Origin of the sequence: Pseudoalteromonas sp. Z1A2 (assembly GCF_011378755.1) — a bacterium.
In the GTDB taxonomy this organism is placed as follows: Bacteria; Pseudomonadota; Gammaproteobacteria; order Enterobacterales; family Alteromonadaceae; genus Pseudoalteromonas; species Pseudoalteromonas distincta.
The window spans coordinates 1-41,755 of sequence record NZ_WTKX01000035.1 but is presented as its reverse complement, the minus strand read 5'-3'; the positions used below and the strand labels follow the sequence as shown (position 1 = coordinate 41,755).

40 protein-coding genes, 5 tRNA genes and 1 riboswitch are annotated in these 41,755 nt (G+C 39.5%); of the genes, 33 read left to right on the top strand and 12 right to left on the bottom strand.

Annotation, left to right across the window (positions count from 1 at the left end; genetic code table 11):
* Positions 1-165: 165 nt before the first annotated feature.
* The 3 genes from GQR47_RS18445 to GQR47_RS18435 all read left to right on the top strand — a co-directional run bounded on the left by GQR47_RS18445 (position 166) and on the right by GQR47_RS18435 (position 3,015).
* Positions 166-879 (top strand): 1-acylglycerol-3-phosphate O-acyltransferase, encoded by a 714-nt coding sequence (locus tag GQR47_RS18445; protein ID WP_165724271.1) that lies wholly within the window; start codon positions 166-168, stop codon positions 877-879.
* Complete coding sequence (gene rraB / locus GQR47_RS18440) at positions 879-1,214, top strand: ribonuclease E inhibitor RraB (RefSeq protein ID WP_002961968.1); 336 nt, start codon at positions 879-881, stop codon at positions 1,212-1,214. The genes GQR47_RS18445 and rraB overlap by 1 nt, the downstream gene beginning before the upstream one ends.
* A gap of 628 nt (positions 1,215-1,842) precedes the next feature.
* Entirely contained in the window at positions 1,843-3,015 is a 1,173-nt protein-coding gene (locus GQR47_RS18435) for a polysaccharide lyase family 7 protein (RefSeq protein ID WP_024605063.1), read from the top strand.
* A 57-nt stretch (positions 3,016-3,072) separates the two neighbouring features.
* Here the strand turns inward: GQR47_RS18435 and GQR47_RS18430 are convergent, their stop codons facing one another.
* A complete protein-coding gene (locus GQR47_RS18430) occupies positions 3,073-4,044 on the bottom strand; it encodes a zinc transporter ZntB (RefSeq protein WP_024605062.1) in 972 nt (323 codons plus the stop codon).
* 287 nt (positions 4,045-4,331) lie between these two features.
* Here GQR47_RS18430 and GQR47_RS18425 point away from each other — a divergent pair, with 287 nt between their 5' ends.
* From GQR47_RS18425 to GQR47_RS18415, 3 genes are read left to right on the top strand one after another with little or no spacing between them, the layout of a single operon-like run.
* Complete coding sequence (locus GQR47_RS18425) at positions 4,332-4,766, top strand: ATP-dependent zinc protease (protein WP_002961974.1); 435 nt, start codon at positions 4,332-4,334, stop codon at positions 4,764-4,766.
* A 2-nt stretch (positions 4,767-4,768) separates the two neighbouring features.
* Positions 4,769-5,674: a 30S ribosomal protein S6--L-glutamate ligase gene (gene rimK, locus GQR47_RS18420; RefSeq protein ID WP_002961977.1), complete on the top strand. Its 906-nt coding sequence runs from the start codon at positions 4,769-4,771 to the stop codon at positions 5,672-5,674.
* Complete coding sequence (locus tag GQR47_RS18415; protein WP_002961978.1) at positions 5,661-6,719, top strand: succinylglutamate desuccinylase/aspartoacylase family protein; 1,059 nt, start codon at positions 5,661-5,663, stop codon at positions 6,717-6,719. The genes rimK and GQR47_RS18415 overlap by 14 nt, the downstream gene beginning before the upstream one ends.
* Positions 6,720-7,076: 357 nt before the next feature.
* On the opposite strand, the gene GQR47_RS18410 is transcribed toward GQR47_RS18415, so the two are convergent.
* From GQR47_RS18410 to recQ, 4 genes are all read right to left on the bottom strand, one after another.
* Positions 7,077-7,649: a mechanosensitive ion channel domain-containing protein gene (locus GQR47_RS18410; RefSeq protein ID WP_138489650.1), complete on the bottom strand. Its 573-nt coding sequence runs from the start codon at positions 7,647-7,649 to the stop codon at positions 7,077-7,079.
* 64 nt (positions 7,650-7,713) lie between these two features.
* Entirely contained in the window at positions 7,714-9,423 is a 1,710-nt protein-coding gene (locus GQR47_RS18405) for a BamA/TamA family outer membrane protein (protein WP_165724270.1), read from the bottom strand.
* Between the two features lie 169 nt (positions 9,424-9,592).
* Positions 9,593-9,877: a DUF3630 family protein gene (locus GQR47_RS18400; RefSeq protein ID WP_002961372.1), complete on the bottom strand. Its 285-nt coding sequence runs from the start codon at positions 9,875-9,877 to the stop codon at positions 9,593-9,595.
* Between the two features lie 7 nt (positions 9,878-9,884).
* On the bottom strand, positions 9,885-11,708 hold the full coding sequence (gene recQ / locus GQR47_RS18395; RefSeq protein ID WP_024603604.1) for a DNA helicase RecQ: 1,824 nt from the start codon (positions 11,706-11,708) through the stop codon (positions 9,885-9,887).
* Between the two features lie 133 nt (positions 11,709-11,841).
* Between recQ and GQR47_RS18390 the strand changes: the two genes are divergently transcribed.
* Together GQR47_RS18390 and rarD are read left to right on the top strand one after the other, a co-directional pair.
* Positions 11,842-12,297: a thioesterase family protein gene (locus GQR47_RS18390; protein WP_024596241.1), complete on the top strand. Its 456-nt coding sequence runs from the start codon at positions 11,842-11,844 to the stop codon at positions 12,295-12,297.
* A gap of 51 nt (positions 12,298-12,348) precedes the next feature.
* A complete protein-coding gene (gene rarD / locus GQR47_RS18385) occupies positions 12,349-13,266 on the top strand; it encodes an EamA family transporter RarD (RefSeq protein ID WP_165724268.1) in 918 nt (305 codons plus the stop codon).
* A gap of 16 nt (positions 13,267-13,282) precedes the next feature.
* Here rarD and GQR47_RS18380 read toward each other — a convergent pair whose 3' ends face one another.
* Entirely contained in the window at positions 13,283-14,518 is a 1,236-nt protein-coding gene (locus tag GQR47_RS18380) for a response regulator (protein ID WP_024605056.1), read from the bottom strand.
* Between the two features lie 86 nt (positions 14,519-14,604).
* Entirely contained in the window at positions 14,605-14,979 is a 375-nt protein-coding gene (locus tag GQR47_RS18375; RefSeq protein ID WP_024596244.1) for a DUF413 domain-containing protein, read from the bottom strand.
* A 91-nt stretch (positions 14,980-15,070) separates the two neighbouring features.
* Here GQR47_RS18375 and GQR47_RS18370 point away from each other — a divergent pair, with 91 nt between their 5' ends.
* From GQR47_RS18370 to ung, 8 genes are all read left to right on the top strand, one after another.
* On the top strand, positions 15,071-15,943 hold the full coding sequence (locus GQR47_RS18370) for a LysR family transcriptional regulator (protein WP_024596245.1): 873 nt from the start codon (positions 15,071-15,073) through the stop codon (positions 15,941-15,943).
* 166 nt (positions 15,944-16,109) lie between these two features.
* Positions 16,110-17,042, top strand: a complete 933-nt coding sequence (locus tag GQR47_RS18365; RefSeq protein WP_002961381.1) for a porin — start codon at positions 16,110-16,112, stop codon at positions 17,040-17,042.
* A gap of 63 nt (positions 17,043-17,105) precedes the next feature.
* Positions 17,106-17,239: riboswitch (cobalamin riboswitch) on the top strand.
* A gap of 245 nt (positions 17,240-17,484) precedes the next feature.
* Entirely contained in the window at positions 17,485-18,297 is an 813-nt protein-coding gene (locus GQR47_RS18360) for an ABC transporter ATP-binding protein (protein WP_165724266.1), read from the top strand.
* Position 18,298: 1 nt separating this feature from the next.
* Positions 18,299-19,303, top strand: coding sequence for an iron ABC transporter permease (locus tag GQR47_RS18355; protein ID WP_165724264.1), 1,005 nt, complete (start codon positions 18,299-18,301; stop codon positions 19,301-19,303).
* Between the two features lie 4 nt (positions 19,304-19,307).
* Positions 19,308-20,792 carry a cobyric acid synthase gene (locus GQR47_RS18350; RefSeq protein WP_165724263.1) on the top strand — a complete coding sequence of 495 codons (1,485 nt, stop codon included), beginning with the start codon at positions 19,308-19,310 and terminating at the stop codon, positions 20,790-20,792.
* Positions 20,785-21,384, top strand: coding sequence for a cob(I)yrinic acid a,c-diamide adenosyltransferase (cobO, locus tag GQR47_RS18345; RefSeq protein ID WP_007376484.1), 600 nt, complete (start codon positions 20,785-20,787; stop codon positions 21,382-21,384). Before GQR47_RS18350 ends, cobO begins: the two co-directional genes overlap by 8 nt.
* Positions 21,384-22,244 carry a cobalamin-binding protein gene (locus GQR47_RS18340; protein ID WP_165724261.1) on the top strand — a complete coding sequence of 287 codons (861 nt, stop codon included), beginning with the start codon at positions 21,384-21,386 and terminating at the stop codon, positions 22,242-22,244. Before cobO ends, GQR47_RS18340 begins: the two co-directional genes overlap by 1 nt.
* Positions 22,241-22,903, top strand: coding sequence for a uracil-DNA glycosylase (gene ung / locus GQR47_RS18335; RefSeq protein ID WP_024604200.1), 663 nt, complete (start codon positions 22,241-22,243; stop codon positions 22,901-22,903). The genes GQR47_RS18340 and ung overlap by 4 nt, the downstream gene beginning before the upstream one ends.
* An 87-nt stretch (positions 22,904-22,990) precedes the next feature.
* Here ung and GQR47_RS18330 read toward each other — a convergent pair whose 3' ends face one another.
* Both GQR47_RS18330 and tal read right to left on the bottom strand, forming a co-directional pair.
* Complete coding sequence (locus tag GQR47_RS18330) at positions 22,991-23,179, bottom strand: DUF3545 family protein (protein WP_002961395.1); 189 nt, start codon at positions 23,177-23,179, stop codon at positions 22,991-22,993.
* Positions 23,180-23,392: 213 nt separating this feature from the next.
* Positions 23,393-24,343, bottom strand: coding sequence for a transaldolase (tal, locus tag GQR47_RS18325; protein WP_002961397.1), 951 nt, complete (start codon positions 24,341-24,343; stop codon positions 23,393-23,395).
* Positions 24,344-24,568: 225 nt separating this feature from the next.
* On the opposite strand from tal, the gene yaaA reads away from it, so the two are divergent.
* Both yaaA and GQR47_RS18315 read left to right on the top strand, forming a co-directional pair.
* Positions 24,569-25,348 carry a peroxide stress protein YaaA gene (gene yaaA, locus GQR47_RS18320; RefSeq protein WP_039488339.1) on the top strand — a complete coding sequence of 260 codons (780 nt, stop codon included), beginning with the start codon at positions 24,569-24,571 and terminating at the stop codon, positions 25,346-25,348.
* Between the two features lie 120 nt (positions 25,349-25,468).
* Positions 25,469-26,425: a mechanosensitive ion channel family protein gene (locus tag GQR47_RS18315; protein WP_024596180.1), complete on the top strand. Its 957-nt coding sequence runs from the start codon at positions 25,469-25,471 to the stop codon at positions 26,423-26,425.
* A 575-nt stretch (positions 26,426-27,000) separates the two neighbouring features.
* Here the strand turns inward: GQR47_RS18315 and GQR47_RS18310 are convergent.
* On the bottom strand, positions 27,001-27,321 hold the full coding sequence (locus tag GQR47_RS18310; protein ID WP_002961403.1) for a BON domain-containing protein: 321 nt from the start codon (positions 27,319-27,321) through the stop codon (positions 27,001-27,003).
* Between the two features lie 273 nt (positions 27,322-27,594).
* Positions 27,595-28,821 (bottom strand): ATP-dependent RNA helicase SrmB, encoded by a 1,227-nt coding sequence (gene srmB, locus GQR47_RS18305; protein WP_002961405.1) that lies wholly within the window; start codon positions 28,819-28,821, stop codon positions 27,595-27,597.
* A gap of 75 nt (positions 28,822-28,896) precedes the next feature.
* On the opposite strand from srmB, the gene GQR47_RS18300 reads away from it, so the two are divergent.
* The 4 genes from GQR47_RS18300 (at position 28,897) to GQR47_RS18285 (ending at position 32,572) form a co-directional block, all read left to right on the top strand.
* A complete protein-coding gene (locus GQR47_RS18300) occupies positions 28,897-29,595 on the top strand; it encodes a methyltransferase (RefSeq protein ID WP_165724259.1) in 699 nt (232 codons plus the stop codon).
* 60 nt (positions 29,596-29,655) lie between these two features.
* Positions 29,656-31,365, top strand: coding sequence for a DUF4153 domain-containing protein (locus tag GQR47_RS18295; protein ID WP_165724258.1), 1,710 nt, complete (start codon positions 29,656-29,658; stop codon positions 31,363-31,365).
* A gap of 155 nt (positions 31,366-31,520) precedes the next feature.
* On the top strand, positions 31,521-31,967 hold the full coding sequence (locus GQR47_RS18290; RefSeq protein WP_165724256.1) for a DUF2147 domain-containing protein: 447 nt from the start codon (positions 31,521-31,523) through the stop codon (positions 31,965-31,967).
* Between the two features lie 137 nt (positions 31,968-32,104).
* Complete coding sequence (locus tag GQR47_RS18285) at positions 32,105-32,572, top strand: YHS domain-containing (seleno)protein (RefSeq protein WP_165724255.1); 468 nt, start codon at positions 32,105-32,107, stop codon at positions 32,570-32,572.
* A gap of 384 nt (positions 32,573-32,956) precedes the next feature.
* On the opposite strand, the gene fldB is transcribed toward GQR47_RS18285, so the two are convergent.
* Positions 32,957-33,478, bottom strand: a complete 522-nt coding sequence (fldB, locus tag GQR47_RS18280) for a flavodoxin FldB (RefSeq protein WP_086999384.1) — start codon at positions 33,476-33,478, stop codon at positions 32,957-32,959.
* A 94-nt stretch (positions 33,479-33,572) separates the two neighbouring features.
* Between fldB and xerD the strand changes: the two genes are divergently transcribed.
* From xerD to GQR47_RS18225, 11 genes are all read left to right on the top strand, one after another.
* Positions 33,573-34,499 (top strand): site-specific tyrosine recombinase XerD, encoded by a 927-nt coding sequence (gene xerD, locus GQR47_RS18275; protein WP_002961416.1) that lies wholly within the window; start codon positions 33,573-33,575, stop codon positions 34,497-34,499.
* A 63-nt stretch (positions 34,500-34,562) separates the two neighbouring features.
* Positions 34,563-35,291, top strand: a complete 729-nt coding sequence (gene dsbC / locus GQR47_RS18270; protein ID WP_002961417.1) for a bifunctional protein-disulfide isomerase/oxidoreductase DsbC — start codon at positions 34,563-34,565, stop codon at positions 35,289-35,291.
* A gap of 78 nt (positions 35,292-35,369) precedes the next feature.
* Positions 35,370-37,091, top strand: a complete 1,722-nt coding sequence (gene recJ / locus GQR47_RS18265; RefSeq protein WP_165724253.1) for a single-stranded-DNA-specific exonuclease RecJ — start codon at positions 35,370-35,372, stop codon at positions 37,089-37,091.
* Between the two features lie 144 nt (positions 37,092-37,235).
* Positions 37,236-38,334, top strand: a protein-coding gene (gene prfB / locus GQR47_RS18260; protein WP_100218355.1) for a peptide chain release factor 2 whose coding sequence is annotated in 2 segments (ribosomal slippage) — positions 37,236-37,310 and positions 37,312-38,334 — 1,098 coding nt in all. Because the reading frame shifts where the segments join, the coding sequence is not laid out codon by codon here.
* Positions 38,335-38,360: 26 nt separating this feature from the next.
* On the top strand, positions 38,361-39,896 hold the full coding sequence (gene lysS / locus GQR47_RS18255) for a lysine--tRNA ligase (protein WP_002961420.1): 1,536 nt from the start codon (positions 38,361-38,363) through the stop codon (positions 39,894-39,896).
* Between the two features lie 322 nt (positions 39,897-40,218).
* Positions 40,219-40,401, top strand: coding sequence for a hypothetical protein (locus tag GQR47_RS18250; protein WP_010553261.1), 183 nt, complete (start codon positions 40,219-40,221; stop codon positions 40,399-40,401).
* Positions 40,402-40,529: 128 nt separating this feature from the next.
* Positions 40,530-40,622: transfer RNA gene (locus GQR47_RS18245), tRNA-Ser, on the top strand.
* 38 nt (positions 40,623-40,660) lie between these two features.
* Positions 40,661-40,737 (top strand) — tRNA-Arg (locus tag GQR47_RS18240).
* A gap of 45 nt (positions 40,738-40,782) precedes the next feature.
* Positions 40,783-40,859, top strand: a tRNA-Arg gene (locus GQR47_RS18235).
* Between the two features lie 73 nt (positions 40,860-40,932).
* Positions 40,933-41,009, top strand: a tRNA-Arg gene (locus tag GQR47_RS18230).
* Positions 41,010-41,124: 115 nt separating this feature from the next.
* A tRNA-Arg gene (locus GQR47_RS18225) sits at positions 41,125-41,201 on the top strand.
* Positions 41,202-41,755: the final 554 nt, after the last annotated feature.

Here is a 41,755-nt window from a genome sequence, read left to right as displayed (position 1 = left end):
AAACAGACTACTATGATAATTTAAACGAGTCAGGTAAAGTGGCCTGACTTAAACAAACTGGTCTCCGATGAACTCGGGGCGATTCAATACACTTGTGCGCTATTGACTCGTCTGTGTCACAAAATAACGCTATAATAATCATAATTGATCTTTGGAGAAACTCATTTGCTAGCTGTTATACGCGTTTTTATTATGCTGATGTTTATATTATTCAGTTGTATTTTTGGTTTATTACTTTCGATTATAAGACCATTTCATCCCAATAATGTACATATTATAGCGAGCTGGTTTGGCTCAATGGCTAAAATGATTGGCGTTAAATTAGTTTTAATACGTCATAAAGATGCAATTGATGCAGGCCCTGCAGTTTATGTTGCTAATCATCAAAATAGCTACGACTTATTTACAGTGCCTGCAATGGTGCCTAAAAACTGCGTAAGTTTGGGGAAAAAGAGCTTAAAGTGGATCCCATTTTTCGGTCAGCTTTATTGGTTGTCGGGTAATATATTAATAGACAGATCGAATCGCTCCAAAGCAGCGGGAACTATCTCCAAAGCAGCCGAAAAAATTAAAAATAATGGCTTATCTGTATGGATGTTTCCAGAAGGCACACGAAGCTATGGAAGAGGGTTGCTACCGTTCAAAACAGGTGCTTTTCACACCGCAATGAGCGCAGATGTACCCATAATTCCGGTATGTATGAATACAACACATAAAACCATTAAGCTAAATCGTTGGGATAATGGTACAATTTACATCGAAATGTTAGCGCCTATACCGCTTGATAAAGAAATTAGCGCGCGTGAGCATGCTAAAAGCGTGCATAGCATTATGGCTGCTAAAATAACTGAATTAGATGCTCAAGTGAGAGAAAAATAATGGAAAACTGGCGTGAAATAAGTGAAGACATCGTAAGTTCACTACTTGAAGATGGATCAGATCCTGAAATACTTTATGAAGTAGAACACCATTTTGTGTGTGAAGACTTCCCTAAACTAGAGCAAGCTGCATTGGCTGCTTTTAAATTAGGCTACGATGTTGAAGAGCCAGCAGAGCTTGAGCTTGAAGATGGCAGTAAAATTTGGAGCTTTGACATTGTAGTTGAAGCTGAGCTAGACGTAGACGTTATTATGGAAGACGTTGATAAGCTAGCGCAACTAGCCGTTGAGTGCGACGTTGAATACGACGGTTGGGGTACTTACTTTCAAGAGTAATTAATTACCCAGCATTAGAAAAATAGTAAAGGCGAGCATTTAATAATGCTCGCTTTTTTAGTTTTACCCCCTATTTAAGCTTTAAATACACTCACTAGCCTCTATATAAATCAAAAATGCACATTACTAATTTAAATATTGTTATTACCAATTTAAATGCGGTTATTACCAATTTAAAATTACCCTTGAATTTATCTCTATTTTTATTTTTTTATTCATACTAAATTAATATTACCCATAATTATTGGTAAGCAGTGTTATTTATTTTTTAGTACTTATGTCTGAAATTAAAATTTATTTTTAAAAAATTAATTCGTTACTCAATAAAATCTAATGTGTTGATTAAATTGGAATTTAATTTTTTTTAAGTAGTAATAAAGATGTAATTAATACTTATTTGCTGTACCACACAGTGTTGACATATTGGTAACAGTAAATATAACCTTTACCCCGCCTTCGGGTATACTTTTGGTAATGTTAACTGGTAAGTTTTATTTGCCATTTAAATTACCATTACTATTCATACACAATTAAAAACCTGTATAGCGGTAAGATCTAAGTGTTAGTGAATTTCACTAACCTAAGTAGTTAGGTTGTTTTTATGTTCAGGTTTAAAGGAATAAAGATAATGATTAACCACAAGAAATTGTTTATTTGCACTGCAATTACTGCAACCTCAGCGTTATCTCACGCTGCAACTATTAATAACCCTGGCTTTGAAAGCGGTTTTAGTAGTTGGAACGAAACTGAGCCAGCGGCTATTTCATCTGATGCATATAGCGGATCTAAATCGTTAAAAATTCAGGGTAGTCCTGCACGTGTTTATCAATTAGTAAATATTCAGCCAAACACTGAATATACGTTAAGTGCTTATGTACTTGGTAAAGGGCAGATTGGGGTTAACGACTTAAACGGTTTATTTAAAAACAAAACCTTTGATGTATCGTCTTGGACTAAGGTAACTAAAACGTTTACTTCAGCGAATACCAATTCACTGCAAGTATTTGCTAAGCATTACAATAGCTCAAGTGATGTACGCTTTGATAATTTTACATTAGTTGAGGGCAGTAATAATGGCGGTGGCACTGATGATGGTGCAGGATCTGGAGACGGTACAACGATTCCAAGCAGCATTACAAGTGGTAGTGTTTTTGATTTAGAAGGGGATAGCCCTAACCCGTTAGTTAACGATAGTACGTTAGTGTTTGTACCTTTGGAGGCACAGCATATTACGCCTAACGGGAATGGCTGGCGTCATGAGTACAAGGTAAAAGAAAGCTTGCGTGTTGCCATGACACAGTCTTACGAAGTATTTGAAGCAACTGTAAAAGTTGAAATGTCTGATGGCGGTAAAACAATTATTTCACAGCACCACGCCAGCGATACTGGGACTATTTCTAAAGTGTATGTTTCAGATACTGATGAATCAGGTTTTAACGACAGCGTAGCGGGTAATGGCATTTTTGATGTCTATGTTCGTTTGCGTAATACCAGTGGCAATGAAGAAAAATTTGCGCTAGGTACTATTACAAGCGGTGAGTCATTTAACTTGCGAGTGGTAAATAATTACGGCGATGTAGATGTAAGTGCACTAGGTAATTCGTTTGGTATTCCTGTAGAAGATGATTCTGAATCTTACTTTAAGTTTGGTAACTACTTACAGTCTCAAGATCCAAATACTCTAGATAAATGCGGTGAAGCAGGTAACTCTAATTCATTCAAAAATTGCTTTGAAGATTTAGGCATTACCCAATCAAAAGTAACAATGACTAATGTTACTTATACCCGTCAAACAAACTAAGTAGCCACTTAATTATGGCCACTCAATTGAGTGGCCATATTAAATATGCGTTTTAATTTACAGCCATTTTTTATTTTTAAAATACACACCAATACCGCCAGTGAGCACAATTAAAAATATGACAAAAGCACTAAACGCATAAGGGCTCTCTGTACCAGGAATACCTCCTACGTTTACACCTAAAAGCCCCGTTAAAAAGCCCAGTGGTAAAAAAAGTGCTGCCACTACAGACATAACATACATTCGCTGGTTTAACTGCTCAGAAACTTGGTTAGTGATTGTTTGCTGAATAATTTGCGCACGCTCAATCGAACTATCTAGCTCTTCAAGATAACGAATTAATAAGTTAGTGGTTTCATTAAGTTTTGCTTTATCGTCATCTAATAACCATAGGTAGTGGTTATTTACCATTGAGCTAAGGGCTTCTTTTTGCGGTTTTAAATAACGTTTTAAGGCAATAGTTTGGCGTCGCAATTGTGATAAGCCTTGGTTGTCAAACTTTTTACTTGGTTCATCTATTTCTTCTTCAAACTCGTCGAGTGTTTCATCTAGTGAGTCAATAACGCTTTGCATACGTGAGGTTAATTTTTGTGTAATAGAGCACACTAATTCAGAAATGTTGCATGGGCCTTTATTTTCATTTAAACAGGCGAGCGTATCTTGCACCGATAATAAACGGCGCTTACGGGTAGTAATAAGAATGTCTTCGCTAATAAATAAACGAATTGAAACCATGTCTTCAGGGCTTTGTGCTGGATTTAAATTTACACCACGTAAAAATAACATGTGCCCGTTAGTTGTAGCCGTAATACGTGGGCGTGTTTCATCAGCAATTAAAGACTCTAGTTCGTAATCGTTTAAATGAGGCTGTGCCTTGAGCCATTCAACTGCCTCACTTTGGCTATAATCCATGTGCACCCAAAGTTTACCTTGGCTTGGTTGCCAGCTATTTAGCTCATTAGTGCTTCCAATAGGACGAGCGCCGCCTTGTCCATCAAGTACAAGTGCATGTAGTAAACCATTAATCATAATTAGTTCTCATAATAGTGTATTTTTAATACTGTTAACTATAGTGTATCTACTTAGTTGCTTACAGGCTTACCTTTACTTTTAATAAGTTAAGCTTAAATAGCAAAATATATGCAGAGCCTCTGTGTTGAGCAAAGTGGCATTAAAGTACGGCTTAGCAAGGCGTGCATTGTGTGACCAGTTGCTTAAAAAGATCAATTTAATTTACTAATCGACTAGATAAATTTATTTCGTTGGTGTTTTTTGGTCTGTAGCGTATAAGTCACTTTTTTATTAAGGGCACATTTATGACAGCAAAGATCACAGTTGGTTGGCGTGAGTGGTTAAGTTTACCTGAGCTTGGTATTAACGAGATAAAAGCAAAAATTGATACTGGCGCTCGCACTTCATGTATTCATGCAATTAACATTGAAGAATACGAAGTTGACTCAGAAAAATGGGTTAAATTTACGGCCCAACCACTGCAAGATGATGAACAAACGCAAGTCACTTGCAATGCAAAAGTTAAAAAAATGAAGTACGTAACCAGCTCAAGTGGGCAAAAAGAGCTACGCTACTTTATAGAAACTACATTACATGCAGGCGAGCATAGCTGGCCTATCGAGCTTACTTTAACAAGCCGTGCAACAATGAAGTTTAGAATGTTATTAGGGCGTACAGCCATGGAAAATCGTATAGTCGTTGACCCGGCTTTATCTCAACTATTAGGTCGTAAGGTTTAACTATGAAAATCGGTATTTTATCTCGTAACAGAAAGCTATATTCAACACGTCGCTTAATTGAGGCAGCAGAAGCACGCGGCCACGAAGTTAAAGTGATTGATGCATTGCGTTGTTATATGAATATCAACTCTGAGCAACCAGAAATTCACTATCGCGGTGAAAACTTAAAAGAATTTGACGCAATTGTCCCGCGTATTGGTGCATCGGTTACATTTTATGGCTGTTCGGTACTTCGTCAGTTTGAAATGATGGGTGTTTATCCTGTAAACGAATCAGTCGCTATTTCTCGTTCGCGCGATAAATTACGTTCACTTCAGTTACTTTCGCGCAAAGGCGTTGGTATGCCAGTAACAGGTTTTGCCAGCAAACCCGATGACGTAAAAGACTTACTAGAAATGGTAGGCGGTGCACCTGTTGTAATTAAATTACTTGAAGGCACACAAGGCATTGGTGTTGTACTTGCTGAAACACGCAAAGCAGCTGAAAGTGTTATTGAAGCGTTTATGGGCTTAAAAGCCAATATTATGGTTCAAGAATATATTAAAGAAGCGGGTGGTGCAGACATACGTTGTTTTGTACTAGGCGACAAAGTAATCGCAGCAATGAAGCGCCAAGCACAAGAAGGTGAGTTCCGCTCTAACCTTCACCGTGGTGGTAGCGCTACATTAGTTCGCATTACTCCAGAGGAACGTAAAACGGCAGTAGCAGCGGCTAAATCAATGGGCTTAAATGTAGCGGGAGTTGATTTACTTCGCTCATCTCGTGGGCCACTTGTGATGGAAGTTAACTCATCACCGGGTTTAGAGGGCATTGAAATAGCAACAGGTAAAGATATTGCAGGTATGGTGATTGATTTCATCGAAAAAAATGCCTCAAGTAAAGGAACAGCAACACGTGGCAAAGGTTAAAATTAACCGTCCTTTTTCCTTATTAGGAGAAAATGTAGGCGTAGGCGAGCGTAAAACGCTTGCCTTAGAAGCAGCTAAGCTTTACACCCATTCACCACTTAATATTCCTATTGAAGTGGTTAACGGTGTAATGGAAGGCCCTGTGCTTATGGTGTGTGCGGCTATTCATGGTGATGAGCTAAATGGTGTTGAAGTTGTGCGTCAGTTACTTGCTAAAATAGATCCAAGCCAACTGCGTGGAACAATAATCGCTGTGCCTATTGTGAATGTGTTTGGCTTTATTCACAAATCGCGTTATTTACCAGATAGACGCGATATGAATCGCAGCTTCCCAGGTTCTGAACGTGGTTCATTAGCTGGGCGTATGGCTTATATGTTTTTTAATCAAGTGGCAGTACATTGTACTCACATTATTGATTTGCATACTGGCGCTATTCATCGTACTAATTTACCGCAAATTCGCGCTAATTTAGAAGATGAAGCAACCGCTGAAATGGCTAAAGCATTTGGTACGCCGGCGGTTATAAATGCATCCCTTCGTAATGGTTCATTACGCAGTGAAGCCGCAAACTTAGGTATACCTGTTATTACTTATGAAGCAGGCGAAGCGCTACGCTTTGACCCTATCGCTATTGCGGCAGGTGTGCAGGGCGTTGATTATGTTATGCGTCATTTAAAAATGATCCGTGGCAAGCGCCCTAAAAAGTTACCAGATCCTATTATTGCAGGTTCTACTAGTTGGATACGTGCAGAGGTTGATGGCATTGTACGTGCACAAGTATCACTAGGGGAGCATGTAACTAAAGGGCAAGTGCTTGCATATATAAGTAGCCCTCTAGGGGATTCTGAACTTGAGCTTTTAGCGCCTAAAGGCGGTATTGTTATTGGTCAGCAAACGATGCCATTGGTAAATGAAGGTGATGCGGTATTCCACCTTGCTTACTTTGCAAACGACAATAGTTTAGTAGAACAGCAACTAGAGAACTTTATTGATGAGATAAATGATTTAGATGACGAGCTTAAAACAGCTGAACTAAATAACTAATAGCTAGGGCGTGTTTAACTTTGCGGATTGAAATTTGTTCAATTTAGGGGCGATTAAATCGCGGCGCGAGGTTTGTAACCTAGTGGGCTAAGTAAAAACCGAGTAACAAAGAGTTTATCGCCCCTAGGCAGAACCCGAAGGGCAGCGCATGTTTGGCATTTATGCTGCGTTATCGCCTATTTATGGGGAGTAACCACACTTCATAGGCTCTGACTTGCTTAAAAACCAAACATACTGCTGCAAATTTAACCATCGAAGATCAACGCGCCCTAGTCTTAATTGTGGTTAGTTAAGCATTAAAAAGCCGCAGTAGGTATTTTGACTACTGCGGCTTTTTTGTGAATATGTTTTTTTAAACTATGTTTTTTTAGGACCAATAATACGCTTTATAACAGGGGTTTTAGTTGGCTTTGGTTCTTTATTTAAAACCATGACAGGACGGGTCACAAATAAATTGTTAGGGTAAATTACACGGTGCCCATCAATATGTTCAAGTACTACATTCATTAAGCCCATTTCAACAATGCGCCCTTCAACATGATTCGCACCATCAATAATTCGTACCCAATAACCAACGCGGCAATCGTTTTGAATAAACATCAGTAAAAATGCGGTGAGGTTACTCAATAATGACCAAGCGGCAAAAAGCGCTACCCCTAACATGGCAAATAAAGAAGAGCCTAAAACCAATAAACCACGCAGCTCTATACCCCAAAATACTAAAACCAAACACAGTACTACAAAGGCGAGTATAATTTTTAGTAAAAGCTCTGCACGGTATTTTCGGTGCAAATCTACTTTGCCTTTAATCGCTTTTTCGAGTAGTTTTTTGGTTATTTTTAATAGAAGAGGGAAAACCAAAATAGCGATTATAGTTACAACTAACTTATATTGTGATGCAAACAATTCTAAAACTTCTATTATTTCCACATTAGGTCCTGAACTTTCATAACAATTTAATGCAATTGGTATTAGTTTAACGTGTTTGTATTATTTAAAAAGTGTTTTTAACGCTTACTAGCCACTGGACTGAGTCTACATCATCGTAGCTATCAACAGGGGCGGCAATATCAATGTGGATCATGGTTCCTGAGTTTGCGCGACTCGGTGCCAAACGCAGACCAACGCCTACATTTTTCAATACATGTGCATTTTCACCGTTATCTTCATCGTTAAACCATGCTCTGCCTACATCTACAAAAGCTGCGCCACCCACTTTAAATAGTTGCAGTAAATCGTACTCCCAGTAATAGCGCTTTTCTAAATTAACTAAAAAGCTGCGATCGCCATGTTGATAATCCATCGGGTAACCACGCAGGCCTGTTTCGCCACCTAAAGTAAGCTGTTGATCAGCAGTCAGGTTTTTGGCGTATTGCACGCGGGCTTTAACATACCAAGATTGGTCTTCACTGGTATTTAAATAATATTGTACTTGGCTGGTGGCCATAAAGTTTTCGAGTTTTTTCTGTTCTTTATTCCAATAGCCATCAATATCAGCACTAAAACGCCATAAAGTATTATCGTTAGTAAAGTGGGCTTTTTTAAAGTTAAAAGAATACACCGCGCGGCTGTCGTCATTACTTAAGGACTCATCTGAATAGCCAATTAAGCTTTTAATATTCCAACCTAAATTTAAATCCTCAGTGCGAGATATACTGTCGAAGTTGCGTACTTTTATGTAGTTATCTTCAAACCAATGGCCGCTTATAAAGGGATAACTTAAGCTTCTGTCATCGGCAAGTGGTGCAAATGTAGTGTCTATAGCTTCAAAGGTATGCTGCTCATCGGTATAGCCTAACGTTAGACGCTGGGTCCAATTATTATTAAGCGCTTTAGAGTGTCCTATAAATACACGGTTTAAATCGGTAGTTTGATCAAATTCGCTAAACTCTTCGCCGCGTTTATATAGTGACTCTTCGCGCTGCTCAGAATAGCTTAAAATACCGTAACTAAAGGGGGTGTCAATTGCGTAAAATGGATAGGTTAGCTCAAGCAAATGGCGCTTGCCGTCGCTGTTATCGGCGTATTCTAAACGGCCTCGGTAGCGAGTAGATAAAATATTCGGATCGTCGTAAACAAATAAGTAACCGCTGCGATCGCTGTCAGTGGTGCGCGAAAAAGAAAGGCGCTTACCCCACCCAAGCAGGTTAGATTCTCTAAAACCTATACTCGATTTGTTTTCTCCACCGCTTCGACTAAAGTTCACTTCAGGTAAAAGTGTCCATAAATCACGGGTAACCACTTCTACATTAACGTCGCCGTCGCAGTTTTCGGTAGCACTAATTTGTGCATCATATAAGTAGCTTTCTTTACGAAGTAAACGCTCAGATTCTGCGAGTTTTTTAGCGTCGTACTTGTCACCTGGGGAGAATAATAAAAGGTTATTAATGACATCGGGCTCTGTTTGAATGTGAGCGCGATTAGCAAAACGGAATAAAGCATTATTTTCCTCTTCAAGCTCAGTATTAAATACATTAAGTTGCTTGAGCTTTATTGAGGCTATTTTAGCGTTACTATTACTGTGCGTGAGGGTTGTTTTGTCTTGAACTTCTCGGCGTAGGTTTTTATTTGTGCTTAAATCTGTCTGTTCTACAAGGCAGTTATCAGTTTTCATTGAAGATTGTTGTGCGAACGTATTAGGCACATAAAAGCTTAAAACCGTTAAACTAATACAACATTGTGCTATCCATTTCTTGCTCACCATTAAACCTCTTACTGCTACGTAGCAAATGACTATCGTAATATCAGCTTACATCATTGTTATTATAATGTAAGTAAAAGGTATGGATTTTGAAATTAATTAATTGTTACCCATATTCACTTTTGTTAATAGCCAGCTGGTTTGCAGCGACCTATGCGCTAGGCATTAAAAGCTAGCTTAAATAAAATGCTAAAGCGGCGAGTAAGTGTTCAGCTTCATGACCTTCGGCATTAATCCAGATGCTTTGGCTGTAATGCTCATAGTTTAAATTAAAGGTTTGATGATTATAGGTAAAGCGAACTTGATGGCGATCGGCGCCTGCAGAATATTCGTTGAGTGTTACTTCGTCTGAGTGTAAAAATAATGTACTCCACAGCTCAAAGTCTTCATCGTTTGGTAGCTCAATGGGATTAATCAAAATACATTTGTGTGTATGGTCATATTCTATTTGGGTCATAATGCTCTTAATTAGTAGCTAGGTAATGTCGAATTGCCGTTAAAAATTCGCCGCCGTACTTATTTAACTTAGTAAAACCAACACCTGAGACCTTTAAAAATTCACTGTCGTTTGTTGGCATAAGCTGCGCCATTTCGGCTAACGTTTTATCATTAAATACTACATAAGGTGGCACATCGTCGGCATCAGCAAGTTCTTTACGAAGTGCGCGCAGGCGAGCAAAGAGTTTTTTGTCGTAATTAAATTGCGCTAACTTATCTTGATAAACGTGTTTGGCTTGCAGGCGTGGCTCGGCTAATTGCAGTGCGTATTCACCTTTTAAAATTACACGCGCGGCTTCTGTTAATCTAAGTGACGCACCTTGTGTTATATCTTGGCTAAGTAAGCCTTGATGAATAAGTTGGCGTAAAATACTGAGCCAAAACTCACTGCTTTTATCTTTACCTATGCCGTAGGTACTTAACTCATGATGATTATTATCGCGGATGCGGCTCGTGTTTGCACCGCGAAGTAATTCAACAATATAACCAAGTCCAAAACGTTGTCCCGCTCTGTACACACACGAAAGTGCTTGCTGAGCGACTAACGTACCATCAAAGCTTTTTGGCGGATTTAAGCAAATATCGCAGTTGCCACAAGGTTCGCGTTGATATTCACTAAAGTAGTTAAGTAATATTTGACGACGACATGTTTGCGCTTCGGCAAAGCTTGCCATTGCGTTAAAGCGTTGTTCTTCTACGCGGCGGCGTTGTTCGTCGTCTATGTCTTCAAAAAAGCGCCTTACGCGACCTATATCAGCTGGGTCAAAATACATTATAGCTTCTGCGGCAAGTCCATCTCGCCCAGCTCGACCAGTTTCTTGATAGTACGACTCTATACTTTTTGGAATATCGTAATGCAGTACAAAACGCACATTAGGCTTGTTTATGCCCATACCAAAAGCAACGGTTGCGACCACTATTTGTATATCGTCACGGGCAAACCCGGTTTGTACAAATTGTCGTTGCTCGTTACTCATACCAGCATGATAAGCGGCAGCGTTTAGTCCTGCATCTGCAAGCTTTTCAGCAATGTCGTCTACGCGTTTACGGCTGGTGCAATAAATAATACCGCTTTGGCTTTTTTGCTCCTTTAGGTAGCGAAGCAATTGCACCATAGGTTTAAATTTTTCTTCTATGGTGTAACGAATATTGGGGCGATCAAAGCTGCCAGTATGAATATAAGGCTGTTGTAGTTTTAATTGCTCAACTATATCAAACCGTGTGGCTTTATCGGCGGTGGCGGTTAATGCCATCATTGGGACATGTGCAAAACGTTGCTTTAATTCGTTTAAGCGAAAGTAATGAGGTCTAAAGTCATGACCCCAATGCGACACACAGTGCGCTTCGTCAATGGCAAATAAACTCACATTTAAATGCGATAAACGCTCTAAAAATTCGCGTTGTAATACTTTTTCAGGCGCCACATATAAGAGCTTAATTTGCCCCTGATGAAGCTGTTGATACACCAATTGCTGTTCTTCTCGTGCTAAGCTGTTATTAACGTAAGCGGCTTTTACCCCAAGAGCTTGCAGTTGCGTTACCTGATCTTGCATTAGCGATATAAGCGGAGATATAACAATGGTTACGCCTTCGAGTACTAAAGCAGGGATTTGGTAGCACACCGATTTTCCGCCGCCAGTAGGAAGTAATACAAGCGAATCTTGGCCGTTAATAGCGGCATCAATAACTGCTTTTTGACCGTCGCGAAATTCACTGTAGCCAAACACTTGTTTGAGGACAGTTTCGGGTTTACGCACAAGGGTGCTAGAAGGTGGAGTTGATGTATTCATTGGCGGGTATTTTAGTGGTTTTTTAGTGAGATGTCTTTAGCTGAGTTACTTGATAAATTATTTAAGTGGAGTCTCGTAGTTTTACACTATGTATGTTTTACTCATCTTACCTGTTTTGACATAGAGAATAATAATGAATAAAGAAATGTTAATTGAACAAGTGGGCGCGTTATTTGTAAATGGCATGCCGTTTAACCAGTTTTTACAAATATCGGTTGAGTCGTTAAGCCCTGAACAGGCCAAAATTACGTTCCCGTGGCAGGATGTACTCATTGGTAATCCTGCGCAAAAAATACTCCATGGTGGTGTTATTTCAGCCGTACTTGATAATGTAGGCGGTATGCTCGCTGCAGCAAGTGTAATTGATAAACTCACCGATTTAGATATTACAAGCGTGCAAACAAAATTAGCCACGCTTGGGACTATCGACTTACGTACTGATTATTTGCGCCCTGGTAAAGGAGAGAGCTTTACTGCCAGCGCAACACTTATTCGTTCAGGTAATAAAGTATGTGTATGCAGAATGGAATTACATAACGAACAGTCTGTTCAAATTGCTTTTGGAACCGGCACGTATTTAGTTGGATAAAACGCGTATGGCAAGTAAACTAGCGGCCTTTTAAATCACTAAGTGTGTATTATGTCGATTGATACTGAGCAGCGTAAAGGTGCTATTTTTGCTTGTCTTGCTTTTTTAATGTGGGGCCTTGCGCCAATATACTTTAAGTTGATTCAGCATGTTTCTGCTTTTGAAATTTTAATGCATCGGGTTATTTGGTCGGTTGTGTTTTTAGTATTGGTAGTAAGTGTTTTACGGTATTGGGGTAAAATTAAACGCATTATCGTTCAACCTAAGCTTTTGCTTATGCTTGTTATAACCTCTGCACTGCTTGGGTTTAATTGGGGTTTATTTATATGGGCTATAAATAATAACCACATGCTTGATGCAAGCTTGGGCTATTACATAAATCCTCTTTTAAATGTATTACTGGGTATGCTTTTTTTAGGCGAACGCCTGCGTAAGTTCCAAGGCGTAGCAGTAGCCCTTGCCTTTAGCGGTGTAGTGCTGCAGCTAATTAGTTTTGGCTCGTTTCCGGTAGTTGCCTTTTCACTGGCTATATCATTTGCACTTTATGGTTTATTACGTAAAAAGTTACCGGTTGAAGCCTTGCCTGGCATTTTACTCGAAGCACTTATATTACTGCCTGTCGCACTTATTTATTGGTGGTTAATGATGCCTACAGCAACATCAAGCCTGCCAGCTAATGATTGGCATACTAATGTACTACTGATTAGTGCAGGTATTGTAACTACATTACCCCTGCTGTGTTTTACCGGTGCAGCTAAGCGTTTGCAATATACTACACTTGGCTTTTTTCAATACATTGGGCCAAGCTTAATGTTTATACTAGCTGTGGTGTTTTATGGTGAAGTGTTTGATGCAGAGCGCGTAGTAACATTTGCATGTATTTGGAGTGCACTGGCTATTTTTAGTTGGGACTCTTACCATCAATCACGCAAACGTAAAAAAGCGGCTATTACAGCCGCAGAAGTATAATTAACTAATAAAATGGTTAACTAACTACTTTATTACGACCAGATTCTTTAGCGTCGTAAAGCTTTAAGTCGGCCTGTTTTAAAAGTTCATCAATTTGATAAACAGGCCCGTTTGCAAAGCCAATAGAAATGGTGAATTTTATTTTAGCTTTACTAAACTCTTGGCTATTCATTTCTATAAAATACCTAAAGCCTTCAAGGCGTTTAAGGGCTTCTTGTTTATCTGCATCTATAAAATAAACTGCAAACTCTTCACCACCTAAGCGCGCTACTAAGTGCTTTTTAAAGTATTTACTGAAGCAAATAGAGAGCCCTTTTAATACTTCGTCGCCAACATCGTGTCCGTATGTATCGTTAATTGATTTAAAGTGATCAATATCAAGCATAGCTAAAGCACCGTCACCTTTAGTATGTTTTATTTGCTTTAATGATTTTTCAGCTTCTTCAAAAAAGTAACGACGATTTGGTAAATTAGTTAAATAATCCGTGTTGGCTTGTCGCCTTATGGTGGCTATAAGGTCTAACATATCGACGTTTTGACTAAGCCTGCAGTAAAACTCTTCGCTATTAAAAGGTTTGTGCAAATAATCGTTTGCGCCATTTTTTAAAAATAAACTAGAAAGCCCTACAGAGTCAGAACCCGAAATACCAATAATAGCTTTTTCATCATTGCTATATAAGCGGCGAATCTCGCTACATAGTTCATCGCCATTCATATTGGGCATTTCATTATCAGTAATAATAACTGAAATATCAGGTGAAGCTTCAAGCAGGTTTAACGCTTCTTGTCCGTCTTGTGCTTCAATAATTTGATACTTATGGCGCACTAATAAACTACAAATGTATCGTCGGGTCGATTTAGAGTCGTCAACAACGAGTACTTTTACATTTTCGTTGCGAGGCAGGCGCTGTAACTGTTTTTCGAGGTACTGATAAGCTTGTTTATTTTCTTTAATGATGTAATCGATGATTGGGTATTTTTCTACAGTGTCGCGAGTTTTTTTATCAATATTGCCCGTCATTACAATAGTTGGAATGTCTGCATTAATAGTACAAGGTATTGCCTCACCTAATGGAGCATCAGGTAATATGAAGTCAACTACAGCGCAAAAATAGCTATTTTTACTTATAAGCTCTTTTGTTTGCGCTAATGACTCAGCTATATCAACTTCATAACCAGCCTTAAGCGCGATGTGCTTTTGCACTCGCGCCATGGCAGGTGTATCTTCAACTATTAGTATTTTTCGCGTCACGGAACAACCCTATATATATTTTGCAAAAATATTTGCTTATACAAGTTGTAACTGTTAAAACGCAAAAAAGCAAATAACTTAAATACTTACAGATTATCCGCTTCTGAATAATACTCTTGGCTAATCGGCGCCGGGCTCGACATTTTTGAACGGCCAAATAAAGTATGAAACTTAGTTTTGCAGGTCGTTAGTTTTAAGTATTTTACCCAAGCTCGTTCGATTGGGTTGGTAGGTTCTTGTGAGCCAGTTACGACTGCTACAAACTGTTCTTGGTGTTCGTTTTGCGGCTCAATTGTTTTACTGTATAAGCCTTTTAAAACAACTCCGTGTTGTTCAAGTATGCTGGCTTCTAATAAGGTGAAGTTTCCGCTGCGGCTAAAGCCTCGTGGAAAGTTTTGATCATCATAAAATTGACGTTGGCTAACAAATGCTTGGCGTAGTAATGAAATGTTATTGCTCATAGCTTTATCCTCATACCTTAGTAATTAGCTGGAGTATGATGCAAGTTTGGCAATTTATTAAACAAATTATTTTTATCGTGAGGATAAAAAATTGGATATCGATTTATTAAAAACATTCGTTGAGGTAGTGCGTACGCGTCACTTTGGTAAAGCGGCCGAAAACCTTTATATTACGCAGTCTGCAGTGAGCTTTAGAATTCGCCAATTAGAGCAAGGGCTTGGTGTTAATTTGTTTATTCGCCAGCGTAATAACATTCAACTTACAGCACCTGGCGAGCGCTTATTACCCCATGCACAAATGATTATTACGGGCATGCAACGCGCCAAAGTGGATGTTGCGCTTGCCGATAATATGCATAAGCAAATTAGCTTAGCAGGAACGCCTAATATTTGGGATGCTTTTTTACAGTTTGGTATAACAAATATTGTATCGGCGATGCCGGGCGTGTCATTAGTCGCAGAAGTTAAAGCACAACAAGAAAGCACTCGGCTGTTATTAGAGCGCACGCTTGATTTGGCAATATTGTTTGATCCACCGAAAGTAGACGAGCTAGTGGTAGAGCGAATCTGTGAGTTGCCAATCATTCCCGTAAGCGGATACGACACTGCAACGAACGAAAACTTTTTTGATAATCAGTATGTATATGTTGATTGGGGAACTACTTTCTCACTTTGGCATGCGCGTCAGTTTACCGGTAAAACACCGCCTTATTTTAGAACCAGCACAGGACGTATTGCACTTGATTTAATACTGCAATGTGGCGGCAGTGCATTTATACCTCAAGTATTGGTAGAAGGGCATTTAGAAAAAGGTGAACTGTTTCATGTTAAAGATGTAGAAAATACCTCGCGAGACGTGTTTATAGCGTATCACAGAGACAACGAGCAAAAAGAGTTAATAGAAACCTTAGTTAATTTACTATCGCAAATGACCCCAAGCTTGTCATTAAAGAAAAGTAAGTAAGTTCGGCCGTTTATTAGGCTTTCATGTTATTTTGATTTCAAATTTAATGCATTTTTATTAATAAAAAAAGACATTAATATTTCCATTGTAATATTACTGTCATTTAGCGGTGACAAAATGCAGCAGTTTTAAAAATTAGTCTTTTGTGATTATCCAAGGAAATAACATGAAATTTGTAAAATCGAGCTTATGCTTAGCACTATTAAGTGGTTTATCTTTTAATGCACTTGCCGATGTAGACATTTACGGTAAAGCGAATGTAACAGTGCAATCATCTGATGACGGCGAAGGATCTTTTACTGAGATAAAAAGTAATGCATCTCGTCTTGGTGTTAAAGGTTCTGAAAAAATAAATGATAGTTTAGAAGCGGTATATAAGTTTGAGTTTCAAGTTGATGTGTCTGATGCTGATTCAAAAGGCGATAACGACGACAATATTTCTGCGCGTAACCAATACGTTGGTTTAAAAGGTGCGTTTGGCCAAGTGGTTATTGGTCGTAACGATACTGCGCTTAAACAATCTCAAGGTAAGTTAGACTTGTTTAACGACCTTGAAGGCGATATTAAAAATGTATTTAAAGGTGAAAACCGTTTAGGGAATACTGTTAGTTATTCATCAAACTCATACGAAGGTTTTAAAGTACTTGCTACTTTTGTAGCTGAAGATGATGTAGACGCTGATAACGGTTACTCAATGGCGGTTACTTACGGTGACGTGGCACTTAAAAAGAGCGCAGTATATGCCTCTATCGCAGCCGATAGTGAAGTAAATGGCTACGATGTAGTACGCGCGTCAATCCAAGGTAAAGTTGAAAACTTTAAGTTAGGTGCAATGTACCAAACACAAGAAAAAGTTGACGGCAGCGCAGAAGCGGATGGTTATCTATTAAATGCAGCTTACAGCATGGGTAACAACACATTTAAAGTACAATACCAAGACATGGACTTTGACGACAGCGACGATAAGTCAGCAATATCAGTTGGTCTTGATCACAAATTAAATAAAAACATTAAAGTATTTGGCTTTTACTCAAGCTTCGACATGGACAACAACGTTGACCAAGACTACGTAGGCTTAGGTATGGAATACAAGTTTTAACTATTCGCTAAATTAGTTAAAACACTCCCTTTTTAACCGCGCTCTTTTGAGTGCGGTTTTTTTTTACTTTAAATTATTTACTTAGCCGCCCATAATAGAGCTTCATTTGGAATGAGGTGCGAGTCCTCGACTGTTCCCGCAACTGTAATTAGCGCAAAGCTTTAAGTCAGATACAAATGGTATAATACCAATTTTATTAAAAACATGATCTTTCTAGCGAATTAAATAACTTACTAACTTCGTTAAAAATTATTCATATAGAACAAGTATATGTCATAATTTCCGCTTTGTTATTAAGCTATTTATTTGTCGCTATAATAAATCACTAATTTAGTGCAATTGGTATAAATTCTTTTAACGAGCGGGTTTACTCATTTTTTCTTGTAGTGCATTAGTATTTTTATCGCATTTTAGTGAGTTTAATCCCGTCTAGGACTGACTATTGCACACTCAAACGCCATTAAATATACCATTACTAAACGTTAAAAACGTATCGTGGGGTATTGGCAATAAAACGATCCTCAAAAAAATAAACCTTAAAATAACCACAGGTAAATTTGTTGGTTTAATTGGCCCCAATGGCGCAGGTAAATCGAGCTTATTGCGTTGTTTATATCGTTTTAATAAACCCAGCGATGGCGTTGTAGAGTTTAACAGCACCGATATTTGGCAGCTAAAAAGCGATGAGTACGCAAAAAAAGTAGCGGTTGTTTTACAAGAAACCCCGTCGCAATTTAACTTAAGCGTATTTGATGTTATTGCACTTGGGCTAACGCCTCATAAATCGCTATTTAGCTCAGTAACTAACATTGATAAACAAAAAATTACCCAAGCTATCAACACTGTAGGGTTGGCAGATCATAGCGATCAAAGCTTTGAGTCACTTTCGGGTGGTGAAAAGCAACGTGCCTTGATAGCCCGCGCCATAGTTCAGCAACCTCAGTTGTTAATAATGGACGAACCAACTAGCCATTTAGATGTTAAATACCAAATACAGGTAATGGAGCTTGCTAAATCGTTGGGTGTAACGGTGTTTGTATCGTTTCACGATTTAAACTTAGCTTCTGCAATGTGCGATGAACTAGTGGTTATTAAAAATGGTGAAATTACACATACAGGCACGCCAAGTGAGGTATTAACCGAAAGCATGCTAGGCGACGTTTTTGGTGTCTGCGCTCAAGTAAATAACCACCCGCAAATATCGGAGTCGGGAAATAGCATCCCTCATATCACTTACTTTTATGGTTACGAATAATATGAGCGCAGTTAATACTCGCCAATCACTTGCGCTATTTATCAGTGCTGCAGCTGCTTTATTTAGCTTATTTGCAGCACTTAGTTTTGGCGCAGCAGAGACCTCACTTCAAGATGTATTTAATAGCTTTTTACTCTCAAATGATGCGTCTTTTAATTCGCGTATTATTTTTGAACTAAGAATGCCACGCACATTACTCGCCTTTTTAGCCGGCTCTGGCTTAGCAATTGCGGGGCTTATTTTACAAACGGTAACGCGTAACCCTTTAGCCGATCCTTACTTATTTGGTATATCGTCGGGTGCCTCATTTGGCGTGGTGTTACTTATGGCATTAGCAGGTATTAGCGCAGGTTTTATGTTATCGGCAGCAGCGTTATTAGGTAGCTTACTCGCTATGAGTTTATTAATACTTATTGCAGGTAGGCAGCAAAGTGCACAGGTAGAATCAATGTTATTAGCTGGTGTTGCTCTGTCGTTTTTATTTAGTGCATTTACCAGCTTGCTGCTTTATTGGAGCGACCCTCAGGCGGTAGCCGCTATTTTATTTTGGACACTGGGCAGCTTTTCGCGTGCGCAGTGGGCTACGCTTTGGTTGCCTTTATTGGTAATTACATTGTGTACGTTTGTAATGCTGAGCTTTAGAAGGCAGCTAAATGCTATGTTACTGGGCGATGAAAGCGCAATTACATTAGGTGTGAGGGTTCAGCGCTTTAGAATACTTATGCTGGTTTTAAGCTCATTAATTACCGCTGTGCTGGTGGCTATGTGTGGTGGTATTGGGTTTGTAGGATTAATGGTGCCGCATATTGTGCGCTTTTTTATATCCCAAGGCACCATCGCTGGCTTACTGGTAACCAGCTTGGTGGGCGGTACATTTATGGTTTGGGTTGATGTACTTTCGCGCTCATTGCTGAAAAACCAAGAACTGCCCGTAGGTGTTATTACTGCAGCTATTGGTAGCGTGTTCTTTTTGAGTTTATTGTTTTTTAGAAAGCGAAGGGTGTAATTCCATGAAAACCTTAATGGTGCAAGGCACTACATCAGATGCTGGTAAAAGCACTTTAGTTGCTGCCCTTTGCAGGGTGTTTGCTAAGCGAGGGATAAAGGTTGCGCCTTTTAAACCACAAAATATGGCACTTAATAGCGCAGTAACAAAAGATGGCGGCGAAATTGGTCGTGCGCAAGCTTTGCAAGCAATAGCAGCTAAAGTAGAGCCAGAAATAGACTTTAACCCTATATTACTTAAGCCTAATAGCGACACGGGCGCACAAGTAATTATTCACGGAAAAGCCGTTAGTAATATGGAAGCGGGCAAATATCACGACTATAAAAAAGTGGCGATGGATGCAGTAATTACTTCACATAAACGCTTAGCTAAACGCTTTGAATTACTCCTTGTTGAAGGGGCTGGGAGCCCTGCTGAAATAAATCTGCGTGAAAACGATATTGCCAATATGGGTTACGCCGAAGAGGTAGATTGCCCAGTAATTATAATTGCTGATATTGATAAAGGCGGCGTATTTGCACATTTGGTAGGTACGCTTGCGTTGTTAAGCGAGTCAGAACAGGCGCGCGTAAAAGGCTTTGTTATAAACCGCTTTAGAGGCGATATAGGTTTGCTGCAAGGCGGGCTTGATTGGCTTGAAGAATACACAAACAAACCCGTACTTGGCGTATTACCTTATTTACACGACCTTGCGCTTGATGCTGAAGACGCCGTCGCAATTGATAATAACGTAACCAACGCCTCAATTAATATTGCAGTGCTGCTTGTTCCCCACATTAGTAACCACACCGATTTTGATGCACTGCGTTTGCACCCAAACATTAATATAAATTATGTGCGCCATACGCAAACGATCCCAGACGTTGATCTGATAATTCTCCCAGGCAGTAAAAATGTGCTGGGTGATTTAAGTTTTTTGAAAAATGAAGGCTGGGACACTCAAATTAAGCGCCACTTACGCTATGGTGGTAAAGTACTTGGTATTTGTGGCGGCATGCAAATGCTGGGCAATACGCTCAACGATCCCGAGGGTATTGAGTCATCATTAAAGCAAGTAAATGGGCTTGCTCTGTGCGATTTTGAAACCACGCTAACAACACAAAAAGTATTAACTAAAATAACCGCTACACTGCTTTTAAATAACCAATCAACACCCTGTAGTGGTTACGAAATACATGTAGGGATTAGCCAAGGTGCAGCGCTTAATAAGCCATTTTTAACCTTTGATGAAAGCCACCCACATGGCTTTACGTTTGATGGCTTTATTAGCGATGATAACGCCATTGCGGGCACTTATTTACATGGCTTATTTGATGAAGCCGATGCTACATCGCAAATTTTAAAATGGGTAAAACCAAGCGCCTCAATTAACCCAATTAGTATTGCCGCTCACCGCGAGCAGCAGTTAGAACGATTAGCAACCATGTGCGAAACGCATTTAAACATACAGCAAATTATCTCGATTTATGAAGGGCACAATAATGACTGAACAAAACAACGATAAGCATAAGCAGCGCCAACAAAAAGTAAAAGAACAAGTGGATGCACGTGTTGCCGCCGCACAAGATGTAAAAGGTATTTTTCAGGTAATTACCGGTAATGGTAAAGGTAAATCAACCTCAGGCTTTGGCGTTGTAGCACGCTGCGTTGGACATGGTAAAAAAGCAGCCGTTTGCCAATATATTAAAGGTACGTGGGAATGTGGCGAGCGTAATTTATTACAAGGTGCAGGTGTTGAGTTTGTTGTAATGAACACCGGTTTTACTTGGGATACGCAAAATAAAGAAGCCGATACTGCAGCCGCGCAGGCAACATGGCAAGAGTCAAAACGTATGCTTGCTGATAGCAGTATTGATTTAGTATTACTTGATGAGCTTACGTATATGGTGACTTACGGCTACGTTGATTTAGATGAAGTAGTAACAGCCCTTAATAACCGCCCACCCATGCAGTCAGTTATTATTACAGGGCGTGCAGCACATCGTACTTTAACCGACCTTGCCGACACAGTAAGTGAAGTGCGTAATGTAAAACATGCATTCGACTCAGGCATAAAAGCGCTCGAAGGGTTTGATTACTAATGTTTAAAGCGTTTTTTATTGGGGTGCTGCTTTTTTGTGTATCGGGCAGTGCACTTGCAGAGCTGGCTAATGATTCTAAAAAACTGCGAATAATCGCGCTTGCACCACATATAGTCGAAAACCTATTTGCCATAGGGGCGGGCGATAATATTGTGGGCACGGTTGATTACGCCGACTACCCAAGTGAAGCCCAAAGTATTGAGCGCATAGGGAGTTATTACGGTATCTCGCTTGAAAAAGTATTGGCGCTTAAACCCGACTTAGTTATTGCGTGGAAAAGCGGAAATCAAAGCGAAGATTTAGCCCAAATAGAGCGTTTAGGTATAAAAGTGTATTTGAGTAATCCCACCACAATCGCGGGTGTAGCCCACGAGTTACTTACTTTTGGTGAATTTACAGGGAATATTGAGCAAAGCCAACAAGCGGCAAATGCATTTACACAAAAGCTAAACGCGATTGTTAAAAGCCAGCAAGATAAAAAAGATATTACCGGATTTTATCAGTTATGGGCTGAGCCCATGATGACAGTAAGTAAAAACACATGGATAAATCAGCTGATTGAAACATGCCATGTAAGTAATGTATTTGCCGATAGCGTTACAGATTATCCGCAAATTAGTATCGAAAATGTTATTGTTATTAAGCCGCAAGTTATTATTATCCCTGATGAAAAATCAAAAACACCACAGCCGGTTGTTAATTGGCAAAAGTGGCCAGAAGTACCAGCAGTTAAAAATGATCAATTTATTAGCGTAAATGCCGATTTATTACATCGTTTTACTCCGCGCATGCTAGATGGACTCGCGGATATGTGTGTTAAAATAGACGCATCACGTAAACAGATTAAGAGTACACAATGAGCAATTGGGCTACATTTTTAGAAAGTGAATTACAGCAACCTTACATGCAGCAAACGTTAGAGTATGTGGCTAATCGCCGCAATGAAGGTGTTGCTGTTTACCCGCCTGAAGCTCAAGTATTTAGTGCTTTTGATGCCACCGCACTTAATGACATCCGCGTTGTAATTTTAGGACAAGACCCATACCACGGGGAAGGGCAAGCGCATGGCTTGTGTTTTTCGGTATTGCCTGATGTAAAAAAGCTGCCACCGTCGCTTAAAAATATGTACAAAGAGTTAGCTGTCGATATCAGCGGGTTTATTATTCCTGAGCATGGTTACCTGCAAAGCTGGGCAGATCAGGGCGTGTTTTTACTCAATACAGTATTGACCGTGGAGCAAGGGCAAGCGCATTCACATAAGCATTTAGGATGGGAGCAATTTACCGATAATGTAATTGCCCATATTAATAAGCACTGCGAAGGTGTGGTATTTATTTTATGGGGGGCACATGCACAAAAAAAAGGTAAAGGCATAGATAGCGCTCGCCATCATGTTTTAAAAGGGCCGCACCCATCGCCGCTTTCGGCGCATAGAGGCTTTTTTGGTTGTAAGCATTTCTCACAAACGAATGAGTTATTGCAAGCCCAAAAAGATAAGCTAATTAACTGGCAAATCTAATTTATTCTAAAGAACTCAAATTGTTTAAACCATTAAAAAAGGCTTCCAGATTCTGGAAGCCTTTTTGTTTAGTTGGGGCGTATTGAATTAAAAATCGAGCTCATCAATTGCAATACTGTCTGTAAAGTAGTCTAGTTCTTGTAGTTCTTTACGTAGGCGCTGTTTGTCTTTTATTGCTTCTATTTCACGCCATTTTCTTTTTTTATTTTTTTGAGAGGTTTTTCTTGTTGTATCTGGTCCTTCTAATATCTCTAATATATCGTTTAGGCTATCCATGAACTTCTCCTATTGATTTTATTGACCTCAAGAATACCTATACCACAGGCCTAGTTAAAATAGAATAAAAAAGTGACAGTTATGTTACATAAGTGTGATTAATTGATGAAGGTTTATACGAAGATTATATGAAGGTTAAATAGAGAAGTAGCCAATTTTAGGCATAAAAAAACGCCGCTATTGCGACGTTTTCTAAAACACGATTATAGCAAATTACATTGCTTTAAAACGCGCTTCTAGTTGTTCTTGTGCATCAGCAAAAGAGCGAATACCTTCAGCCAGTTTTTCAGTAGCCATAGCATCTTGGTTATGTAACCAACGGAACTGCGCTTCTGTAAGTGGTTCTGGTTTTGGCTCTTTAGGAATATCTGTTTCTAGCAAGTATTCCTGTGCGCCTTCAAGGTTACCTAAATCTTCTAAAAGATTAGGGCTAATAGTTAGCTTGTCACAACCTGTAAGTGCAATAATTTCGCCTGTATTACGGAAACTTGCACCCATCACAACTGTTTTGTAATCATGGCGTTTGTAAAATTCAAAAATGCTGCGTACAGACTGAACACCTGGATCTTGTAGCGGATCGGTTGGTTTTTCCATACCGTTAGCAACATGCCAATCTAAAATACGGCCAACAAATGGCGAAATTAGAAATACGTTTGCATCGGCACATGCGCGAGCTTGGGCATCGCTAAATAGTAAAGTAAGGTTACATTTAGTACCTTCTTTTTCTAGCTGCTCAGCGGCTTTAATGCCTTCCCACGTAGACGCTACTTTGATTAAAATTTTATCTTTGCTTACACCTTCTTTTTCGTAAAGGCTAAGTAGGGTATGTGCTTTATCAATAGTCGCTTGCGTATTAAACGAAAGGCGTGCATCTACTTCAGTAGAAATATAACCAGGTACAATCTCACTAATTTCTTTACCAAGTAACACGGCAAAGTAATCACATGCTAGTTCAAGTTGTTTAGCTGGCTCTTGCTCGGTTTCTTTTGCATAGCTCCAAGCTTTATCTAGGTAAGGCTTATATGCTTCAATCTCGCTCGCTTTTAATAAAAGCGACGGGTTTGTAGTTGCATCTTCTGGTTGATGCTTTTTAATAGCTTCAATATCACCAGTGTCGGCTACGATAGATGAATGTTGTTTTAGCCTTTGTAGAGCTGAAGTCATTTGCTTTCCTCATTCCAAGCAAGTTAAAAGAAAAATCTAATCACTCTTAATATATACAATCCATACTGCAACAGTGTGACAATGCTTGATAGGTCTTATGTCCTTATCAATAGAAAAACGGCAATGCATGGGTTATTAAGAGAGGATTTATTTAAACAAAACGTGCTTTTCGTTTCATTTAATGTTGAAATTGACACTAAATAAATTACAAGTCAATAGCTAACTATGATCACTGTTATTTCACCTGCAAAAAATCTTGATTACGAAACGCCACCCGCAACAGACAAGTTCACTCAACCTGAATTACTAGAGCACAGCGAAGAGCTCATGAAAGTATGCCGTGAACTAACACCAGCGCAAATTGGCAGTTTAATGAAAATTAGCGATAAGCTATCTGGGCTTAACGCTGCACGCTTTAGCGAGTGGGCGCAGCCGTTTACACAAAGTAATGCTAAACAAGCAGTGCTTGCCTTTAATGGCGATGTATACGGCGGTTTAGATGCAAGTACGCTTAAAGCTAGCGAGCTTGATTACGCACAAAATCATTTGCGTATTCTCTCGGGTTTATACGGCTTATTAAAACCACTTGATTTAATGCAAGCTTACCGTCTTGAAATGGGCACCAAGCTTGAAAACTCGCGTGGCAAAAACTTATACGAGTTTTGGGGCAGCGTAATAGCGAACAAACTAAACGAAGTATTAAAAGCACAAGACGCACAATACCTCGTTAACCTTGCTTCAAACGAATACTTTAAAGCGGTAGATAAAAAAGCATTAAATGCACAAATTATTACCCCACACTTTAAAGACTGTAAAAACGGTCAATACAAGGTAATTAGCTTTTACGCTAAAAAAGCACGCGGCATGATGGCGCGCTACATTATCGAAAATAAAGTAACGCAATTAAGTCAGCTTAAAGAGTTTACTGTGGCGGGTTATTACTTTAGCCCTGAGGCAACAGTTAAAGAGCTTGAGCCGGTATTTATGCGCGACGAACAAAATTAGGTCATAAGCTTAAATAGACAATTGAAAAGCCATGCATTGCATGGCTTTTTTGATACTGGCGTTATATTTGCAACTATATCTAATATTAATGAGATTATTAATTAAATAGGTGCAAACAAAATGATCAGTATTCCGTCAGTTGGCGAAGCCGAAAAGCTAATAGAGGAAAAGCTCGGAGGGTGGTTTGATGTTGTTATCAGCCATATCCCTAATTTTATAGTGGCAATTGTAATTGCCATAGTATTTTCAATATTGGCACGCTTTGCTGGCAAGCTGATGAAAAACGTATTACGCCGCTCACTCGACTCAACGCAAATTGCCGATTTAATGGCGTCAATATTTAAAGTTATTGTGTTGTGCATAGGTTTATTTATAGCGCTCGATTTTGTTGGCTTAAAAGGCACCGTTACTTCGCTACTTGCTGGTGCGGGTATTGTGGGTTTAGCCATTGGTTTTGCGTTTCAAGACATGACCGAAAACCTAATTGCAGGTATAGCAATGGGTGTACGTAAGCCATTTAAAACAGGTGATGTAATAGAAACCGATGATGTGTTTGGTTCGGTGCATTCTATAAACCTACGTAACACGCTAATAGAGAGCTTTTACGGGCAACTAATACTTGTACCAAACAAAGTCTTATTTAGAAATGTGCTAAAAAATTACACCACGCTAGGTATAAGACGTATAGAAGTACCCGTAGGTATTTCGTATGGCGACGACATAGAAAAAGCAAAAGACGTTATAGTCGATAAAATTAACGAATTTGACTTTGTAATACGTAAAGACGAAACCGCTGTATACGCTGAAGGTTTTGGCGACAGCAGCATTAACTTACTGGTGTGGTTTTGGATTAAATACCCAGGCGAGCCTGACTTTATGACGGTACGCCACAAAGGTGTTGTTGCCGTTAAGCAAGCATTAGACGAAGCTGATATTAGTATTCCTTTCCCAATTCGTACGCTCGACTTTGGCATTAAAGGGGGTGAAAAACTCGATGCCATGATAAGCGATAAAATAAGCCAGCAGTCTTCCAATAAAGACAGTAGCGACGGTGCTGACTCTAGCCAAAGTGAGTAATTTAGTTAAAACTCATTAGGCAAAAGCATTGGGAAATAGTTACTTACCAACAGCGCAATTTTACAGAGTAAAATTGCGCTTTTTTATAAATGGATTATTAGCTAAAAGTTTAAATACCTAGTTTTGTGTTTATTGAATATCAATTCAGATTAGTTGCGTTTGGCCATGGGAGTATTAACAAGTAAGATTAGTGTTTACCCAACGATTTTTTTACTGCCTTGCCGCACACTCTGAAAAAACGCTCTCATCTATTTCAATAACTAAATAAATCATCCTTTTTAAGCCCGTTAGGTCGGCTAAAGAATCTGTGTAAGCTTTTTCAGTATCAATTGGGTTAACTTAAGGGTTAAAAGAGCAAAGACAAACACGCTAGCGTCAATTCTAAATCTATCTTCTTAAGTATAAGTGTGAGCTATCGTTTTAGGGGGAGGAATAATCGTATTGCTTAGGCTTTATTTTATCTTCTTCACAGCTGCAAAATTTGCCTTAAAACAGAATATAAAAAAGCGCAGCTTGTGTTGGAGTAACAAGCCGCGCTTATGAATTAGTTATACAAATAGGTTTTGTGGTGCGTATTAAATAACGCTAATTTTGTTACGAATGATTTTAACCCCATCTATATTTTCTAGAAATTTTTGAGCTAGTGCGCGCTGAAAACCAGTTTGTGCTTCACCGTATAAATCTACTTCACCATTTTTTACCTGCACACGAATATCACTTAACGCTAGGTTAGGGTTAGTTCGTAGGGTGTTGGTGATAGTTTGTTGTAGGTTAGGTTGAGTGGCTACACTGCTTACTACGGCCATATTGGTTGCTGCACTTACCTTTGTAGCGCAAGCTAATAAAAATAAACAACAAAATGATACTAAAGCGATAGTTAACTTGAAGCGGTTCATAACTTAATCCTTACATTACGGTGAATAGTGCAGCCACAAAATGGAAATTCCATCGGCTAGGTTATCTTTGTAGTTACAATTTCGGTGCCAATATTAACGCTATGAAATATAAGGTGATTTTATTAAGTGGGAATTAAGGTGGGCAAAAATTACATTTAAATGAGTATGAGTTACATGCTTGGGTTACATATGTAACAGGTACAAACACCAGAGCCTGTAGGGCTTGCATTAAAAAAGCCGACAAAAGTCGGCTTAGAATAAAAATATGTTAGGTTACTTTTTCTTTTTAACCTTGGCCTTTTTCTTGGCTTTCATTTTTACTGGATCTTTACGCTTTTTAGCCGGCGGCTTAGCTTCTTTATGCTGTGGCTCAACACCTTTAATTACACGGCGTTTTAGTTTTTGTTCAACGTAGCGCTCTACTTTATACAAAATACCAATGTCGTGTGCTTCAACTAACGATATTGCAATCCCTTTTTTACCAGCACGGCCAGTACGACCAATACGGTGTACGTATACGTCGGCAGTGCGCGGCATATCAAAGTTAATAACATGGCTAATGTCAGATACGTCAATACCACGTGCGGCTACGTCGGTAGCAATTAAGATACGTGTTTTACCACTGTGGAAGTTTTCCATGGCTTTCATACGTTTGTCTTGTGGCATTTCGCCGCGTAACCAAGCTGCTTTAACGCCGTTATTGGTTAGCTCGCCAATCAGTGTTTCTAAACGCTCACGGGTTTTAACAAATACAATTGCTTTAGTCACGTCTGGACCATTTAAGGTATTTACTAAAAGCTCTAGTTTATGATGATAGTCATCGGCTAAATGTACCCACTGGTGAATTTTAGCTTTTTCTTTACGTGACGATTCAGCTTCTAATAGAGCTGGGTCGTTTAATGTTTTTTCAGCAAACCTTTCTACGCTGTCACCTTCGAGTGTTGCTGAGAATAAAAAACATTGGCGACGATTTTTAGCTTCGTCACAAATACGGCTCATTTCTTTTTTGAAACCCATATCTAACATGCGATCTGCTTCATCGATAATAAGCATTTCTACGTGTTCAGCATGAAAGTTTTCGGTTTCTAGGTATTCCATTAATCGACCTGGTGTGGCGATTAAAATATCGTTATTTTTTTCGAAAATTTCTTTATGCGTGCCGTAGTTAATACCGCCTGTTACTACACCAATTTTTAGGTGTGTGCGTTTAGCTAACAGTTCACATTGTTCATGAATTTGATAAGCCAACTCACGAGTCGGGGTCATAACGAGGACGCGCGCAAAACCAGGATCACGACGTGGGAAATCCAGTAAGTACTGAATAGCCGGAATTAAAAATGCCGCTGTTTTACCTGTACCAGTAGGCGCAGATGCTAAAATATCGCGCCCCTGTAGTGCTTCAGGAATAGCTTGTTGTTGAATGCTGGTTGGCGTCTCGTAGCCCATTTTATTAATGGCATCGAGTAGCTTGTTATCAAGATCAAATTCAGAAAATTGCATAGAGTGTCTAAAATAAGGGACAATTACCCTGATTATACGCGCTATGCTGCGCTTGGTGAATGAAAAGGTGAAAAAATGTCTGGTTTTGTATTTAAACAATTTAAAGTTGAACACGACCACTGTGCAATGAAAGTTTCTACCGATGGCATTTTGCTTGGCGCATGGGCTAATTTAAGCGGTGCAAAGTCATTACTTGATATAGGCACTGGCACCGGCTTACTAGCATTAATGTGTAAGCAGCGCAGTAATGAGCTTGATATAACTGCGGTAGAAATTGACGAAAGCGCCTATACCCAAGCATTACAAAATGTAGCTAATAGTCCGTGGCCAACAATAAGTATTAAGCACCAAACTATTCAAAGCTTTAGTAGTGAAGTTAAATTTGATGTTGTTATCTCTAATCCACCGTATTTTAATCACAGTTTAAAAGGCTATAATGCTGCGCGTAATACCGCGCGCCATACCGACGGCTTAAGTTTTGAAGAGTTAATAAATGCGTTTAAACGTTTAAGCCATAGCCGCTCTCGCTTTAGCTTAATACTCCCAAGCGTTGAAGGTGCATTATTTATTGAGCTTGCTACTCAAAATGGGCTTTATTTAAATACTCATTGCCAAGTAAAAGCCACGCCCAATAAAGATATTAGCCGCAGTTTAATGGCATTTAGCTACGTAAAAAGCGATATAGAAACATCAATTCTGTGTATTAGAAACTTAGATAATACCTACACTGCTGATTATATAGCCCTATGCAAAGCATTTTATTTGAAAATGTGAAGCAATTGTAAAATAGGAACGAATAACGCAAACTGACTAAAACCATTGTTGAGAACAGATATGGATAGTCAGTTACCAAAATCTTTTATAATTATACTTGCCGTATTACAGGCTATTGCTCTTACCCTTTTGTATAGCAGTATAGAAAATAATGTGTGGCCAGCAACAAGCCCTACATGGTTAGTCTCACTTATTACATTTTCTATGAGCTTTCCTTTATTAATGCTAATGACCGTTAATAAAAATAATATAAAAACGTCGTTGCTTTTAATCCTTCCTTTTTCCTTGTTGTTATCTTTATTGGGGGCGTATGTTGGCTTTCAGCAAGAGCCTCAAGAGTACGTAAGTAATAACACTTTAATGTCAGTTTTTATTTTTACTAGTTTAATAGCTGGCTTTAAAGGCCTTATGTACATACAACAATTTGGTAGCTCAGAAAATGTTAGTTACAGTCGTTTATTTAAGCTCTCTTGGCGTAATTTTATAATATTTGGAGAATGCTGGCTGTTTGTACTTATTTTTTGGGGAATTCTAAATTTAGGTGCGGCTTTATTTGATATTTTAGATATAGAATTTTTCTCTGAGCTACTAAGAAATGAATGGTTTTGGATCCCAACCTTAACGCTCGCATTTGCCTTTGCGAGTGTCATATTTAGAAAGCTTTTGAACATTGAAGATAATATCGCTTTTTTACTACAAACTTTAATTAAGTTTTTATTGCCTGTTTTATCAGTTATTTCTCTCGGTTTTTTAGCAACACTTCCTTTTACCGGACTCAATAAATTATGGGAGACCGGAAGTGGCAGTTTATTAGTAATGTGGCTGCAGGTGCTCACGTTGTTTTTTGTTAACACTGTTTATAAAGATGACTCATCAGTTCGCCCTTATCACATGCTCTTGCACCGACTCGTTTTTATAAGCGTTGCGTTACTTCCAGTTTATAGTGTTATTTCTGCCTATGGAATTTACTTACGGGTAGAGCAGCATGGGCTAACAGTAGATCGTTGTTGGGGCATTTTAATTTGGTTTTTATTGGCGTGTTTTTCGTTTAGTTATCTTGTTGGAATTATAACAAAGCGAGACAATTGGCTAGAGCCGCTTAGCAAAATAAATATTGTGATGGGGTGGGTGGTGCTCGTTAGTATGCTTGCTGTTAACTCCCCTTTATTAAATTTTCAAAGCTTATCTACAAACAGCCAAATAGCGCGTTTAGATGCAGATAAAGTAACAATAGAAAAGTTTGACTATTACTATTTTGAGTACAGCTTAGGTCGCCAAGGTTATTTAGCTATGCAGTTATTAAAACAGAAAATTGAAACGAGTCACCCAGAGCAATACGCTATCATCGATAGGATGTATGTAAATAATGAGTTTGCTTTAACGCTTGAACACACAGTCGATGATTTTATTGAGCGCAGTGTATTTTGGCCATCACAAGCGCTAATACCTCAAGGTTTAATAGAGGCAGTATTTTCTGAACAACATTTTTACGATCGTAACTCTTTAAAAGAACATACTTACTATTTCATTGGCATGGATTTAAACAAAGATGATGAACTCGATTTTATAGTGATTGACGAAAGTAATGAAAATATATCCGCATATTTCTGGTTATTCGACATGGGTAAGTGGCGCTCAAGGTATATGAATGTCGAAAATCCTGAAGAGATTAGATACTTTAAAAGCATGATTGATAATAACGAATTATCTTTAGTTGAGCCTGAATATTCAAATCTAAAAATAGGGGATGTTGTTTTTAAAGTAAGGTAATACGTTGCTTTGTTTTTTATGCTACAGATCCTTAAACCTAAACTAATGATTATTAGTTTAGGTTTGTTGTTATTTTAGGTGGGGCGCTTTGGTAGTGTGTTTATAAATCACCTGTTATGATTAAGTCATTAGTCACTTGATTTAAAGACAACACAATGAAAAAGTTAAATAAAATAGCATTACTTAGCACGTTAGCAGCCACCATTTTTGCAAGCCAAAGTGTGCTTGCTGCTATTACGCCAGTAGGCCTTTGGAAAACGATTGATGAGGATACAAACCAAGCTAAGTCGTATGTACGTATTACCCAAACCAACGGTGTATTAAGCGGCAAAGTTGAAACCATTCTTAACCCTGCAAAACAAAATGATATATGCAGTAAGTGTGATGATGAGCTAAAAGATCAGCCTATTTTAGGAATGACCATAATCACCGATGTAAAAGCACAAGATGATGGCGTATGGGGAGACGGTGGAATACTCGACCCAACAAATGGTAAAACCTACACCTTACAATTAACCCCGCAAGATGAAGGTAAAAAGCTCGAAGTGCGCGGTTACATTGGCTTTTTTTACCGAAACCAATATTGGCTAAGAGTTGAGTAAGTTTAACTACTTACTTAATTACTAAACGTTAAATAATTAAGCATTAACTGAAATCATTTTTGCGCTTTGCCTTTCTTACTCACTAAGCCTGCCATATTTAATTGGCATAAAATTTTGAGTAAATAAAAGGGTAAAATATGATTAAGTACATAGTTGCTTTAATAATGCTTAGCACACTGTTAATAAGCGGTGGGGCAAACGCAAAGGATGATGCGGTAAACACGGGCTGGTTTAATAACACGGCTATTAAAGGGTATGACAGTGTTGCTTATTTTACCCAAAATAAAGCCGTTAAAGGCAGCGACAAATATACGTTTAGTTATTTAGGTGCCAACTGGCATTTTTCGAGTGAAGAAAACAAAACGGCATTTGCAGAAAACCCAAAGCGTTATGCACCGCAATACGGTGGCTGGTGCGCTTATGCAATGGCTGATGAGGGGAATGCCGTAGGGATTGACCCAGAAGCATTTTATATTCACGAAGGTAAGCTTTACTTAAATTACAGCCAAAGCGTACAACAAAAATGGTTAAGTAATTTATTGCCGTACATTGTAATGGCTGATGGATATTACCCACAAACGACCAATGTTATGACGTTTCAATAAATTACTCATATTATTAGGGTCTGTTGAACTTTGCGGATTAAAATTTGTTCAAACTAGGGGCTATTTAATCGCGGCGCGAGATTTGTAACCTAGTGGGCTAAGTAAAAACCGAGCAAAGCTTCCGCGTCCTGCTCACGCCCCTTACCTACATCCATGTAGGCAACAAAGAGTTGATCGCCCCTAGAAAGAACCCAGAGGGCAGTGCATGTTTGGCATTTATGCTGCGTTATCGCCCATTTATGGGGAATAACCACACTGCATAGGCTCTGTCTTGCCTAAATACCAAACAGACTGCTGCAAATTTAACCTTAAAAGATCAACAGACCCTAGTTAAAAAGCCCGCAACTGAACTAGTTGCGGGCTTTTTACTTATTAGCTAATTAATTAAAGCGTTTCGCTATATTCAGTCATTACCTGTTCAACCCATGTTGCAATACGCTCATCGCTTAGCTCGTATTGGCTGTCTTCGTCGAGCGCAAGACCAACAAAATGTTTACCATCAGGGGTTAATGCTTTTGAGGCTTCAAACTCGTAGCTACTGTCATTTGGCCAAAAACCAAGTTGAGTAAATGTTTGCGTATTTATTTCATCGTGTAGCATGCCTAGGGCATCTTGAAACCACTGCCCGTAACCTTGTTGATCGCCCATGCCAAATAAAGCAATGGTTTTACCATTTAGGTTTACGTCGGCTATGTCGTCCCACTTTGACTCCCAGTCTTCTTGTATTTCACCAAAATCCCATGTTGAAATACCAAAGATGATAAAGTCGTACTGCTCTGCATTTTTTAGTGGCTCGTCTTTAATATTGTGCAGGGTAACTATATCGGCACCAATAATGTCGCGAATCTTTTCTGCTGCCATTTCGGTGTAGCACGTAGTAGAACCAAAAAATAAACCAATTTGCATCGTATTTATCACTGTGTAATTGCCTGATATGATAGGCTCAAGTTTACCGTAAGGTATTTTTAATTGATACCTTAGCAAAGCATGAGAGCATAATGTGACAACGCTATCTGACGATTCTTTTGAAAATAACAGCAGTATGAGCAGTAATAGCGACTACCTAGAAACCTTTTTAGATAGCCTGTACTTAGAACAAGGCGTAAGCGAAAATACATTAAGCGCTTATCGCAGTGATTTAGATAAGTTTTGCCTATTTTTAAAGGGCGAAAATTTAATGACGGTAACGGGGCTCGACATAGAAAGCTATTTAGCGCATCGAGTTGATTTAGGTTTAAAACCACGCAGTACAGCACGTAGCATTAGTGCGCTAAAGCGTTTTTATCAGTACTTTGTACGCGAAAAAATAATTAGTGATTCGCCCATGCTAAACATAGCTCAACCAAAAGCCGGACAGTCGTTACCTAAAACACTCTCAGAAGCTGAAGTTGAGGCATTGTTAAATGCGCCCAACACAGAAGAAGCGATGGGACTGCGCGACAAAGCCATGCTAGAGCTACTTTATGCAACGGGGTTGCGTGTAAGTGAGCTTGTTGGGCTTCGTATGGAGCAAATTAATTTGCGCCAAGCGGTGGTGTTTGTAAAAGGTAAAGGTAATAAAGAGCGCTTAGTGCCATTGGGTGAAGAAGCCATGTATTGGCTGGAGCAATTTTTAAAGGGTGGGCGTGCACAAATGATAAAACACGCCACCGATTTTGTGTTCCCATCTAAGCGCGGAGTAGGCATGACGCGACAAACCTTTTGGCATAGAATTAAACACTATGCTATTTTGGCATCAGTTGAGTCTCCATTATCGCCCCATACCATGCGCCATGCTTTTGCTACGCACTTATTAAATCATGGGGCAGATTTACGTGTGGTACAAATGATGTTGGGCCATAGCGATTTATCAACGACGCAAATTTATACCCATGTTGCCAATGAACGGTTAAAGTCGGTACACGCAGAGCATCATCCGCGAGCGTAAGTTTGAAAGTAAATATTATTAAGCCGGTCAATATATTAAGTATTTTTAGGATAGAGAGAAGTTATGAAAAAATTAATGTTAGCAGGTGCCATGTTGTGCACAAGTATTAGTGCATTTGCAAATGGCGTAGCTGTAACACCAGATGCTAATGATCCTATTATTACTAAATTTGCCGAGCTTGGTGTAACTGTAAAGCAAATTAACCCAAGCCCAGTAGCGGGTTTAAAAGAGTTGATCACTAATAAGGGCGTGCTTTACGCAAGTCCAGATGGTCAATTTTTAATGCAAGGTACGTTAATCGATTTAAATAATCGTAACAACTTAACAGAGCAAGCATTAAACGGCGTGCGTGTAGAGGGCATTAAAGAATACGAAGATTCGATGATTGTGTACAAAGCACCAAACGAAAAACACAGTATTACCGTATTTACCGACATTAGCTGTGGTTACTGTCGTAAATTACATCGCGAGTTAGACGATTTACTTGATGCGGGTATTACCGTTAAGTACCTTGCGTTTCCACGTGGTGGCTTACAAGGTTCAGGCTACGCCGATTTAATGAACGTATGGTGTGCACGCGATCAGCAAGAAGCACTAACAGAAGCTAAGTCGGGTACAAGCACTAAAGTAGTTGCAGGCTGTAGCGCACCGGTTGCAGAGCATTACCAGCTTGGTCAAAGCTTTGGTATTAGCGGCACACCTGCCATTATTTTAGAAGATGGTACGATGATCCCAGGTTACCAGCCAGCAGCAGCACTAAAAGCAGCATTAGATGCTAACAAAGCGTCGTAATACGTTTTATAGCTAATAAAAAGGCCTTAATGGCCTTTTTTTGTCTTTTTAATACGACCCAATAAGTTAAAACTCTGCATGAAAAAATTGATCATTGCGCGTGAAAACGTTGACGACTCGCATCTACCGAGTAATTTACACCCTGTAATTAAACAAATTTATGCTAACCGCAATGTATTTAATGCCGACGAGCTAAATAACAGCGTAGCTACGCTTCACGACTTTAAATTGTTTAAAGATATCGACAAAGCCAGCGATTTATTAATTGAAGCATTAAAAGCGCAAAGCCAAATATTAATAGTCGGCGATTTTGATGCTGATGGCGCAACAAGTACTGCAACATTAATGCAAGGCCTTGAGATGTTTGGCTTTAAGCATTTAGATTACTTAATTCCTGACCGGTTTAGCTTAGGTTATGGTTTAAGCCCCGCACTTGCAGAGCAAATAGTACAAATAAAGCCTGATTTAGTGATCACCGTAGATAACGGCATATCGTGTATTGCTGGTATTGATATTTTAAAAGCGGTTGGTATTAAAGTGCTGGTAACAGATCATCACTTACAAGGTGAGCAGCTGCCAAATGCCGATGCAATAGTAAATCCAAATAGGCACGAATGTAACTTCCCGTCTAAATCTATAGCAGGCGTTGGCGTTGCTTTTTACTTACTAATAGCACTGAGAAGCGTAATGCGAGACCTTGGTTATTTTGAGCAGCAACCGCCGCCTAATTTAGCTAACTTGCTCGACATTGTAGCGCTTGGTACGGTTGCTGACGTGGTCGCACTTGATGCAAATAACCGCACCTTAGTACATCAAGGTTTAGCACGTATTCGCAGTGGTAAAACACGCCCAGGCATTACCGCGCTTATTGAAGTGGCTAACCGCAATGCTGCGCGCTTAAGCGCAAGCGACTTTGGCTTTTCACTTGCGCCGCGTTTAAATGCAGCAGGGCGATTAGACGACATGAGTTTGGGTATAGCATGCCTACTTAGCACTGATATAAACCAAGCACGTAGTATTGCCAGCGAGCTCGATAGCTTAAACTTTGCAAGGCGCGAAATAGAACAAGGCATGCAAGCCGAGGCGCAAGCCGTGCTTGATAGACTCGCATTTAGCGACGATAACGTCCCTGACGCAATCTGCTTGTTTCAAGATGATTGGCATCAAGGTGTTATTGGCATTTTGGCTGGTCGCTTAAAAGAAAAATACCACCGACCAACCGTTATATTTGCTGGTGGCGAAAATGGTGAAATAAAAGGTTCGTGCCGCTCTATAGAAGGGTTGCACATGCGCGACTTACTCGAAGGGCTTAATACTGCTGAGCCACACTTAATTAATAAATTTGGTGGCCACGCAATGGCTGCTGGTTTAAGTATTAACGAGCAACACTTTAATGACTTTAAAAAAGCATTTGATGCTGCCGTGAGTGCGCAACTGAGTGAAGAAAGTAAACGCTGCGTTGTATTTACCGACGGTGAGCTGCCAAACGACTGCTTTACGATGGAGTTTGCTCAGCTATTAAAGCAATCGGGCCCGTGGGGGCAGCAATTTCCTGAGCCGGTGTTTGAGCACACCTTTGAAGTAATACAGCAGCGCATAGTCGGCGAAAAGCATTTAAAGCTGGTGCTAAAGCATCAATCAGGGCGATTAGTTGACGCCATTGCCTTTGGTATTGATGTAAAAGAATGGCCCGACACAGAAGCGAAGTTTGTAAAAGTAGCCTATCAACTCGATATAAATGAGTTTAGAGGTAAATTTACGCTGCAATTAATAGTTAGAGAGCTTGAAAAAGTGCACTAAAAAATATGCACAAATCATGCATAAAAGGCTAATAAAGCGCGCGGTTTTTTGTTAAAATCGGGCGTTTTTATCATTTGACGATAATTTGTTGCGAAAATCCCATGTAAAGGGGCGCAATTACCTAGCCATTTTGGAGTGATGTACATGTTTGAAGTGAATCCTGTGATTAACCAAATCAAGGAAATTCGCGAACGTACTGAATTGCTTCGGGGGTACCTTTGACTACGCTCTTAAACAAGAACGCCTAGAAGAAGTTAACGCCGAACTTGAAGATTCAGCCGTATGGAATGAGCCTGAACGCGCACAAGCGCTTGGCCGTGAAAAATCAGCATTAGAGGCTGTTGTTGAAACAATCGACAACCTTGTAGCCGGTACTGACGACGTTGAAGGTCTACTTGAACTTGCTGTAGAAGCCGAAGATCAAGATACCTTTGATGAAGCACAAAGCGAACTTAGCGATCTAAACGAGCAGTTAGAAGGTTTAGAGTTTCGTCGTATGTTTTCAGGTCCTCATGACTCAAACGATGCGTACCTTGATTTACAATCGGGTTCTGGCGGCACTGAAGCACAAGACTGGTGTAACATTCTACTTCGTATGTATTTACGTTGGGGCGAGGCTAAAGGCTTTAAAGTTGAGCTAGTTGAAGCAACTGACGGTGATGTTGCCGGTATTAAAGGCGCAACAGTTCGCTTTGTTGGCGAATACGCTTACGGTTGGTTACGTACAGAAACAGGCGTTCACCGTTTAGTGCGTAAAAGCCCGTTTGACTCAAGTGGTCGTCGTCATACCTCATTTGCTTCTGCGTTTGTATACCCAGAGATTGACGATAATATTGAAATTGATATTAATCCGTCAGACCTACGTATAGACGTTTACCGTGCATCAGGCGCGGGTGGTCAGCACGTTAATACCACCGAATCGGCGGTTCGTATTACTCACGTACCAACCAATACCGTAGTGCAGTGTCAAAACGAGCGTTCACAGCATAAAAATAAAGCCCAAGCGATGAAGCAGTTAAAAGCTAAATTATTTGAGCTTGAGCTACAGCAGCAAAATGCTGAAAAACAAACGCAAGAAGACGCTAAATCTGATATAGGGTGGGGTAGCCAAATACGTTCATACGTACTTGATGACGCACGTATTAAAGATTTACGTACAGGCGTTGAAAACCGCAATACCCAATCGGTACTTGACGGTAACTTAGATAAATTTATTGAAGCCAGCCTTAAATCTGGCCTATAACCACCAAGCTAATAAAGAGCTAAAAAATGACTGATAAAATCCAAGACGAAAACAAGTTAATCGCTGAGCGTCGCGGCAAGTTAGACGCGATACGCGAAAATTGCCCAGCCAACGGTCATCCAAACCAATTCCGTCGTGAGCATTACACGGCTGATTTGCAAGCCCAGTTTGGTGATAAGAGCAAAGAAGAATTAGTTGAACTACAAGAAGTTGTGTCTATTGCTGGACGTATTTTAGCAAAGCGTGGACCGTTTTTTGTAATTCAAGACATGAAAGGTCGTGTACAAGCGTATGCATCTAAAGATGTTCAAAAAGACCTTAAAGAAAAATATGGTCAGCTAGACACTGGCGATATTATAGGTGTTAAAGGCGCGTTAAATAAATCGGGTAAAGGCGATTTATACGTAGAAATGACTGAGTATCAATTACTAACTAAGTCACTTCGTCCGTTACCTGAAAAATTCCATGGCTTATCAGATCAAGAAACAAAGTACCGCCAACGTTATGTTGACTTAATTACTAACGAAGCAACGCGCGAAACATTCCGCATTCGCTCACAAGTAGTTGAAGGCATTCGTCGCTTTTTAGCAGACCGTGACTTTATGGAAGTAGAAACACCTATGCTACAGGTTATACCTGGTGGTGCATCTGCGCGTCCGTTTGTAACTCACCATAACGCGCTTGATATCGACATGTACCTACGTATAGCGCCAGAGCTTTACTTAAAGCGCTTAGTGGTAGGTGGTTTTGATCGTGTATTTGAAATTAACCGTAACTTCCGTAACGAAGGGTTATCTACACGTCACAACCCAGAATTTACAATGATTGAATTTTACCAAGCATACGCTGATTACATCGACCTGATGAACATCACCGAAGATATGCTACGTACTGTTGCAGAAAACGTACTAGGTAGTGCAATTGTAGTTAATACAACTAAGGACGAAAACGGCGAAGTTATCGATTCAGTTGAATACGACTTTGGTCAACCGTTTACACGTTTAAGTATGGCGGATGCTATCTTAAAATATAACCCTGAGTTTGATGCTGCAGTATTTAACGACCCAGAAAACCATTTTGAAGAGTTAAAAGCGTACGCTAAACAAGTGCACGTTAAAATTCCTGAAAACTGTGTTTGGGGTCCAGGTAAGTTTCTTTGTGAAATATTTGAAGAAACAGCAGAGCACATGCTTATTCAACCTACGTTTATTACTGGTTACCCGTGGGAAGTATCACCACTTGCACGCCGTAACGACGAAAACCCATTTGTTACCGACCGTTTTGAGTTTTTTGTTGGCGGCCGTGAACTTGCAAATGGTTTCTCTGAGCTTAACGATGCACAGGATCAAGCTGAGCGCTTTACTCGTCAAGTTGAAGAGAAAGACGCAGGCGATGATGAAGCAATGCACTACGACGAAGACTACATACGCGCACTAGAGTACGGCTTACCGCCAACGGCTGGTGAAGGTATTGGTATTGACCGTTTAGTAATGTTGTTTACTGATTCATCAACAATTAAAGACGTTATTTTGTTCCCGCATATGCGTCCACAAGCTGACTAAGCTTTAGTAGAACAAAGTAAGTTAATAAACGCCGCTTAATAGCGGCGTTTTTTTTACTTATAATTAGTGTTTTAATTAATAAGTACTACACTAAAAATTAAAGGTAATTATTAGTGCTGATTAATGTGCAATTCAGCTTCACTAACTTATTGTTATTGGAAGTTTTTAATATTAAAACTAACAGTGCTATAACTTTTTAGTATGATTGTTTTTTAAACATATGTTGTGTTTGTACAAAGGTTTTAGCTAGAATACGCACGAAATTTACACTGCTGGTATTTAGCAGTTAAATATAGATTCTTAAAGGACTTAGAATAATAGTATGAAAGACAAACGAGTAGATGATTTATCAGAAGAATGCACATCAGAGCAAGAACGAAACGCTTACTACCGTGCTTGTATCGCTGAATTTCAACAATTAGGTTACCAAGAACAGTATTTGGCTCAGTTAACTGATGACTTAGTTCCCGTGCTAGGTGTTAATCCTTCAAATAAAAATACGTAACCCGCTTAAATTTCAAACTAATTACACTTTTAAACCAAGCATATGTGCAATCTGTAACCATATAGTCGTTTTTGGTAGAAAAGTGTTTGACATATTTTCTGAAATCTTTATTATACGCCCCACAAGACGGAGAGGTGTCCGAGTGGCCGAAGGAGCTCCCCTGCTAAGGGAGTATAGAGTTTGTAGCTCTATCGAGGGTTCGAATCCCTCCCTCTCCACCATTTCTTTTAATGGCGTGTTTTGTACAATTTTAAAGTATGGGTGCATAGCTCAGCTGGATAGAGTACTCGGCTACGAACCGAGCGGTCGGAGGTTCGAATCCTCCTGCGCCCACCATACTTTAATAACTCGCTTAGAGTCTAAATAAGCAAACTATAAAGTGGGTGCATAGCTCAGCTGGATAGAGTACTCGGCTACGAACCGAGCGGTCGGAGGTTCGAATCCTCCTGCGCCCACCACTTTATAGACTCTCACTTAGAGTAAAAATAAGTAAAACTCTCACTTAGAGTAAAAACAAGTAAAAATGAAAGTGGGTGCATAGCTCAGCTGGATAGAGTACTCGGCTACGAACCGAGCGGTCGGAGGTTCGAATCCTCCTGCGCCCACCACTTTCATGTTTTCATACACTTTTAAGTGTAAGAAAAATAAACCGATGGAAATCGGTTTTTTTATGCCTGAATTAATACGCTCTGCTTAGAGTTTAAATAAGCAATCTATGAAAGTGGGTGCATAGCTCAGCTGGATAGAGTACTCGGCTACGAACCGAGCGGTCGGAGGTTCGAATCCTCCTGCGCCCACCACTTTCATAAACAAGCCGACATTAAGTCGGTTTTTTTGTGCCTAAAATAAAGTGAAGTGAAGTGAAGTGAAGTGTAGGTTTAGGTGAATTGAGAACCAAGCAGTCGGAGGTTCACTCTTACAAGATACGTCCTGCGCCCACCACTTTCATAAACAAGCCGACATTAAGTCGGTTTTTTTGTGCCTGAAATAAAGTGAAATGTAAGCTACCACTCCTGTAGCCGCAGAGCTTGCTCGCGTGAGAAGCGCCAGCTTCTAATTACTTACCACCGATATAACTGATACTTTATTTACGAGCTTCGTTCGTCGCGTCAGCAAGCTGTAAGCCTACAAGTAAAACCAGTGCTAATCGTTAAATCCAAACTCCGAGCTTATTCATCTGTGGTAGACGCTGAGCTTGCTCGCGTGAGAAGCGACAGCTTCTATCCCCCCCTCAAAAATATAATTTATAAGATTTTATTCGTTGGCCCCCTGTGTCAGGATAGTTGTCGCCTCTAACTTTTAATAGAGGCAGATAAAATGAGACGTCGATTTACACAAGAATTTAAAGTTCAAG

Bases quoted from the DNA above. Each gene is read 5' to 3' on its own strand.
- rraB (WP_002961968.1), top strand. From the start codon at position 879: ATGGAAAACTGGCGTGAAATAAGTGAAGACATCGTAAGTTCACTACTT.
- GQR47_RS18435 (WP_024605063.1), top strand. From the start codon at position 1,843: ATGATTAACCACAAGAAATTGTTTATTTGCACTGCAATTACTGCAACC.
- GQR47_RS18430 (WP_024605062.1), bottom strand. From the start codon at position 4,044: ATGATTAATGGTTTACTACATGCACTTGTACTTGATGGACAAGGCGGC.
- GQR47_RS18425 (WP_002961974.1), top strand. From the start codon at position 4,332: ATGACAGCAAAGATCACAGTTGGTTGGCGTGAGTGGTTAAGTTTACCT.
- rimK (WP_002961977.1), top strand. From the start codon at position 4,769: ATGAAAATCGGTATTTTATCTCGTAACAGAAAGCTATATTCAACACGT.
- GQR47_RS18405 (WP_165724270.1), bottom strand. From the start codon at position 9,423: ATGGTGAGCAAGAAATGGATAGCACAATGTTGTATTAGTTTAACGGTT.
- GQR47_RS18400 (WP_002961372.1), bottom strand. From the start codon at position 9,877: ATGACCCAAATAGAATATGACCATACACACAAATGTATTTTGATTAAT.
- recQ (WP_024603604.1), bottom strand. From the start codon at position 11,708: ATGAATACATCAACTCCACCTTCTAGCACCCTTGTGCGTAAACCCGAA.
- GQR47_RS18390 (WP_024596241.1), top strand. From the start codon at position 11,842: ATGAATAAAGAAATGTTAATTGAACAAGTGGGCGCGTTATTTGTAAAT.
- rarD (WP_165724268.1), top strand. From the start codon at position 12,349: ATGTCGATTGATACTGAGCAGCGTAAAGGTGCTATTTTTGCTTGTCTT.
- GQR47_RS18375 (WP_024596244.1), bottom strand. From the start codon at position 14,979: ATGAGCAATAACATTTCATTACTACGCCAAGCATTTGTTAGCCAACGT.
- GQR47_RS18365 (WP_002961381.1), top strand. From the start codon at position 16,110: ATGAAATTTGTAAAATCGAGCTTATGCTTAGCACTATTAAGTGGTTTA.
- GQR47_RS18355 (WP_165724264.1), top strand. From the start codon at position 18,299: ATGAGCGCAGTTAATACTCGCCAATCACTTGCGCTATTTATCAGTGCT.
- GQR47_RS18350 (WP_165724263.1), top strand. From the start codon at position 19,308: ATGAAAACCTTAATGGTGCAAGGCACTACATCAGATGCTGGTAAAAGC.
- cobO (WP_007376484.1), top strand. From the start codon at position 20,785: ATGACTGAACAAAACAACGATAAGCATAAGCAGCGCCAACAAAAAGTA.
- GQR47_RS18340 (WP_165724261.1), top strand. From the start codon at position 21,384: ATGTTTAAAGCGTTTTTTATTGGGGTGCTGCTTTTTTGTGTATCGGGC.
- ung (WP_024604200.1), top strand. From the start codon at position 22,241: ATGAGCAATTGGGCTACATTTTTAGAAAGTGAATTACAGCAACCTTAC.
- GQR47_RS18330 (WP_002961395.1), bottom strand. From the start codon at position 23,179: ATGGATAGCCTAAACGATATATTAGAGATATTAGAAGGACCAGATACA.
- tal (WP_002961397.1), bottom strand. From the start codon at position 24,343: ATGACTTCAGCTCTACAAAGGCTAAAACAACATTCATCTATCGTAGCC.
- yaaA (WP_039488339.1), top strand. From the start codon at position 24,569: ATGATCACTGTTATTTCACCTGCAAAAAATCTTGATTACGAAACGCCA.
- GQR47_RS18315 (WP_024596180.1), top strand. From the start codon at position 25,469: ATGATCAGTATTCCGTCAGTTGGCGAAGCCGAAAAGCTAATAGAGGAA.
- GQR47_RS18310 (WP_002961403.1), bottom strand. From the start codon at position 27,321: ATGAACCGCTTCAAGTTAACTATCGCTTTAGTATCATTTTGTTGTTTA.
- srmB (WP_002961405.1), bottom strand. From the start codon at position 28,821: ATGCAATTTTCTGAATTTGATCTTGATAACAAGCTACTCGATGCCATT.
- GQR47_RS18300 (WP_165724259.1), top strand. From the start codon at position 28,897: ATGTCTGGTTTTGTATTTAAACAATTTAAAGTTGAACACGACCACTGT.
- GQR47_RS18295 (WP_165724258.1), top strand. From the start codon at position 29,656: ATGGATAGTCAGTTACCAAAATCTTTTATAATTATACTTGCCGTATTA.
- GQR47_RS18290 (WP_165724256.1), top strand. From the start codon at position 31,521: ATGAAAAAGTTAAATAAAATAGCATTACTTAGCACGTTAGCAGCCACC.
- GQR47_RS18285 (WP_165724255.1), top strand. From the start codon at position 32,105: ATGATTAAGTACATAGTTGCTTTAATAATGCTTAGCACACTGTTAATA.
- fldB (WP_086999384.1), bottom strand. From the start codon at position 33,478: ATGCAAATTGGTTTATTTTTTGGTTCTACTACGTGCTACACCGAAATG.
- dsbC (WP_002961417.1), top strand. From the start codon at position 34,563: ATGAAAAAATTAATGTTAGCAGGTGCCATGTTGTGCACAAGTATTAGT.
- recJ (WP_165724253.1), top strand. From the start codon at position 35,370: ATGAAAAAATTGATCATTGCGCGTGAAAACGTTGACGACTCGCATCTA.
- lysS (WP_002961420.1), top strand. From the start codon at position 38,361: ATGACTGATAAAATCCAAGACGAAAACAAGTTAATCGCTGAGCGTCGC.
- GQR47_RS18250 (WP_010553261.1), top strand. From the start codon at position 40,219: ATGAAAGACAAACGAGTAGATGATTTATCAGAAGAATGCACATCAGAG.